Annotated in this window: 40 protein-coding genes and 1 pseudogene (1 of these 41 running past the window's edge); 21 read left to right on the forward strand and 20 right to left on the reverse strand. The window is 62.1% G+C overall.

The window, feature by feature from the left end:
- From sdhB to purF, 19 genes and pseudogenes are all read left to right on the forward strand, one after another.
- A pseudogene (gene sdhB / locus NCT03_RS15855) lies at window positions 1-84 on the forward strand (succinate dehydrogenase iron-sulfur subunit); the annotation flags it as partial.
- A gap of 13 nt (window positions 85-97) precedes the next feature.
- On the forward strand, window positions 98-394 hold the full coding sequence (locus NCT03_RS15860) for an FAD assembly factor SdhE (protein ID WP_250493101.1): 297 nt from the start codon (window positions 98-100) through the stop codon (window positions 392-394).
- Between the two features lie 147 nt (window positions 395-541).
- On the forward strand, window positions 542-1843 hold the full coding sequence (gltA, locus tag NCT03_RS15865) for a citrate synthase (RefSeq protein WP_244829112.1): 1302 nt from the start codon (window positions 542-544) through the stop codon (window positions 1841-1843).
- A gap of 247 nt (window positions 1844-2090) precedes the next feature.
- Window positions 2091-3500, forward strand: coding sequence for a 3-isopropylmalate dehydratase large subunit (gene leuC, locus NCT03_RS15870; protein WP_244829113.1), 1410 nt, complete (start codon window positions 2091-2093; stop codon window positions 3498-3500).
- Window positions 3501-3509: 9 nt separating this feature from the next.
- A complete protein-coding gene (locus NCT03_RS15875) occupies window positions 3510-3647 on the forward strand; it encodes an entericidin A/B family lipoprotein (protein WP_250466478.1) in 138 nt (45 codons plus the stop codon).
- Between the two features lie 71 nt (window positions 3648-3718).
- The gene (gene leuD / locus NCT03_RS15880) at window positions 3719-4369 is read left to right on the forward strand and encodes a 3-isopropylmalate dehydratase small subunit (RefSeq protein WP_244829115.1); all 651 of its coding nucleotides are present in this window, start codon (window positions 3719-3721) and stop codon (window positions 4367-4369) included.
- 141 nt (window positions 4370-4510) lie between these two features.
- On the forward strand, window positions 4511-5578 hold the full coding sequence (gene leuB / locus NCT03_RS15885) for a 3-isopropylmalate dehydrogenase (RefSeq protein ID WP_250466479.1): 1068 nt from the start codon (window positions 4511-4513) through the stop codon (window positions 5576-5578).
- A gap of 376 nt (window positions 5579-5954) precedes the next feature.
- On the forward strand, window positions 5955-7076 hold the full coding sequence (gene asd, locus NCT03_RS15890; RefSeq protein ID WP_250493102.1) for an aspartate-semialdehyde dehydrogenase: 1122 nt from the start codon (window positions 5955-5957) through the stop codon (window positions 7074-7076).
- 183 nt (window positions 7077-7259) lie between these two features.
- Window positions 7260-9323 carry a motility hub landmark protein FimV gene (locus NCT03_RS15895; RefSeq protein ID WP_250493103.1) on the forward strand — a complete coding sequence of 688 codons (2064 nt, stop codon included), beginning with the start codon at window positions 7260-7262 and terminating at the stop codon, window positions 9321-9323.
- A gap of 1 nt (window position 9324) precedes the next feature.
- Window positions 9325-10128 (forward strand): tRNA pseudouridine(38-40) synthase TruA, encoded by an 804-nt coding sequence (gene truA / locus NCT03_RS15900; protein WP_250493104.1) that lies wholly within the window; start codon window positions 9325-9327, stop codon window positions 10126-10128.
- Window positions 10125-10793, forward strand: coding sequence for a phosphoribosylanthranilate isomerase (locus tag NCT03_RS15905; RefSeq protein WP_250493105.1), 669 nt, complete (start codon window positions 10125-10127; stop codon window positions 10791-10793). The genes truA and NCT03_RS15905 overlap by 4 nt, the downstream gene beginning before the upstream one ends.
- A gap of 51 nt (window positions 10794-10844) precedes the next feature.
- On the forward strand, window positions 10845-12038 hold the full coding sequence (gene trpB / locus NCT03_RS15910; RefSeq protein WP_250493106.1) for a tryptophan synthase subunit beta: 1194 nt from the start codon (window positions 10845-10847) through the stop codon (window positions 12036-12038).
- Between the two features lie 8 nt (window positions 12039-12046).
- Window positions 12047-12901 (forward strand): DNA-methyltransferase, encoded by an 855-nt coding sequence (locus NCT03_RS15915; RefSeq protein WP_250493107.1) that lies wholly within the window; start codon window positions 12047-12049, stop codon window positions 12899-12901.
- A gap of 80 nt (window positions 12902-12981) precedes the next feature.
- Complete coding sequence (gene trpA / locus NCT03_RS15920) at window positions 12982-13785, forward strand: tryptophan synthase subunit alpha (RefSeq protein WP_250493108.1); 804 nt, start codon at window positions 12982-12984, stop codon at window positions 13783-13785.
- 71 nt (window positions 13786-13856) lie between these two features.
- Window positions 13857-14729: an acetyl-CoA carboxylase, carboxyltransferase subunit beta gene (gene accD, locus NCT03_RS15925; protein WP_244829127.1), complete on the forward strand. Its 873-nt coding sequence runs from the start codon at window positions 13857-13859 to the stop codon at window positions 14727-14729.
- A gap of 76 nt (window positions 14730-14805) precedes the next feature.
- Entirely contained in the window at window positions 14806-16116 is a 1311-nt protein-coding gene (gene folC / locus NCT03_RS15930; protein WP_250466485.1) for a bifunctional tetrahydrofolate synthase/dihydrofolate synthase, read from the forward strand.
- A gap of 61 nt (window positions 16117-16177) precedes the next feature.
- Window positions 16178-16996, forward strand: a complete 819-nt coding sequence (locus tag NCT03_RS15935; protein ID WP_250493109.1) for an SPOR domain-containing protein — start codon at window positions 16178-16180, stop codon at window positions 16994-16996.
- Window positions 16997-17013: 17 nt separating this feature from the next.
- Window positions 17014-17553, forward strand: coding sequence for a CvpA family protein (locus NCT03_RS15940; RefSeq protein WP_250493110.1), 540 nt, complete (start codon window positions 17014-17016; stop codon window positions 17551-17553).
- A gap of 117 nt (window positions 17554-17670) precedes the next feature.
- Window positions 17671-19218, forward strand: coding sequence for an amidophosphoribosyltransferase (gene purF / locus NCT03_RS15945; RefSeq protein WP_244829131.1), 1548 nt, complete (start codon window positions 17671-17673; stop codon window positions 19216-19218).
- Between the two features lie 66 nt (window positions 19219-19284).
- Here purF and NCT03_RS15950 read toward each other — a convergent pair whose 3' ends face one another.
- From NCT03_RS15950 to NCT03_RS16005, 12 genes are all read right to left on the reverse strand, one after another.
- Window positions 19285-20055: a helix-turn-helix transcriptional regulator gene (locus NCT03_RS15950; protein WP_250493111.1), complete on the reverse strand. Its 771-nt coding sequence runs from the start codon at window positions 20053-20055 to the stop codon at window positions 19285-19287.
- Between the two features lie 11 nt (window positions 20056-20066).
- Window positions 20067-20408, reverse strand: coding sequence for an FKBP-type peptidyl-prolyl cis-trans isomerase (locus tag NCT03_RS15955; RefSeq protein ID WP_244829133.1), 342 nt, complete (start codon window positions 20406-20408; stop codon window positions 20067-20069).
- 134 nt (window positions 20409-20542) lie between these two features.
- A complete protein-coding gene (locus NCT03_RS15960; protein ID WP_244829134.1) occupies window positions 20543-21973 on the reverse strand; it encodes an O-antigen ligase family protein in 1431 nt (476 codons plus the stop codon).
- Between the two features lie 76 nt (window positions 21974-22049).
- The gene (locus NCT03_RS15965; RefSeq protein WP_250466488.1) at window positions 22050-24410 is read right to left on the reverse strand and encodes a polysaccharide biosynthesis tyrosine autokinase; all 2361 of its coding nucleotides are present in this window, start codon (window positions 24408-24410) and stop codon (window positions 22050-22052) included.
- Window positions 24411-24777: 367 nt separating this feature from the next.
- Window positions 24778-25890 (reverse strand): glycosyl hydrolase, encoded by a 1113-nt coding sequence (locus NCT03_RS15970; protein ID WP_250493112.1) that lies wholly within the window; start codon window positions 25888-25890, stop codon window positions 24778-24780.
- 24 nt (window positions 25891-25914) lie between these two features.
- Entirely contained in the window at window positions 25915-27108 is a 1194-nt protein-coding gene (locus NCT03_RS15975; RefSeq protein WP_250493113.1) for a glycosyltransferase, read from the reverse strand.
- A 22-nt stretch (window positions 27109-27130) separates the two neighbouring features.
- On the reverse strand, window positions 27131-28216 hold the full coding sequence (locus tag NCT03_RS15980; RefSeq protein WP_244829138.1) for a glycosyltransferase family 4 protein: 1086 nt from the start codon (window positions 28214-28216) through the stop codon (window positions 27131-27133).
- A gap of 11 nt (window positions 28217-28227) precedes the next feature.
- A complete protein-coding gene (locus NCT03_RS15985; protein ID WP_244829139.1) occupies window positions 28228-29382 on the reverse strand; it encodes a glycosyltransferase in 1155 nt (384 codons plus the stop codon).
- A 422-nt stretch (window positions 29383-29804) separates the two neighbouring features.
- Entirely contained in the window at window positions 29805-29981 is a 177-nt protein-coding gene (locus tag NCT03_RS15990) for a hypothetical protein (protein ID WP_244829140.1), read from the reverse strand.
- Window positions 29982-30227: 246 nt separating this feature from the next.
- Window positions 30228-31493 carry a flippase gene (locus tag NCT03_RS15995; protein ID WP_250493114.1) on the reverse strand — a complete coding sequence of 422 codons (1266 nt, stop codon included), beginning with the start codon at window positions 31491-31493 and terminating at the stop codon, window positions 30228-30230.
- Window positions 31494-31829: 336 nt separating this feature from the next.
- Entirely contained in the window at window positions 31830-33320 is a 1491-nt protein-coding gene (locus tag NCT03_RS16000) for a N,N-dimethylformamidase beta subunit family domain-containing protein (RefSeq protein ID WP_250493115.1), read from the reverse strand.
- 22 nt (window positions 33321-33342) lie between these two features.
- Window positions 33343-34398, reverse strand: coding sequence for a glycosyltransferase family 2 protein (locus NCT03_RS16005; protein WP_244829143.1), 1056 nt, complete (start codon window positions 34396-34398; stop codon window positions 33343-33345).
- Window positions 34399-35017: 619 nt separating this feature from the next.
- Here NCT03_RS16005 and NCT03_RS16010 point away from each other — a divergent pair.
- Together NCT03_RS16010 and NCT03_RS16015 are read left to right on the forward strand one after the other, a co-directional pair.
- Window positions 35018-36139 carry a histidine kinase dimerization/phospho-acceptor domain-containing protein gene (locus tag NCT03_RS16010; protein WP_250493116.1) on the forward strand — a complete coding sequence of 374 codons (1122 nt, stop codon included), beginning with the start codon at window positions 35018-35020 and terminating at the stop codon, window positions 36137-36139.
- 73 nt (window positions 36140-36212) lie between these two features.
- Window positions 36213-37574, forward strand: a complete 1362-nt coding sequence (locus NCT03_RS16015) for a hemolysin family protein (protein WP_250466494.1) — start codon at window positions 36213-36215, stop codon at window positions 37572-37574.
- 70 nt (window positions 37575-37644) lie between these two features.
- On the opposite strand, the gene treY is transcribed toward NCT03_RS16015, so the two are convergent.
- From treY to glgA, 8 genes are all read right to left on the reverse strand, one after another.
- The gene (gene treY, locus NCT03_RS16020) at window positions 37645-40557 is read right to left on the reverse strand and encodes a malto-oligosyltrehalose synthase (protein ID WP_250493117.1); all 2913 of its coding nucleotides are present in this window, start codon (window positions 40555-40557) and stop codon (window positions 37645-37647) included.
- A complete protein-coding gene (malQ, locus tag NCT03_RS16025; protein ID WP_250493144.1) occupies window positions 40554-42734 on the reverse strand; it encodes a 4-alpha-glucanotransferase in 2181 nt (726 codons plus the stop codon). The genes treY and malQ overlap by 4 nt, the downstream gene beginning before the upstream one ends.
- Window positions 42735-42760: 26 nt before the next feature.
- Window positions 42761-44629: a malto-oligosyltrehalose trehalohydrolase gene (gene treZ / locus NCT03_RS16030; RefSeq protein WP_250493118.1), complete on the reverse strand. Its 1869-nt coding sequence runs from the start codon at window positions 44627-44629 to the stop codon at window positions 42761-42763.
- A gap of 69 nt (window positions 44630-44698) precedes the next feature.
- A complete protein-coding gene (gene glgX / locus NCT03_RS16035) occupies window positions 44699-46924 on the reverse strand; it encodes a glycogen debranching protein GlgX (protein WP_244829148.1) in 2226 nt (741 codons plus the stop codon).
- Window positions 46925-47202: 278 nt separating this feature from the next.
- The gene (gene glgB, locus NCT03_RS16040; protein ID WP_250493119.1) at window positions 47203-49440 is read right to left on the reverse strand and encodes a 1,4-alpha-glucan branching protein GlgB; all 2238 of its coding nucleotides are present in this window, start codon (window positions 49438-49440) and stop codon (window positions 47203-47205) included.
- The gene (gene treS, locus NCT03_RS16045; protein ID WP_250493120.1) at window positions 49433-52834 is read right to left on the reverse strand and encodes a maltose alpha-D-glucosyltransferase; all 3402 of its coding nucleotides are present in this window, start codon (window positions 52832-52834) and stop codon (window positions 49433-49435) included. The genes glgB and treS overlap by 8 nt, the downstream gene beginning before the upstream one ends.
- 72 nt (window positions 52835-52906) lie before the next feature.
- On the reverse strand, window positions 52907-56299 hold the full coding sequence (locus NCT03_RS16050; RefSeq protein WP_250493121.1) for a maltotransferase domain-containing protein: 3393 nt from the start codon (window positions 56297-56299) through the stop codon (window positions 52907-52909).
- 363 nt (window positions 56300-56662) lie between these two features.
- Window positions 56663-57671 carry the 3' portion of a glycogen synthase GlgA gene (glgA, locus tag NCT03_RS16055; protein ID WP_250493122.1) on the reverse strand. Its footprint extends 623 nt past the window's final position, so the window shows 1009 of its 1632 coding nt (coding positions 624-1632); the start codon falls outside the window, past its right edge — the gene reads right to left on this strand; the stop codon is at window positions 56663-56665.

A 57671-nucleotide genomic window follows, 5' to 3' on the forward strand; every position in this document is an offset into this window, starting at 1 on the left:
TGCGTCGACGTGTGCCCGAAGGGGCTCAACCCGACCAAGGCGATCGGCAAGATCAAGGAATTGATGGTGCGCCGCGCTGTCTGAGATGGGCTAAGAGATGGTCGACAATTCAAGCAATACCGCGGACGACAGTCCGCATCAGTCCGACCCCCTTCGCCGCGCGCGTCTTCGCTGGCGTGCGCGGCGCGGCCTGCTGGAAAACGATCTGATCTTCGAGCGTTTTTTCAGCCGATATGAGCATGACCTCAGTGACGCCGACGTGTTCGCGTTGACCCGTCTGCTGGAGCTGAGCGACAACGAACTGATGGATTTGTTGCTGGCGCGCACCGAGCCCGAAGGCGAGCTTGCGACGCCCGATGCAATCCGTCTGCTAGGTATGCTGCGTACCGTGTGATTTCAGCAGGAATCCACGGAGTTCTGCACAATAAGCCGAAATAAACGAATTAAGGCCGCAAGAGGCCCACAGTACAGTTTGTGCCGCGCAGCTTCCGTCGTGCAAATTATCGAGAACCTGTATCCATACTTCGATTGAGGATGTGCTATGACCCCGTCAGATGTTAAAGCCACGCTATCGTTCAGCGACAACTCGCCGAGCGTCGAAATGCCGATCTACAAGGGCACCATGGGCCCGGACGTGATCGACATTCGCAAGTTGTACGGTCAGACCGGCAAGTTCACGTATGACCCGGGCTTCATGTCGACGGCAGCGTGCAATTCCGCGATTACGTATATCGACGGCGACAAGGGCGAACTGCTCTATCGCGGATATCCGATCGAAGAACTGGCGGTGAACGCCGACTTCCTCGAAACCTGCTATCTGCTGCTGAAGGGCGAATTGCCGACCGCCGCGCAGAACCAGGAATTCGTGGATACGGTCACGCGCCACACGATGGTGCATGAGCAAATGCACTTCTTCTTCCGCGGTTTCCGTCGCGACGCGCACCCCATGGCCGTCCTCGTCGCCGCAGTCGGCGCGCTGTCGGCGTTCTACCATGACTCGCTGAATATCAACGACCCGCGTCATCGCGAAGTGTCGGCTATCCGCATGATCGCCAAGCTGCCGACGCTGGTGGCCATGGCGTACAAGTTCAGCATCGGTCAACCGTTCGTTTATCCGAAGAACGATCTGTCGTATAGCGCGAACTTCATGTACATGATGTTCTCGAACCCGTGCGAAGAGTACAAAGTCAACGACGTGCTGGTGCGCGCGCTCGACCGTATCCTCATCCTGCACGCGGACCACGAGCAAAACGCGTCGACCTCCACGGTGCGTCTCGCGGGTTCGTCGGGCGCCAATCCGTTTGCGTGTATTGCAGCCGGTATCGCGTGTCTGTGGGGCCCGGCGCACGGCGGCGCGAACGAAGCCGCGCTGAACATGCTGGAAGAAATCGGCTCGGTCGACAACATCGCCGAGTTCATCAAGCAGGTGAAGGACAAGAACTCGGGCGTGAAGCTGATGGGCTTCGGCCACCGCGTCTACAAGAATTACGATCCCCGCGCGAAGCTCATGCGCGAAACCTGCCACGAAGTGCTGAACGAGCTCGGTCTGCATGACGACCCGCTCTTCAAGCTTGCGATGGAACTGGAAAAGATCGCGCTGGAAGACGAATACTTCGTGTCGCGCAAGCTGTACCCGAACGTAGACTTTTACTCGGGCATCGTGCAGCGCGCGCTGGGCATTCCGACGTCCATGTTCACGTGTATCTTCGCAATGGCCCGTACGGTTGGCTGGATCGCGCAGTGGAACGAGATGATCGCCGATCCGGAACAAAAGATCGGCCGTCCGCGTCAGTTGTTCATTGGTCAAACGCCGCGTGATGCAAAGGCGCTGGACAAGCGTTAAGCGCACGCAGGTTAGGTTGGATGAAAGCCCCGGCGAGTGATTGCCGGGGCTTTTTGCTTTTGGCTTCTTTCTCGTCCGTCTTCTTATCCGGGTATCGCTGATCCAGGTACCGAACCCACCACCCAACCCACTGTTTTTAATGGATTTTTCCGTAGCCTAGTACTATCCACGCGCTCCTTGAGAGTGGCATAATCGACTCACAAGTCGTCAAACTGAAAACCCCGCAGTCACACTCCAAAGCGCTCACATGGCACAGACTCTCTACGACAAACTGTGGAACACACACGTGATCCACACGGAAGAGGACGGCACGTCGATCCTCTACATCGACCGTCACCTGCTGCACGAAGTGACGAGCCCGCAGGCCTTCGAAGGCCTGAAGCTGGCCGAGCGCCCGGTGTGGCGCATCAGCGCGAACCTGGCCGTGTCCGACCACAACGTGCCGACCACCGACCGTTCGCACGGCATTGCTGATCCCGTGTCGAAGCTGCAAGTCGATACGCTCGACTCCAATTGCGATAGCTTCGGCATCACTCAGTTCAAGATGAACGATCTGCGTCAGGGCATCGTGCACATCATCGGGCCGGAACAGGGCGCGACGCTGCCGGGCATGACCATCGTCTGCGGCGACTCGCACACCTCCACGCACGGCGCGTTCGGCGCGCTCGCGCACGGCATCGGCACCTCGGAAGTGGAGCACGTGCTCGCCACGCAAACGCTCTTGCAGAAGAAGAGCAAGAACCTGCTCATTAAGGTCGAAGGCCAATTGCCGCGCGGCTGCACCGCGAAGGACATCGTGCTCGCGATCATCGGCAAGATCGGCACGGCGGGCGGCACCGGTTACGCCATGGAATTCGGCGGCTCGACCATCCGCGCGCTCACCATGGAAGGCCGCATGACGGTCTGCAACATGGCGATCGAAGCGGGCGCGCGCGCCGGCATGGTGGCCGTCGACGACACCACGATCAACTATCTCAAGGATCGTCCGTACTCGCCGCAGGGCGTCGAGTGGAATCAGGCGGTCGAGTACTGGCGTCAGTTCAAGTCGGACCCAGACGCGCAGTTCGACCGCGTGGTCGAACTCAATGCGGCCGAAATCGTGCCGCAAGTCACGTGGGGCACGTCGCCGGAAATGGTCACGTCGGTCGATGGCCGCGTGCCCGATCCCGAGCGCGAAAAAGATCCGGTCAAGCGCGACGCCATGGAACGCGCGCTGCACTACATGGCGCTGCAACCGAACACGCCAATCGAGGCCATCAAGCCGGACAAAATCTTCATCGGCTCGTGCACGAATGCGCGTATTGAAGACCTGCGCGCCGCCGCGTATGTGGTGAAGACGCTCGGCCGCCGCGTGGCATCGAACATTCGTCTGGCGATGGTCGTGCCGGGCTCCGGTCTCGTGAAAGCGCAGGCCGAGCGGGAAGGGCTCGACAAGATTTTCACCAACGCGGGCTTCGAATGGCGCGAGCCGGGATGCTCCATGTGCCTCGCCATGAACGCGGACCGGCTCGATCCGGGCGAGCGCTGCGCATCGACGTCGAACCGCAATTTCGAAGGGCGTCAAGGCGCGGGCGGACGCACGCATCTGGTGAGCCCGGCAATGGCGGCCGCCGCTGCAATCGAAGGTCACTTCGTCGACGTTCGCAAGCTCGCCTGACTCGGTGCGATGAAGCGAAATCTACTCTCGCTCGTGGTTGCCGCCGGTTGTCTGCTCACACTGACACTCGCGGGCTGCAACACGATGCACGGTTTCGGCGAAGATTTGCAGCATCTGGGCAATTCGATCAGCAACGCGGCTAAGTAGGCGAGCCGCATTCATCCGGCAAGGCGCGCCAAGCATTGCCGGATCTGCAACAGACAAAGGGCTCAAGCGTCATGGAAAAATTCATTGTGCATAGCGGCCTCGTGGCGCCGCTGGATCGCGAAAACGTCGACACCGACGCGATCATTCCGAAGCAGTTCCTGAAGTCGATCAAGCGCACCGGCTTCGGTCCCAACGCGTTCGACGAATGGCGTTATCTCGATGTCGGCCAGCCGGGACAGGACAACAGCAAGCGCCCGCTGAACCCGGATTTCGTGCTGAATCAGCAGCGTTACCAGGGCGCGTCGATTCTGCTCACGCGCAAGAACTTCGGCTGCGGCAGCTCGCGGGAACACGCGCCGTGGGCGCTGGATCAATACGGCTTTCGCGCGATCATCGCGCCGAGCTTCGCGGACATTTTCTATAACAACTGCTTCAAGAACGGGCTGCTGCCGGTGGCGCTGACGGAGCAGCAAGTGGACAAGCTGTTCAACGAGACCAACGCGTTCGTGGGTTATACGCTGACCGTCGATCTCGAAGCGCAAGTCGTGCGTACGGGCGACGGCACCGAGTATTCTTTCGAAGTCCCGGGCTTTCGCAAGTACTGTCTGCTGAACGGCTTCGACGATATCGCGCTGACCCTGCGCCACGCGGACAAGATTCGTCAGTACGAGACGGAACGGCTGACGAAGCAGCCGTGGCTGAACAATCGGCTGGTTGGATAAGAGCCTGTATTCGGCCTGCGCTCAGATGCAGGCGCGCTTTTAGTGACGTTGTTCGTGTCCGAGAAACCCGACACGACGGCGCGAACCAAACCGGGAAGCTCCGCAAGCGCGGAGCGCGTCCTGTGAATAAGGAATCGAGACATGAAGATTGCAGTCCTCCCCGGCGACGGTATCGGTCCGGAAATCACCGCCGAGGCGGTCAAGGTGCTGAACGCGCTTGGTGAGAAGTTCGAACTCGAAGAAGCGCCCGTTGGCGGCGCGGGTTACGAGGCGAAGGGCCATCCGCTGCCGGATGCGACGCTGCAACTCGCCAAGGACGCCGACGCGATCCTTTTCGGCGCCGTCGGCGACTGGAAGTATGACAAGCTCGAACGCGCGTTGCGCCCGGAGCAAGCCATTCTCGGTCTGCGCAAGCATCTGCAACTGTTCGCGAACTTCCGTCCGGCCATTTGCTATCCGCAATTGACGGGTGCTTCGTCGCTGAAGGCCGAGATCGTGTCGGGGCTCGATATCCTGATCGTGCGTGAACTGAACGGTGACATCTACTTTGGCCAGCCACGCGGCGTGCGTGCTGCGCCGGACGGCTTGTTCGAAGGCGCGCAGGAAGGCTTCGACACCATGCGTTACGCGGAACCGGAAGTGCGGCGCATTGCGCATGTCGCGTTTCAGGCTGCGCAAAAGCGTCAGAAGAAGTTGACGAGCGTGGACAAGGCGAACGTGCTCGAAACATCGCAATTCTGGCGCGACATCATGATCGATGTGTCCAAGGAATATCCGGACGTCGAGCTGTCGCACATGTATGTCGATAACGCGGCGATGCAGCTGGTCAAGGCGCCCAAGGCTTTCGACGTGGTCGTGACGGGCAACATGTTCGGCGACATTCTCTCCGACGAAGCCGCGATGCTCACCGGTTCCATCGGCATGTTGCCTTCGGCGTCGCTCGACAAGAACAACAAGGGCTTGTACGAGCCGTCGCATGGTTCGGCGCCGGATATCGCGGGCAAGGGCGTGGCCAATCCGCTTGCGACCATTCTCTCCGCCGCGATGATGCTGCGCTACTCGCTCGGCAAGACGGAGCAAGCCGACCGTATCGAAAGCGCGGTGAAGAAGGTGCTGGAGCAGGGCTACCGCACCGGCGATATCGCGACGCCCGACGGCAAAGTCGTCGGCACGAAGGAAATGGGCGACGCGGTGCTCAAGGCGCTCTAAAAAAACTCGCGATCGGCTGTTGCGACAAATGCAGCCGATCGTGACGTTTATCCTATTTTTACCCGTTTTACGGCACGATTCGCGGCGATTCGGTTCGAGATTCACGAAATAGCCCGGTTATCGTGTAGACTGTTTTGCTATGGCGAAGAACTCTCAATTCTCTTTGGAATCCATCGGACGCGGCTCAAAAGTCAGCGCGACGGGTCTCGCCATCAGCACGCGCGGTTACGCCATCGTTGGCGTCGCCAAAACGCGCATTACGAAAACCTCCATCAAAGCGATCACGATTCGCTGATCGTCCCTCGTGTCCGAGCGTCTTCCCCGCGCGGCCACGCCGGGTAAGGATGCGGGGAAGCTACCACTGGAAGGGTGAGTCATGAACGTAGGTCTCGTTGGTTGGCGCGGCATGGTCGGCAGCGTCCTGATGCAGCGCATGCAGCAGGAAGGCGACTTCGACCTGATCGAACCGGTGTTTTTCAGCACCAGCAATGCGGGCGGCAACGCGCCGTCGTTCGCCAAGAACGAGACTAAGCTCAAAGACGCGACGAGCATCGACGACCTGAAGAAGTGTGACGCCATCATTACGTGTCAAGGCGGCGACTACACCAACGAGGTGTATCCGAAGCTGCGCGCGGCGGGCTGGAAAGGTTATTGGATCGACGCGGCCTCGGCGCTGCGCATGAAGGACGACGCGGTCATCATTCTCGATCCGGTCAACCTGAACGTCATCAAGGACTCGCTCGTCAAGGGCGGGCGCGATTTCATCGGCGGCAATTGCACGGTCAGCCTCATGCTGATGGCGCTCGGCGGCCTGTTCCGCGAAAACCTCGTCGAATGGACGACGGCCATGACGTATCAGGCCGCATCCGGCGCGGGTGCGCAGAACATGCGCGAACTGCTGCAGCAAATGGGTGTGCTTTACGGCGCCGCCAAGGAAGACCTGGCCGACCCGTCTTCCGCCATCCTCGATATCGACCGCCGCGTGCTGGCTGCAATGAACGGCGAACGCATGCCCGTCGACAATTTCGGCGTGCCGCTCGCAGGCTCGCTGATCCCGTGGATCGACAAGGATCTCGGCGACGGCATGTCGAAGGAAGAGTGGAAGGGCGGCGCGGAAACCAACAAGATTCTCGGCAAGCTCGCAATGGGTCAGCCGGGCTCGGTTCCCGTGGATGGGCTTTGCGTGCGGATCGGCGCCATGCGCTGCCATTCGCAAGCGCTGACCATCAAGCTCGCGAAGGACGTGCCGCTCGACGAAGTGCACGGCATCCTGGCATCGGCGAACGACTGGGTGAAGGTCGTGCCGAACGAGCGCGAAGCATCCATCCGCGATCTGTCGCCTGCAGTCGTCACGGGCACGCTTACGGTGCCGGTTGGCCGTCTGCGCAAGCTCGCCATGGGCGGTGAATATCTATCCGCGTTCACGGTCGGCGACCAGCTCTTGTGGGGTGCTGCCGAGCCGCTGCGCCGCATGCTGCGCATTCTGTTGGACAAGTAAAGTAAACTACGCGCTTATGAGCGCGGCTTGACGAGAAGCGTCGCGTTTATCGCGGCGCTTTTTCGTTTGTGCAGCCGGTTTTGTCATGGAACGTGTCCGCGTGACCGTTCGACGAAAAATCCACCCGCGCGCGTTTGTCATGGCAGTGTTTCGATTCAACCTTCGCCGTTCCCTGGAGTTTCAATGATTCATCGACCTGGCCGGTCTTTCAACACGCCATCGCGCGCGGCGTTCGCTGCGGCTGGCATTGTCGCGTCCGCGGTGCTCGCCGCGCATCCGGGCGCGGCTCTCGCGCAGGCGAGCGAGGTTGCAGCAGGCGCTACGCAGCAGTACGCGGTGAAGCCCGGTCAGTCGCTGAGCGATATCGCCGGCGAACTCACCGGTTCCAAGGAACGCGCCGTCAAGGAAAAGATGGCGCGCGCCCTGTTCGAAGCCAATCCGAACGCGTTCGCCGGGCACGACATCAATCGGTTGAAGCTCGGTTCGGTGTTGAACGTGCCGGCAACGGATGCGGGCGGAGCGTCCGCGCCGGTCTCGGCGTCCGCATCGACGCCAGCGCCGGTCCCGCAGGAAAACGCAACGGCGGGCGCATCTGCGACTGGCGTTGCACCGGCGTCAGCGACTCAAGGCGCCGCGAGCGAGCCCGCGCCGCCCGAAGCAGCCTCGAATCCCGCGCTTGTTGCGAGCGCGCCGAATGCCGTTGCGCCGGCGTCCGAGGCAAGTACCACAATGGCGCCCGCGAAGCCCGAGGTCGCCACTTCCGCTGCGGCGCCCGCGACCGGGTCGCCGCTTTCGGACCCCAGGATTTTCCTTGGTGGGCTGGTTGGGCTGAGTGTCATATTCGGCCAGTGGTATATCAGAAGGCGTAATCGCGCCAAACTCGAAGCGGCGAGAGCGGCAGCGGACCCGCGCGCGCCGCGAACCTTTTCCTCGATGGAAGAAGCGGAAGCAGACGCCGCCGCGCGTAACGAAAAGCTGCGTCAGCAACGCGAGCGCGAGCGTTTGGCTGCTATCGCCGTGGCGAGCGTAGATGGCAAGGCGGTTCAGCGCGACGATCAGTCGGAACTGAACGCGGTGGCGGCGAGCATCGAGGATTACGATGCGGCGCAAGTTTTCCCCACGCCGTCCGATGACGACGCGGTCGCGCGCATGACGCCATCGGCCAGGAATCCGGCGTCGCAAGCCGAGCCGTTCGTTCCCGCGACGCCCGCCGCTTTGCACGCGGAATTCGTGCCATCCGCGCGCGAAGAATCATCGAACGACGCCGACGCGCACGAAACGCATGCCCGTGAAATCGCTGCACGCCAGGCTGCCGCGCTCGAAGCGCGCAAATGGGAAGAACAGGAGCGCGAAGCCGCCGCGCGACAGGCTGCGCATCAGGAAGCCGAGGAACGGGAGACGCGCGCACGTGAGCTCGCGGCCCGCGAGGCGCTCGCCCGCGATCTGTCCGCCCGCGAGACGCAATTGCGCGAAGCCGAAGCGCGCGATGCCGCCGAGCACGCGGAACAGGCCCGCGAGGCGGCGGCGCGCGAAATCATCGCTCGCGAAGCCGAACTGCGCGAAGCTCAGGCGCGTGCGGCCGCCGAGGAAGCCGCCGAGCAGCGCGCGGCAGAACAGCGCGAGATCGAGCACGCAGCGCTCGACGTGCCGCCCGAGCCGGAACTCGACGACGATCCATCGCCCGGTCATCGTTTCCCGATGCCCAAGTTTCCAAAAGAAGCAATCCAGGCGCTCGACTCGCTCGAACTCGGTCTGCCGCCGCGTCTCGAACTGACGCTGAACGCGCCTCATGAGTTGGCGAGTTCGCCGCCGCAGGCGCTTGAAGCCGCGCCCCGTGAGTCCGCTGACGCGGCGCCGTTGCCGTTCATCCCGCAGCCGGTGGCCCACGCGCAGACGGCTCACGAGGACTTGCCGCCCGTGCCGCGAGGGGATTCCGTCGTCGCTCAGATCGAAGCCGGCACTGCAGGCGCCGCGGCGGTGGCCGGCCTCGGAGCCACCCAGTACGGCCCGCTGAGCCTCGACTTCGACCTGAATCTGCCGGCGAGCCAGACAGCACCGTTGCCGGCGCTGACGCCTTCGCAACTCGCGACGATCGCGCGAAACAAGCTCGAACTAGCGACCGAATACATCGAACTGGGCGATTTGTCGGGCGCGCGTACGTTGCTTCAGGAAGTGCTCGCCTCGAACGATTCAGCCACGCGTCCGCAAGCCGCCGCGTTGCTTTCGACGCTCGCGCCGCATTCCTGAAATGCGCATTGCATTAGGCGTTCAGTACGACGGCTCGGCGTTTTCCGGCTGGCAATCTCAGCCGCACGGCAACACGGTGCAGGACGAACTCGAGCGCGCGCTCGGGGAGTTCGCGCAGACTCGTTTGCAGACGGTCGTCGCCGGACGGACAGATACCGGGGTTCACGGCCTGGGCCAAGTCGTGCACTTCGACACGGAACTCGACCGTACCGAGTTTTCCTGGGTGCGCGGCACGAATGCGTTTTTGCCGGAAACGATCGCGGTGCAATGGGCGAAGCCGATGCCCGCCGACTTCCACGCCCGCTTCAGCGCATTCGAACGCACTTACTATTACGTGCTGTACATCAATGCGGTCCGTTCACCCATGCTCGCGAAACGCGCTGGCTGGGTGCACACGCCGCTGGATGTCGGCGCGATGCGTGAATCGGTGGCGTGTCTTATCGGCGAGCACGACTTTTCGTCGTTCCGCGCGGCGGATTGCCAGTCGAAAACGCCGGTCAAGCATGTGTATCGGATCGATGTACGCGAGCAGGGCAACTTCGTGCACTTCCGGTTTCGCGCCAATGCGTTTTTGCATCATATGGTACGCAATCTAATGGGATGCTTCGTTGCCATTGGCCGGGGAAAACATCCGGTTTCGTGGATGACCGACGTACTCGCCGCGCGCGACCGTCGTATCGCCGCGCCGACCTTCATGCCGGACGGCCTATATCTGGCGGAAGTCGGTTATCCGGCGCAATTCGCGGTGCCGCCTGCGCATATCGAAAGCATGCCGTGGAGCGCCGTCTGGGCGAACGAGAAATGAGCGAACGGGATCTTCATCGAACGAGAATCAAGCTGTGCGGACTTTCACGCGCCGAAGACGTGCGCCACGCCGTAGCGCTCGGCGCGGACGCCGTGGGCTTCGTTTTCTATCCACCGAGTCCGCGTTCGGTGAGCGTTGCGCAAGCCGTCGAACTGGCTCGGCATGTGCCGCCGCTAGTGTCGGCGGTCGGTTTGTTCGTCAACGCGACGCCGGAATGGGTGAGAGAAGTCACGTCGAACGTTCCTCTGTCCATTTTGCAGTTTCACGGCGACGAGACACCCGAACAATGCGCCGAGTTGGCCGCAATTGCGGGTTTGCCCTATTGGCGCGCATTGCGAATCGGGCCTGATGCTGCAACGAGCGATTTGATAGAATCGTCTCTTAAATTTGCAGATGCTGACGGCATTCTTCTCGACGCGCTCGTCGAGGGCTTTGGCGGCGGCGGGAAGATATTTGATTGGTCACTTATCCCAACAGATCTAGGGCATCGGGCCGTTTTGAGTGGTGGGTTGAACACGCAAAACGTCAGTGAAGCCATCCGGCGCGTGCGCCCGTTCGCGGTCGATGTCTCAAGCGGCATCGAAACGCCGGGCGCCAAGGGCGTGAAAGATCCCGCCCGGATGGCGGCATTCGTGCGCGCGGTGCGCGAAGCGGATGCCAGCTGAATAAAAATGTGAATTCGCCGCAATGGCACTTCACCACCGAAGAGTGACGTAATGTACAACTTACCAGACGAAAGAGGCCATTTCGGCCAATATGGCGGCATTTTCGTGTCTGAAACGCTCATCCACGCGCTCGATGAATTGCGCGTCGCGTATGAAGCCGCTCAGCAAGATCCCGAGTTCCAGGCGGAGTATCACTACGAACTGAAGCATTATGTGGGTCGCCCTTCTCCGATTTATCACGCAAAGCGCTGGAGCGAAATGCTTGGCGGCGCGCAGCTTTATTTGAAGCGCGAGGACCTGAATCACACCGGCGCGCACAAGGTCAACAATGTGATCGGCCAGGCGCTGCTTGCGCGCCAGATGGGCAAGAAGCGTGTGATCGCCGAGACGGGCGCAGGTCAGCACGGTGTTGCAACCGCCACCATTGCCGCGCGCTTCGGCATGGAATGCGTGGTGTACATGGGCGTCGAGGACGTGCGGCGTCAGGCTGCGAACGTGTATCGGATGAAGCTGCTGGGCGCGACGGTCGTGCCGGTCGAATCGGGCTCGAAGACGCTGAAAGACGCGCTCAACGAAGCCATGCGCGACTGGGTGACGAACGTCGAGAGCACGTTCTACATCATCGGCACGGTGGCGGGCCCGCATCCTTATCCGATGATGGTGCGCGACTTCCAGCGTGTGATCGGCGACGAATGCAAGGTGCAAATGCCCGAAATGGCTGGTCGACAGCCGGACGCGGTGATAGCGTGCGTAGGCGGTGGATCGAACGCGATGGGCATCTTTTATCCCTATATCGACGACAAGGGCGTGCGTCTGATTGGCGTCGAGGCAGCTGGCGACGGAATGGACACCGGCCGTCACGCAGCCTCGCTCATGGGCGGTAGTCCTGGCGTTTTGCACGGCAATCGCACCTATCTCTTGCAGGACGACAACGGCCAGATCATCGAGACGCATTCGGTTTCGGCGGGTCTCGACTATCCGGGCGTCGGTCCCGAGCACGCATGGCTGAAGGACGCGGGACGGGCCGAGTATGTTGGCATCACGGATGAGGAAGCGCTCAAGGCCTTCCACGACTGCTGCCGCATCGAAGGCATCATCCCGGCGCTCGAATCGAGTCACGCGCTGGCGTATGGCGCGAAGCTCGCGAAGACGCTGCCGCGCGACAAGGTGCTGCTCGTCAACCTGTCGGGCCGGGGCGACAAGGACATGCACACGGTCGCCGAGCGATCGGGCATTCAGTTCTGAGCGGCCGGATGCGCACTGTCATCGACGAACCGTTGTCCGTCGGCGCGCTCACGGGCGCCGACATCGATATCCGCAATCGCGATTTCCTGGCCGATGCCGCGACCATTCCCGACGCGTCGATCGACTTGATCGTCGCGGACCCGCCCTATGGTTTGGGCAAGGACTACGGGAACGACTCGGACATGCGGTCCGGAGAAGCCTTCCTTGAATGGACGTACGGCTGGCTTGAACTGGCCTTGCCAAAGCTCAAGCGAAGCGGTTCGATGTACATCTTCTGCACCTGGCAGTATTCGCCAGAGCTGTTCGTGTTTCTCAAGCGCCGCCTGATGATGGTCAATGAGATCGTCTGGGACCGGCGTGTACCGAGCATGGGCGGAACGACGCGAAAATTCTCGTCGGTGCATGACAACATCGGCTATTTCGCGGTATCGAAGGACTATTACTTTGATCTCGATCCAGTGCGCATTCCTTACGACGCAGTGACGAAGAAGGCGCGCTCGCGCAAGATTTTCGAAGGCAGCAAGTGGCTGGAGATGGGCTACAACCCGAAAGACGTGTGGTCGGTGTCGCGTTTGCACCGGCAGCATGCGGAACGGGTCGATCATCCGACACAAAAGCCGCTGGAGATCATCGAACGGATGGTGCTTGCCAGTTGCCCGCCGGGCGGCCGCGTGCTTGATCCATTCATGGGCAGCGGCACCACGGGCGTTGCCTGCGCGCGTCACGGACGGCTCTTCACCGGATACGAGATAAACGCGGACTACTGTGCGATCGCTGAACAGCGCACGGCGCAGGGACGCGAGGATCGATTGCAGGTTTTGCGCGCACCTAGCGTCAGTCTCGTACCGGAAGCTGCCCGATAGCGCCATTTTCGTCGCTGAAACGCGTCAGATGCCGAGACAACGACGTCTGACGCCCACGAATACGACTGCGAGAATTTCTCATGTCACGCATCAAAACTACATTTGCGGCACTCGCCGCCGAAGGCAAGAAGGGGCTGATTCCGTTCATTACGGCGGGCGACCCGAACCCTGAACAGACCGTCGAGTTCATGCACGCGCTGGCGAAGGGCGGCGCGGACGTCATCGAACTGGGCGTGCCGTTTTCGGACCCGATGGCCGACGGTCCCGTCATTCAGCGCTCGTCGGAACGCGCACTGGCGCGCGGCGTGACGCTCAAGCGCGTGCTTGCCGATGTCGCGCGTTTTCGCCAGACCAACGACAAAACGCCGGTCGTCCTGATGGGCTACGCCAATCCGATCGAACGCATGGGCGCGGACACTTTCGCGGCGGCCGCGAACGAAGCGGGCGTCGACGGCGTGCTGGTCGTCGATTACCCGCCCGAGGAAGCCGAGGAATTCGGCACGAAAATGCGCGCGGCCGGCATCGATCCCATCTTCCTGCTGGCGCCGACTTCGACCGACGAACGTATCGCGGCGGTCGGGAAGATTGCGAGCGGCTATGTCTATTACGTCTCGCTGAAAGGCGTGACCGGCGCGGCAAATCTGGACGTTTCCAGCATCGCGAGTAAAATCCCGGCCATCAAGTCGCATGTGCCGCTGCCGGTGGGCGTGGGTTTCGGCATCCGCGACGCGCAAACTGCCCGCGCGGTGGCTGAGATCGCGGATGCCGTGGTCATCGGCAGCCGGCTCGTGCAGTTGCTCGAAGAGGCGCCGCCGGATATCGCCGCGGCGTCGCTTACGACATTCATCGCGGAAATCAGAGCGGCACTCGACGCCGCCAAGTAAAAACGCAGTCGCGGCCGCGCCGGATTCCCTCGGCGCGGCGCCGCGACCGTCTGAACACTGAAGGAAATTCGATGAGCTGGCTCGACAAATTGTTGCCGCCCAAGATCAAACAGACCGATCCCAAAAGCCGCAAGGGCATTCCCGAAGGCCTGTGGGTGAAGTGTCCGGCGTGCGAGGCGGTGCTGTACCGCAACGACGTGGAGGCGAATCTGCATGTGTGCCCGAAGTGCAGCCACCACATGCGAATCGGCGCGCGCGAGCGGCTCGATCGTCTGCTCGATCCAGAAGGCCGCTATGAAATCGGCCAGGAAGTCTTGCCGGTCGACGCCCTCAAGTTCAAGGACAGCCGCAAGTATCCGGACCGCCTGAAAGAGGCGATGGAAGACACCGACGAAACCGACGCCATGGTCGTCATGGGCGGCGCAATCCACACCATACCGTGCGTCGTGGCGTGCTTCGAGTTCTCGTTCATGGGCGGCTCGATGGGTTCGGTGGTCGGAGAACGTTTCGTGCGCGGCGCGCGCAATGCGCTCGAACAGAACGTACCGTTCATCTGCTTCACGGCTTCGGGCGGCGCGCGCATGCAGGAAAGCCTGCTTTCGCTCATGCAGATGGCCAAAACCACTGCGCTCCTTACGAAATTGGCCGAGGCGAAACTGCCGTTCATCTCGGTGCTGACCGACCCGACCATGGGCGGGGTGTCCGCGAGCTTCGCGTTTCTGGGCGATGTGGTGATTGCCGAGCCGAAAGCGCTCATCGGCTTCGCGGGTCCGCGCGTGATCGAGCAGACGGTGCGTGAAAAGCTGCCGGAAGGCTTCCAGCGCGCCGAGTTCCTGATGACGAAGGGCGCCGTCGACATGATCGTGGATCGCCGCAAGATGCGCGAGGAAATTGCCCAGTTGATGGCATTGATGACCCGACAGCCCGCCGACGCCGTCGCCTGACGGCTTCGAATGCAGCGCCGCGCCGCGCGTGAACCCGCGAGGTGCCGCGCGGCGCTTTTGTTTCCCGATCTCGAAAATGAACACTTTCCCCACTCTCGACGCCTGGCTCGCTCATCTCGAAGCGGCGCATCCGGTCGGTATCGACATGGGTCTCGCGCGCATCGGTCGCGTGAAGGAAGCGCTCGGGCTTTCCTTCGACTGCCCGGTCATCACCGTCGGCGGCACGAATGGCAAGGGCTCGACGTGCGCGATCATCGAAACCATTTTGCTGCGCGCGGGTTATCGCGTGGGCTGTCACACGTCACCGCATCTGCTTTCGTTCAACGAGCGGGCGCGCGTAGATGGCGTCGAGGCCAGTGACGCCGAGTTGCTGCAGCATTTCGAGGCCGTGGAAAAAGCGCGCGCGAGTCTCGCCGAGCCGGTCTCGCTGACTTATTTCGAATTCACGACGCTCGCGATCCTGCATCTCTTCGCCTCGCGCACACTAGACGCCGTGGTGCTCGAAGTCGGGCTCGGCGGGCGGCTGGACGCGGTCAATATCGTCGATACGGACTGCGCGGTGATCACGAGTATCGACATCGATCACACGGATTATCTCGGCGATACGCGCGAGAAAATCGGCTTCGAGAAGGCGGGCATTTTCCGCTCGGGCAAGCCCGCGATTTGCGGCGACCCGACGCCGCCGCAAAGCCTGATCGATCATGCCGAGGCGATCGGCGCGGATTTGTGGCTTGTGGGCCGCGATTTTCGCTACGAAGCGCAGCCGGGCAACGAGCGCCAGCAGTGGAGCTACATCGGACGCGCACAACGGCGTTCCGCGCTGGCTTACCCGGCGTTGAGGGGCGCGAATCAGCTCATCAATACGTCGGCCGCGCTGGCGGCGCTCGAAGCGCTGCGCGACCGTCTGGCCGTGTCTGCGCAGGATATCCGGCTGGGCCTGGCGAACGTCGAGTTGCCGGGGCGGTTCCAGGTGCTGCCGGGCAAACCGCAGATCATTTTGGATGTCGCGCACAATCCGCACGCCGCCGCCGTGCTCGGTCAGAATCTCGGCAACATGGGCTACTTTCCGTACACCTACGCGGTGTTCGGCGCAATGGGCGACAAAGACATCGAAGGCATCGTCAATCAGCTCAAGGGCGAGGTCGATCACTGGAACGTGAGCGCGTTGCCTACTCCGCGCGCCGCGTCGACCGACCGCCTGGCCAAGGTTTTGCGCGATGCCGGTGTCAACGAAGGCCCCGACAGCAGCGTTTCACAATTCGACACACCGGCCGAAGCATTTCGAGATGCGTTAAGTCGTGCGTCCGAAAATGATAGAATTTTGGTTTTTGGCAGTTTCTACACGGTTGCCGGCGTCATGGCATACCGGAAATCGCAGCATCACTGAGACGGTTGGCGGTCAGCCGCAAGGCAAACCCCCGCACCAAGCTTCTCGCACCAAGCCATACATGGGACTTTTCTCGTTCGGCAAGAAAGACGACTCCGGTCGCGACGCATATTCCGACTCACCGCGCGGCACGCGTCATACCGTCCGCACGGAACGCAGCACGCGCCGCCCCGAGCGCACCGACGCCGACGCGATGATGCTCGACCCCACGCTGCCCGAAAAGCAGCGTGCCCGGCGCAGGCTGGTCGGCGCAATCGCGCTCGTGCTGGCCGCGGTCATCGTTCTGCCCATGGTGCTGGACTCACGCCCGAAGCCCGTCACCGACGATATCTCCATCGATATTCCAAGCCGCCCCGCGCCTGCCGTGAAGCAATCGCGCGAAGCCACCGATGCCGACACGCAAGCCGGCGTCGCGCATGACGGCCCTGCGGCGACATCGAACGGCGTGGCGGCGGGCGTAGCGCAGCCCGACGCGCAAACGCCGGCGCCAGTTCAGCAACAGGCGCAGGCCAAACCGGAAGCAAAGTCCCCGGCACCCGCGAGCCAACCCGCAAAAACCCAGGCGGTCAAGCCGCAGCCGGTCGCGCCCGCTGAAGAAGCCAATACCGCCGCCAACGCACCGAGCTCGCCTTCGTCACCGGCCGGTAGCCGCTTCGTGCTGCAAATCGGCACCTTCGACGACGAAACCGCCGCGCAAAACTGGGTCAACAAGTTGAAAGCGGCCGGTGTGCCCGCATATCTCGAACATCGCAAGCAAACGGACGGCTCCACGCGCGCTCTGTTGCGCGCAGGACCGTTTGCGGATCGCACGGCGGCATCGGCGGCGCTTCAGAAGGTGCGGCAAGCCGGACTTGCCGGTGGCAAGCGGCCAGCGAACTGAGGCGAACCAGAAGCTCGATGTTCACCAGTTTCGACTATGCCGTGCTCGCCGTGATCGGCCTGTCAGCCTTGCGCGGCATGTGGCGCGGCTTTCTGGCCGAAGCGTTCGGTCTCGTCGGCTGGGTGGCGGCTATCTTGATTGCAGGGCGCTTCGTCAGCGTCGTCGTGCCGTACATACCGTCCACGTGGCCGGGCGGTGCATTGACGCAATGGCTCGTGGCGTTCCTGCTGGTGGTGGCGGCCGTGCTGCTTCTGTCGAGCGTGCTGTCCGCGCTCCTGACGCGCATCACCGAAGTCACCGGCCTGCGCGGCGTCGACCGCTCGCTGGGTTTGCTGTTCGGCCTCGCCAGAGGGGCTATATTGGTAGTCATCCTGGTCGCCCTGGCGGGCTTGACCGAACTGCCGCAGAAAGATTTTTGGCGCAATGCGCTGCTCGCGCCCATGGCCGAGCAAGGCGTGCGTGAACTGAAACCGCTGCTCCCCGCTACGCTTGCCGCGTATGTGCGTGTCGCCCCGCCCCCCGATGCCGGCGACGCGGCGCGAAACGTCGCACAATAGACGAACGGCTGGCTACATGAGGGACGCGATACGGCGCCCGCCTGCGAACAGGCGGTGTGGACCGGCACCGCCTATCGACCCCGTCGACCCCGTTTCGACTCTTTGAAGGACCATGCCATGTGCGGCATCGTAGGTGTAGTTTCCCAAAGTCCCGTCAATCAGCTGATCTATGACAGCTTGCTGCTTCTGCAGCATCGCGGCCAGGACGCAGCGGGCATCGCCACGGCGAACGGCAACAACTTCCACATGCACAAAGCCAATGGCATGGTGCGCGACGTGTTCCGCACGCGCAACATGCGCAGCCTGCCGGGTACGGTCGGCATCGGGCAAGTGCGTTATCCGACGGCGGGTTCCGCATCGAGCGAGGAAGAAGCGCAACCGTTCTACGTGAACGCGCCGTTCGGGATCATCCTCGCGCACAACGGCAATCTGACCAACTGGACGCAGTTGAAGGACGAGATGTTCCGCATCGATCGCCGGCACATCAACACGGCGTCGGACACGGAAGTCCTTCTTAACGTCTTCGCGCATGAACTGCAGCTCGCGAGTTCGGGCTTGCAACTCGACGCCGCCGCGCTCTGGAAGGCGGTTGCGGGCGTGCATCGGCGGGTGAAGGGTTCTTACGCGATCGTCTCGCTGATCGCGGGTTACGGGCTCGTCGCGTTCCGCGATCCGTTCGGCATCCGTCCGCTCGTCCTCGGCAAGCTGGAAACCGCGACGGGCGTGGAATGGATGGTGGCGTCGGAATCGGTAGCGGTGGAAGGCGTGGGCTTCGAGTTCGTGCGCGATGTCGAGCCGGGCGAAGCCATTTTCATCGACGCGGAAGGCAACCTCCACAGTCATCAATGCGCCGAAAAACCGACGCTCAACCCCTGCATCTTCGAACTCGTGTATCTCGCGCGTCCGGATTCGTGCCTCGATGGCGTGCCCGTCTACAACGCGCGTCTGCGCATGGGCGACTATCTTGCCGAGAAGATCAAGCGCGTGCTGCCGGACGTGCCTATCGACGTGGTCATGCCCATTCCCGATTCCTCGCGTCCCGCCGCCATGCAAGTGGCCGCGAAGCTCGGCGTGGAGTATCGCGAAGGCTTCTTCAAGAATCGCTACGTGGGCCGCACCTTCATCATGCCGGGCCAGGCGGTGCGCAAGAAGTCGGTGCGCCAAAAGCTTAATGCCATGGCCATCGAGTTCAAAGGCAAGAACGTGCTGATCGTCGACGACTCAATCGTGCGCGGCACGACCTCGCATGAAATCGTGCAGATGGCGCGTGACGCCGGCGCAAACAAGGTGATCTTCGCGTCCGCCGCGCCGCCGGTTAAATTCCCTAACGTGTATGGCATCGACATGCCCACGCGCGGTGAACTCGTGGCGCACGGCCGCAGCGACGAAGAAGTCGCGCGCATGATCGGCGCGGATTATCTCGTCTATCAGGACGTGGCCGACCTTAAAAGCGCGATCCGTGACATCAACCCTGAGTTGCAGGAGTTCGAGGCTTCGTGCTTCGACGGCAACTACATCACCGGCGACATCACGACCGAGTATCTCGACCGGATCGAATCGGCGCGTCTTGCGCCGCAATCGCAGTCGGATCGCGACAATGCAAGCGACGTGCAAGAGGGCGACGTCGCGCGCTCGCAATTGCATCTGCAACTGTCGGTGGAATGATTCGTTAGCTGGTTGAGGCATGAAGAAAGCCCGCCTGGTCGATGACCGGCGGGCTTTTTTACGTCTTCAATGCTGACGCGGATCAGGCGCTCTCAGGCCATTGCGCCAGAGACCAGGCGCTATGCCGAAGCGCTTCGAGAACGCATGCGTGAACGCGCTTTGATCGGCGAAACCGACATCGAGCGCAATGTCCGACAACGCGGCGCGCGGATCGGCAAGCAACGCTAGCGCGGTATCGAGCCGCAAGCGATGCAGATAGCGATGCGGCGTCTCGCCAAACGCCTCGCTGAATAGCTGATGAAAGCGCCGCATGCCGAAGCCGCAGTGTGCGGCGAGATCGGCAATGCGCAGCGGCTCCGACAAATGCAGCCGCAGCCATCGGTCGATGCGCGCGAAGTCGAGGCCACGCGCTTCGGCCACGACGGATGCGCCCGCGTCGGCCATCAACGCGCCGCACAGATGCGCGGCGGCTTGCCAGGCGAAGCGGCCATCGTGAATGCCTGCATTCAGCGCGATATCGGCGACGAGCTGCGTCATCGCGGAATCGAGATCGACAGTGCGCGCGCGTTCGAAAAAGCGCTCGGGCACCGCTACCGACGTTGCCGGAAGATCGAGCACGAGTTGGCGATTCACGCCCTCGGCCCAGTATTCATGCCGCGCGTGAGCCGGAATGATCCACGCGCGATGCCGGTCGATATGCGACTCGCGCCCGTCCACCGCCATGCCCATTGCGCCGTCGAAGCCGAGCACGATCTGATGGAAGTCGTGCTCGTCCGTCGCCTGCACCGATTCATAGCGGCGCAGCGAAATGCCTGGACGATGGACTGGCGCGTTCATGGCGTCGACATTCAGACGTCGAGCAGTTCCACTTCGAACACGAGCGTGGCGTTCGGCGGGATGACGCCGCCCGCGCCACGCGCGCCGTAGCCGAGTTGCGGCGGAATGGTGAGACGGCGCGTGCCGCCCACTTTCATGCCTTGCACGCCTTCGTCCCAGCCCTTGATGACCATGCCGCCGCCCAGCACGAAGGCGAACGGGTCGTTGCGGTCCTTGCTCGAATCGAACTTCTGTCCGTCGGTCAGCCAGCCCGTGTAGTGCACGCTCACTGTCTTGCCCGCGACGGCTTCGGCGCCTTCGCCAACAGCGATGTCTTCGTATTTGAGGCCGGAATCGGTCGTGACTTGCGCCATGTTGTGCTCCCTGGTTGCCCGGCCATGCGCACGTTCGTCATGCCATGGTCCGGTGGTCGAAACCACCATTGTAGAACGTCGCAGGCAAGCGGGAGGGCAGTGCGCGCACTGCCCGAAGGGTCACCGAGGCGCTTTCAGGGATGACGTCCGCGCGGATTCATGCGGCTGCCGATAGCGGGACGCGGTCCCACGGGCGAGCCGACACGCGGACCCGAATGCGGTTTAGCGTTCGTACCGAAGTCGGTGCCGATAGGCGTCTGATCGATGACGACGGCGGCGTCGCGGTCATGCGATTGCTGCCTGGCCTGCTTGAGCGCGCGCACTCGCACATAAGCCATCGCGACGAAAGTCCACGGTGCGAGATAGGCGAACTCGGGCACGGAGACCATCATCATCAGCCAGGTGCCCACGCAGCATTGACGCAGCGCCATGCCGCGCGCGTCCCAGTCGAGCTTGAACGCGGGATACAGCATGAGCGCGCTGATGCCGACGAGACCGACCACGCCCGTGTTCACGAGCAACGTGGAGAACAAATCGGTCGAGCGTATGTAGCCGAAGCCGATGCCGAACAACTGATTCATCGGCGTCGCGCCAAGCCACATCTGCACGGAATTCAGGACCAGCATCGAACGGTCCGAGCCCGATTCGTTCTTGCCTTCGAGCTTGTCCATCACCATCTGCTGGAACAGATCGGCGATATAGTCCTGCGCGAGATAGGCGATCACGCACACCACCGCGAGCGCGATCAACGCCTTGATCGGGTTGATGCCGAGCTTGCGCATGCGAATCAGCGCATAAACCGCATAGCCGATCAGCACCGTCGACGACGTACTCATGATGAGCGAAATGCCGATGACCCACACCGGCCAGCGTACGCGCGAGGTCGCGTTGAAATACACCCAGAAAGGAAAGATGGACATCGCGTACATGGAAGGCTCGCCGGTCAACGCCTTCAGCCGCTGAATGGGGAAGCCCTTGATGTCGATCTGCTGGAACGAGCTGCCGTTCACGGTGCCGTCAGAGCGCACGATACCCTTGCCGAACTGATCGCCAAATGCACGGTTCGAGATGAAGTCGCCCGGCTGTCCAGTCGCGACGAAGTAGACCACTTCGTACATGCCGTAGAGCGCGAAGAGCGTCACGGCCACGAGAATCCACTGGTCCCAGGTCGGCTTGTAGAAGTAGTAGACGTAGGATGCGTAGAGCACCACCGCCGCGACGTAGATCGACTGCGTGAACATGCTCTTGCGCAGGATGAACGTGACGAGGTCGGTGTCGTCGACCATCGCGACCTTGCTGAAGTCGGGATCGAAAGGCGCCATGACGTCCGCGAGCTGCGAGGTGCAGAACATCAAAAGCCATACGACCACGGCCGCGATCAGGAAGTGCATCCAGTTCTTGCGCGCCTTGCCGCCGAAGAGCAGCACGAGCGGCACCGAAAGAAAGCACATCAGATAGCCGATCGTCGTGCCCTGGATGCTCGGCATCACGAGGAACGACGTCACGGGCATCGCGAAGGCCCATATCTGGTAGAAGCGGTCTGTCAGCGCGAGTTTTTCTTTCATCGGTCGGGGGCTCTTCAACGCGCAACGCCGCGTGAGACACGCGGCGTTGCGTAATCGCTCTTTTAGTGGGCCAAGCTTAATTCACCGGCTTGAACGAACTGGTGTATGCCGCGGCATAGCCATAACTGCGACGGTTGCTGCGCCGGCGCGGAATTGCGTTGAAGACCGAACCCACGAGTCTGCCGCCCGCGCGCTGCACCTTCTTCACGGTCTCCTCGATCTCTTCCTCGGTCTGAATGCCCGAGCGCAACACCAGCACCGTGGAGCCCGCGTCGCTTGCGACGATCGCGGCATCCGTGACGGCGAGGAACGGCGGGGTATCGACGAGCACGAGGTCGAACTGGTCGCTCATGCGCGCGAGCATGTCGCGGAAACGCGGCATCATCAGCAATTCGGACGGATTCTGCGGATAGCCGCCGCACGACATGAACGACAGGCCGGGCACGCCGACGTAACGCAGCGCATCCGTGATGCCGATATCGCCCTTCAGCACTTCCGCGAGGCCGCCAGGGTTCGACTGCTTGAAGAACGACGCGATATGGCCGCGGCGCATGTCGGCGTCGATCAGCAACACTTTCAGGCCGATTTCCGCGAGCAGCACGGCGAGGTTGGCCGCGACGAAGCTCTTGCCTGCCGACGGAATCGGGCCGGTCAACATGACGATGTTGTTCGGCGCATTGACGAGATCGCGATACAACTCGGTACGCACGGCGCGCAGCGCTTCGACAGCCGGATCGTGCGGGAAGCGCGAGGCAAGCACGCGAGCGTCTTCGTCGCGTTCGTCCACATGCGGCATGGTCATGGCATCGTGTTGCGCCTGGTCATAGTGCGGCAGGGCCTTGGGCGCGGCGCCGTTTTGCTGCGTGCCCGAGAAGCCGAGCGCGCGTCCGACCGGCGACACCGCGATCTCGTGATCGAGCACGAGTTGCTGGCGGCTGAACAGTACCTCGCCCAGCACCGGCACCGACAGACGGCGTTCGACGAACATCGGGTCGGTCACGCCGATCATGGCGTGACGGCGCAGGAAGATGAAGAACGTGCCGACGAAGAAGCCAAGACCCGTACCCGCGAGAATCACGAGCATCTTGTTCGGCTTCACCGGGCGATGCGGACGCAGCGCGTTGTCGAGAATATGCGCGCCGCCGCTCGTGCTCGCACGACGCACCGACAGTTCCTCGGCCTTGTTCATCATGCCGAGGTAAATGGTTTCGGCCACGCGTGCATCGCGCGTGAGTTCGGCGCTTTGACGCTCCGACGCCGGCATGCTGTCGAAGCGCGACTGGATCTGCTTGTTGGTCGCTTCGAATTGGGCGATCTGCTGATCCAGGTTCTTCACTTGCGGGCTGTCGGGCTGGAAGCGCTGCAAGGCCTGCGTGCGCTGGAGTTGCAGCATGGCGAGCTGTTGCATCGACGTGATGCTGCCTTGCAAATACGCTTGCGCCTCGTTGACCGGCTGCACCGACTGCGACTTCGAACGGAACGCGCTGAGATTGCCTTCGGCCGTCTTCAGGTCGGCTTCGAGACGCGGCAACTCGCCGCGAATGAACTCGAGCGTCTTGGTGTCGTTGGCCTGACGGCTCGCGACTGCCGCCGACATGTACGCCTGACCGAGCGCGTTCGCGACATTGGCCGTGAGTTCGGGGTCGTCCGCATTGAACGAAATCTGCACGATGCCCGTGTCTTTCGCTGACTCGGTCACCTTCATCGTCTTGAGCATGAGCGCGATGGCGTCGAGCGTGTTGTAGCGGATCACGTCGAAGTGCACGCCGGGATGGCCCACCACGCTGTCCACGAGCATGGACACGCCATTCGCGGCTGCCGGACGGCCAACGGTGCCACGCACGAGCACGTCGCCGTCTTCGTCGCGCAGTTCGTACTGGTTCTTGTCGAGCAGCACGAAATCGAGCTTCGAATCTTCGAGCGATGCAGGCACGTCGAGCCGGCCGATATTCAGTTCCTCGCCGCCCCAGCCATACGAATCGAGGCCGAGCCATGCGGGCGAAAGTTGACCGCGCTTGGCGAACAGGTCGGCGATCTGCCCGAGGACCGGCAGCGTGCGCGGCTTCGCCTTGATGTCGAAGTGAAATTGCTTGACGACCGGTTCCAGCACGGAACGGCTTTGCATCACCGAGATCTCGGCGGGCGCGATCTGATTGACGGTCTGCGCCTGCTGCTGCATCTGCTGCTGATTCTGCGGCGTGATGCCGAGCGCGTTCGGATCTGGCGGATCGACGCGGATGATGACGTCGGCGGAGTAGATCGGCTTGGCGAGAAACGCATAAGCCGTGGCGAGCAAGGCCGCGCCCGCGATGAACAGCATCAGCATGCCGATATGGTCGCGAAGCAGTTTGAGCATATCGCTCGCGGTGAATTCACCGTCGTCCTTGCCTGAGCGCGAAGATCCGGAGTTGACATAGAGCGTGTTCAAAGGCGCCATCCTCAATTCGATAGTTAGAACGTAGTTGTCAGGGCGTTGGAAAAAACGAATGCCCCGGCGGCTAAAGCCGCGGTACGTCTCTTTGCTTTATTTAATCCGGCGGTACGGCCGGTGAGTCGCAGCAACATGAATGCTTGGGGCCTGCGGCGTCGGTCAGCGCGGGCCTTGCCAGCCCCGGCGCATCTTGCAGACCCCTACGATACTTGCAGATAAATAGAAAAAAATTATCCTAAGGGGCATCTTCCGGCCCTGAGTTATCTGCGTCTGTTAAGTACCGAACGTTGTAATGCTCGAAAGGTCAGGCATGCCGCTTGCGCGATGGCGGATTTGGGCGATAATGCGCGGTTTGCCTGAGCCCGGGCACGCCTCACGGCATAGGGTTGGCTTTGATGAATTCGCGGACCACGTCGAAGCGTGGTTTTTTTGTTTTGCCGTCGTCGTGAATCACGCCGTAGTTGCCGTCGCCACCGAAGCGCTGGTCGTCGTAAAGCTCGTAGAGCGTCACGTTCTGAATGCCATAGGTCTTCGCCATCGAGACGAAACCGCCCAGCGCGTTCTTTCCCACGAGATACCCCGAAGGGTCCGGATGATCCGGACGTACACCGTATTCCGTGATCCAGATCGGCTTGCCGTAACTGTCGCGCAAACGCTCCAGCACGTTGGTCTTTTGCGATCCCGCTGCCGTGATCGAACCCATGTCGGAATACCAATGCCACACGGTGATGTCCCACTGCGGCACGGGATGCCCTTTGGTTCCGTCCGGCTGCGTGCCGGAAAAGAGCATGTCCGGAAAGGCGAAATGCAGCCAGCTGAACGACGTGAGCAGAATCTTGGCGTCGGGGTTCGATTCGCGAATGCCCTTGATGAGACCGAGGATCGAGCCGCGCGCCTTCATGTACATCGCGTTGTCGTAATCCGACGGATGTTCGCCGCTGCGGTCATCGCCGCGTATGGTCCAGTTGTCGTACTCGTTGCCCACCTGATAGTAGGTCACCACGCCCTTCAGAATGCGTCCGGAGAGCTTGCCGAGTTCGTAGCCGCGCGCGAAGGCTTCCGCTTCGTTGGCGCGCTTCTGCACTTCGAACGGTGTCACGAGGGCAAGCACGCCGATGCACTGCCTGGACGCCTGACGCGCGAAGTCCGCGACCATGTGCGCGCTTTCTTCGTTCGAGACGTCCTGGGCGTACATGGTGACGCCGAGTTCGCGAAGCTGCGAAATCTGCAAACCATAGTCGCTCGTGCGATACGCACCGCGATGTTCGATATGGCCAGCAATGCCGTAGAACACGCCGGCCGACTCATTGCCGCATTTCATCTTGGGTGCGGCGAATGATGGGGTGTCGGCATTGGCATCGGCCTTGGCGCCGCCGGTGCGGCTTGCGTGATACGCATCGGGACTGCCGCTGCGCGCGAAGAGCAGAACGGAGCCGCAAAGCATTGCGCCGAAGAAGGCGACTACGATCAGAATCGTTCGCTTCAATATCTGGACCTCGGGAAGGCGAAACTATTTGGCCAGCATGTCCGAATGTTCGCGCGTGGCGGGATTGGCCGCGCCGCGCGAGCTCGATGCGCTCGTCAGGATGCTTTGCGCTTGCGCGTCGAAAACTTCACGCGAGAAGCGGCGGCGGAAGTCGCGCGTGAGCGCGGCCATCGAGTAGGTGCTCGCCGAGAAGACTCGCTTTACGAAAGACGCGGAATCGTCGACGGGAAACAGCAGCGCATCGGGCAGATAAGATTCGAGACCCGACACCCGTGACACGACAACTGGACGTTCCGCGAGCACCGCTTCGATCATCACGAGCGGCACGCCTTCATACGCTGAAGGCAACACGAGCGTGTCGCTTGCGACGATATACGGCAGCACGTCCTTCTGCGGCCCGACAATACGCACGCATGCGGCAAGCGCGGGACTCTTCTCGACGATTGCTTCGAGACGCTCCGCATCCGGTCCTTCGCCGACGATCAGCACCAGCGTTCGCGCGAACGCTTCCTTGTGACTTTCGATAGCCTGCATCAGAAAGTCCTGACGCTTCTGCTGGAAATTCAATCTGCCGATATGCGCGATGATCGTGGTGCCGTCATCCGGCAGACCAAGCGATGCGCGTGCTTGCGAACGCGTGAGCGTTGAACGGCTGAAGCGGTCATCGACATAGTTTTCGAGGATCGTGGTCCGCGCACGCGGCGCAAGTGCGCGCAATTTGCCACGCAAGTGCTCGTTGAGCGTGACGAATTCATCTGGCATGCGATACAACACGCGCTTGATGAGCCACTTGATCTTCTCGGCGGCGCCCGCGTTTTCCGGCGCTTCGTCCACGAGAGGAAGATAGCTCACGGCGGTAACACGCGCCTGGCGCGCGGCGAAAAGACCTGCGAGACCGGAAGCGATGGTGCCTTGCGCGATCAGCAATTTTTCGAGTTCGAGACTACGCAGGATGGCGGCCGTGGAGCGCACCATGCGGACGAGTTCGATCATGTTTCCACGCAGCGATTCGGCCGTATAGGTAAGACCGATGACCTTCACTTTCTTATGCTTGAGCGATAGTTCGCTTACGTAACGAAAAAGCGGTTCATTAGCGGTCGGCACGAGAATGTTAAGCGTCTCGATACCTGTGCTTGCGACGAGCGCAAGCATCAGGCGCTTGAGCATTTCCTCGTGCCCGCCATTGATGCCCGAATCGCAGTAAATACCTAACTTCACCGGCCTTCCCCCAAAAACGCGTTCAACGCGATGGCTTGTCGATGAACTGCATGAGCATGCGCGCGCTTTCCGTCCAGCGATACTTCTCCGCGTGTGCAATGCCGCGCTGCTTGAGATCCTCGCTTAGTGCCGGCGAGTCGAGCAATTCGCGCAGCTTAGCCGAAATATCCTCGACGGAGTACGGATCACAATAGATTGATGCGTCGCCGCACGTTTCCGGCAGCGCCGCTGCGCGTCCGACAAGCGTCGGACAGCCGTTGCGCATGGCTTCCAGCGGCGGAATGCCGAATCCTTCGTAAATCGAAGGATAAAGAAAGCAAGCTGCATCCTGATATAAAGCTTTGAGCTTTTCATCGCTCACGTAGCCCGCTTGCTTGATGTTAGGCGCACTCGAGAGATCATGCGCGCGGCCAAAAATAGTGGCGTTCTTCATGCCGACAATAACGAGGTCGATAGACGGATCGTTCAGTCGAATGAACGCGTCGACAAGACGTTGAAAGTTCTTTGTCGGGTTCATGCTGCTCACTGCAAGCACGTACCGGTTCGGCGTGAGATCGAGATCCTTGATGACGGACCGGTCCGGCACGACGTGATCGAGATGGTCCGCTGCGAGCGGCACGACGCCGATACGTTTGGCATCCACACCGACATGATGCGCGAGGCGGTCGCGCGAGAACTCCGAATTCGTCATCACGCAACTCGACGTGCGCGCGAGAATCCAGAACATCACGCGATACCACATGCGAAACTTCCACGAGAAGTGCGCGGGCGTGTCGAACACCGCGGCATCGTGCATGTAGATCACCTGGTTCGCGCGAAAGATCGAACCCGAGTTACTCAGATTGACAATGCGCGAGCGGCCCGCAAAGAGTGGCAGGACGAATTGTTCCCACAGCACGCCTTTACCGAAGCCGAGCTTCACGGTTTCGACGCCGGCCACGGGTTCGAGCCCGTCTTGCGGCGGCACGGCAAGCGTCACATGCGAGCCTTGCGGCAGCTTGACGAGCGCGGCTACGAGCTCGCGCGCAACGCGTTGTACGCCGGTGGTCTTCTGACTCGTGAACCTGCCGTTGTAGACGAGCTTGTTCGGGGCAATTGATGTGTCCATGTCTCGGGCGGTCAGTACTGTGATTCGGAAGTGGGTTCGTACGATTCGAATTCGTTCGATTCGACGGGCTCTTTCAAGTACCTGTCCGAACCGAATTCGTATACCGAGAGCCACTTGCGGAAGATGGCTTCCATCGAGAAGCGCCGGCTAGCCGTTCTTTTCGCGGTTTCGCCCATGCGCGCACGCAGGATAGGGTCGTCGCGCAACATGGCGATGTACTTCTGCATGTCTTCGTGCGTCGTGGCGACGAAGCCAGTCTGCCCGTGCAAGACGACATCGCGATTGCCGACCACGTCTGTCACGACAGCGGGAATGCCCGCGACCTGCGCTTCGATCAACGCGATCGGCATGCCTTCCCAGCGCGAGGTTTGCACATAGATGTCGAGGCCGGAGGTCAGGGCGAGCGCGCGTTCACGCGTGACCCAGCCGCTGCATACGACTGAATCGCTCGCAGTCTGACCGGGCAATTCATCGAGGTTTCCGCCGATCCACAAGAATTGCGTCGTGGAGTTGCGCAGATCGGTGGCGAGCTGCACGAAGGCTTCGTGATTCTTCTGGAACGACGCGCGTCCGCTCATGCCGACCACGACTTCACGGCCGTCTTTCTCAAGACGCGAAGGAATCTCCAGCACGTTGACGCCGTTCTCGATCATCTCCGTGTTGCGCGTGCGCATCTGCGTTTCTATCTCGTGCTGTTCGCTCTTGGAGCACGCGACGATGGTGCCGCCCATGCGTGCTGCAATGCGCTCGAAGCTGAGATAAGCAAACTGCTTTGCCGCCGATACATCGCGGCGCAGAAACGCAAGGCCATGCGGCGAATAGAACACGCGGGCACGCGGCGCGGCAATGCGCGCGGCGGCCCGTCCCAGCACACCCGCCTTGGACGAATGCAAATGCACGACCGACGGATTGCATTCCTTGAGCTTGCGCACCAGCTCCCACATGCTCGTCCAGTCTTTCTTCACACTGACTTCGCGAAACATGCTCACGTAGACGAGCTTCACGGCCGGATGAAAGAGGCTCGCGAAGTTGTTCGGCGTTTCGGGCCGGATGGAGTGGAGGATCGTGACGCCGACGCCTGCAGCCGCAGCACGGTTCGAGAGCTGAGTGAGCATGGAGAGGACTCCCCCTCCAAAGGCTTCGGTTATATGTACGATCTCTTTCATATAGAACTCTGCAATGAGCAAAAGCCGAGCGCCCGCGGCATTCGCAATTGAGAAGGCACGGCGGTCTTGTGTTTATAGGTGGAGTGGTGAGCTCCGCTTGCCGACGCGCCTCGCTGGGTCCGTTATCGGTTCCGTCGAAGGAGGCATCTATGACGGCCTGGAATGCAGTATCACTAATCGACCTAAGTTTTTCTGTTCGATTAATACATATGCAACCTAACCGGTGCGCCTCGATCTCTCAGAACCGGGCGGCAACGCACACGGACTTGCTGATTCCCCTGCTAATCGGCTTTGCAAAGCCCGCGTTAGCGAATCTGGCATAAGGAAAATCAAAACTGCGAACCGGTCTAAAGAATTCTTAGGCCAGCGTCGACAGTTTGTTCACGCAGTTAAAGACGAATGCAAGCGAGCAAGGCAGCGGGTTAATCGACTTCCGATTCGGCCTTGAGCCAAGCATATTTCTGTTCGAGCGCTTGGTCGCAAAGTTGCACAAGGGCTTTGAGTTCCTTGAGCGGAATCGCGACGGACTGCATACGCAGCCTGTCTGCACGATCAGCGAGTTCTCGCACACGTTCGAGCGTCGGGTCGTTTGAGTTCATTCCGGTCCTCACCCTGCCTACCTGATGTTGTTACTAATACGATATCGGCTCAAACAATTGGCGTCCGTGCGTTTCGACACATACAAAAACGCAACTTTTGCAGTAACGGTGCGTTGTCGAACAGAAATGTGGGAGCTTGAATCGTCTGGACATTAGGTAGAAGTGGCTAGCCGTGCACCGCATGACGGAGCCGTTTAAAGCTCGTCATGCCGATGCAAACGTGCCTTGTGCACGATTCACGCCTGGTCAGGAACCGGCGCTTTCCGGCATGGCGCGCCGGAGCAGGGGTACGCCCTGGAAGTGCAGGGTGCAGAACATCGCGGTGGCAATCGACGTCTCGACGATCAGCACGGTGGCTGCCGCGCCTTGCTCGCCGAAGAGCCTGGCAAGCACGGCGAGAAGACCGAAGTTCAGAACCGCCGAAGCGATGAGTACACGGCTGAATTGCGCCTTCATGCCGAGTGGAAGCATGGTCTGAACGCCGAAGAGATCGGAGAGACCGGCCATCAACGGGACGAACGCCATCCAGCGCAGCACGTCGACGGTCGGCGCGAACTGGGGACCATAAAGCAGTTTCACGGCAAGCGGCGCGCCGAAGAAAATACATACGGAGATGAGCGAGACGATCGACCCTTGCAGCACGAACATCTTGCGCAGAAAGGCGAAGGCGTCGTCGCGCGCATGATGCATGAGGAAGCTCACGCGCGGATAAGCGGCCGTCTTGAGCGGCTGAAGCATGTTCAACGCCGCGCGAATCAGCTTGTCGCCGGCCGCGAAGTAGCCGCCCGCCACGTTGCCCGCAATGAAGGTGAGCAAGACGATATTGCTCGATGCATAGATATCGACGAGCGAAGTGGCCATGAACACGCTCCATCCTTCCTTGAGGCGCGTGAAGATGGTCGGCACCGATACCGGCACGAAGTCGAGTTCGCGTCGAAAGTACAAATACGTGCAAATTGCGATGCCCGAGCACAACGGCACGAGCGTGTTGACGGCCATGGCGATATCGACATCGCCGCGATGACGCACGAAGAGGTACATCGCCGGAATGCTCAAGGCGCGTCCGATGAATACGAATACGCTGATCATGCCGAGGTCTTCCACGCCCTGGAAATACCACGTGGGAATGAGCATGGAGCCAACCGCCATGCCGAAGCCCAAGAGCAGCAAGTCGCGGTTTTCCGCAAGATACGGCACGATGAACGTCACCGCGAGCAGGATGATGAAGCCTGCAAGCGCAAGCACGCTTTGCGTGAGGATGGTTTCCCAGAAGACCTGCGAGCGCATGGCGCGGTCATCGCGATTGATCGAGACTCTTGGTGTCGCCGTCAACGAGAAACTGTAATTCGTAAGCGTGATGAAATAAGCGGAGAAGGCGAGTGCGAACGAAAGGCGTCCATATTCGCTGGGGCCGAGTACGCGCGCAAGCCACGGCAGCGTGAGAAGCGGTGCGAGGTATGTGGATACCTGCAACGTCATCAGAATGGTGAAGTTCTTTCGAAAAGATGCCATGTAACGATAGGTTCCGGCTTGAGCGCTGACTGATCGCGGTAACGCAGTTTGCGGCCTTGTCGCATGTTCGCCCGTTTGAAAGGGCATTGCATGACAACGCGTGTAACGAATCGTTTCGTCAGGCGCATGCGCCACTTCGAGCGCAGCAAGACCAATGGGGTTAGACACATCCTCGCCTTGGCCTCAGGGCAAAGGAGCGCAAGTATGAACGACATGAACGCTCTCGAGCGGTAAGCCCACGCGAAGCGGTTCATGTTGTCGTGCCGAACGTATTTAACAATAAAAAAATTTATTCGTCAGTGGGTTTGCACACGCACACTGCCGGCTACCACTTGACTATTGGGCGAGCATCGCGCTAGCAATCTCGCTCTCGTTGTTCACTATTTGGTCCAAAAGCGTGTCGTGTCGCTCGATCACGAGCGGCGGCAAGCCGATGAACCGTCGCACGACGTTACGCGTGATCTGATCGACGACGACATGGCTCTGCGCGCTCGTGTTCATGAGAACGCGCGCCCAGTCCGTGGTGCCGCCATTGAACACTTCGCCTTGTTTTGGCGAGCCATTCGCATCGGGCTTGAAGACGCCCATTGCGCCCGCGCCGCCGACATCCCAGCCCGCGAGCTTGACGGTATCCGCAAGCGTCACGAAGCCATTCGCGACAGGCGGAACGCCATCCACTTCATAGCCTACGAGACGATCTTCCGCGCCGAACGTCTGACCTTCTCGCAAGCCGGTGCCTGCAAAGACCCAGTGATTCGCCTGACGCACCGTAAATCCGATCGCTTCGCGCTCGCGTCTGATCCATCCGCCGCGCAAGCGTTTCCATTCGCCGTATTTTCCGCCGCCGTAACCATAGCTCAGGCCGATGAGATTCGATTCATCGTGATCGGGCCATTTCTCGGCAAGCCGGTTCATGATCTTGAGATCGCCTTCGGTAGGCGCATCGCCGAAATCGACCGGACGGAAGCACGTATTGCCGCTGAAGACCGCGAGGTTGCCGCCTTGCGCGATGAAGCCCGCCACGCGCTCGCGCATTTCCGTGGTCCAGTATTCGTGATGCCCCACGCTCAACATGCAGCGGTAGTTCGCGAGCTTGAGATCCGTGCCGCGATGCAGATCGTGGTCGGTGTAGAAGTCGCAAGCAATTCCTTCCGCCTTGAGCCAGCGAATGAACTTCGCATCCCAATGCGTGAATTGCTGGCGCGGCGAGCGCGAATCATAGGGATCGTTCGGCTCGCCGAGTTGCGCGCCAAGACCGCCGCCTGGCCGACGAAGACTCACACGTGTCGCGGGCTTCGTGCGATGAATCGGGTCGCCGTAGTAACAGCCGCCGCCGATGGAGTTGTATGCGTGATACGTGTTGATCGGCACGATGTACGCGATATCGGCGGAAGGCTTGCGCGGCCGCGCGATGACGAGTGCCATGCTGTCGCTGTCGGGCGGTCCCGCGAAGATCGGCTTGTGCGTGGCGGCGCGTCGACCGAGCTCGGTCAGGGGCTCGCCCTTGCCGCCGACTTCATACGCGATCACCACATACGCGCCCGTTTCGAGCGACGCCGTATTCGGCTTGATGGTGATGGTCGGCCAGCCCCAGTCTTCGTCGAAGCGCACGGGCGTCATGCGGCCCGGCGACTGGAACACGTACTTGCCGTGCTTGAGTTCCGCCGTAACGGCGCCGCCTGCCTGAACGGCCACGCCGCCCACGCTCGTCAGATTCTCGTCATGCCCTTGCCGATAGATGGCGATGGAAAGCCGCGATCCCGGTTGCACGGCGATTTCGAACGGTTCGCCAGCGGTGAAGCCGGGCTTGATCGGATAGATCTGCATCAGTGCGCCTTTATACGCGGAGTCATCGGTTGCCTGCGGGCATCGCGCGCGGCGCGGCGGCGGGCGCGCGAAGTTCCATGCCCAGCACGCGTTTGATCAGGCGCTTGGCGAGAAACAGGCGGCGGTCCGCGGCAATCTTCTTGTGGAAACGCAATTCCTTCGATTCTTCGCCGCGCTGCGTCGCGAACACGCGATATCGCTCCGCCGTGGCTTCGATCGCGCGGATCGCATCGTCATAGGCGCGGGCATCCACACGCGCGGCCTGGTGGCACGCATAGCCGAAAATCTTGTGGAACATGGCGAGCCAGAAGGCGTCGTATGGACCGCCATCGCAGCGTTGCAGCGTTTCTTCCGCGCAGATCGTGAGGCTCGTGACCGTATAGGTCGTGGCCTTGGTCGTGATGCTGCCCGCGCGGCGCCGGTAAGAATACAGTTCGTCGGCCAGACGATGCAGCGTGCGGGCACGCGCGTAGACGAGCGGAATGGCGGCGGCGTCTTCGTACACGCGGCCTGCCGGAAACTCGATGCCGTCCCACAATTCGCGCTTGTAGACACGCGCGGCCGGGAACACCTGATACACGTGTGCGAAGTCGAGCAGCGCGTCGAGATCGCACGTGCGCGAGCCGATGGTCGAGCGGTCGATCAGCTTCACGTTGTCGATGACCTTGCCGCCAGAATTGATGATGCCCACGTTGAACTCGATTATGTCCGCGGCTTGCGCGTCGAGGAGCGGCATGATCTTGGCGGTGAAATCCGCGGACCAGACATCGTCGGAATCGAGAAAGCCGATATAGGGCGATTTCGCTTCTGCAATCGCGCGATTGCGTGCGGCGGAAACACCACGGTTTTCCTGGTGAATCACGTGAATCTGCTTGCCATGCGCGCGCTTCTGCACTTCGAGAATGCGGGCGAGTGTCTGGTCGGTGGAACCATCGTCGATAACGATAAGTTCGATCTCGTCGGAGCGCGGCTGCGAAAGCGCGGATTCCAACGATGCGGCTATAAAGTGCTCGACGTTATAGGCGGGAATGATCACCGACAGCAAGGTTCTGGGGGTGTCGCTCTCGACGCGTGTCATAGGCTCGTGTCACCGGATTAAGTTTTAGTTGAAGCCACCGTGGCCGCGGCCGGCGTTCGAGGGCCGACAATAAAGGTCGACCAGCCGTCCATACGTAGTCTCCTGACAAATGCTATAGGCAGTTGTAAGCTTGGAATGTTCGCCGACGCACGCATGAAATTTCCGCTTCTTCGCAAACGATTTCCGTATCTTCAAGCGCGATTTCGTGCATCGCTCTGCAAAACCCGCTGAATCCTTGTCAGGCGTGGATAATCAGCTTAGAGCGAGTAAAAGACACGCGTGTTTCAATTGCTTCTCGCAAATGGCGGGTATAGCGGATGAGAGCGTTGGTTATCCGCGGATATCGGCCATTGAATTGCACTGACTGTATATCGGCGCGGTTTCGCAATGGTTGAATCCGGGACGCATGACGCCCTCGTTTTCTTCGCACGTCCGTGCACGCCAATTGCTGGAATTGCCCCGTAGTTCGTGAGCAAACAGAGCCGTTCGTGCGGCAGGCGCTCACCTATAATGGCCTCTCGGAAGACCCGCAGGCTTGGCCTCGCGCGACGCGCTCCTGGTGACCGGAACGCCGCTCGCGACAGAACCTCAACACCGATCCACGCAAGGACCCAAAACCGTGACCACGTCATTTTCCAGTACGGTCGAGCCCGGAGACACTCAGTCCTTCGATACGGCCGTCGCCGGAAACGATGGCTTGCTGGTGCTCGATGCGGCCCAACGCTGCCTCAGTGCCGACGCCGTCTTCTCCCATCTCTTCGATGTCGATTCCACCGCGCTGCGCGGACGCGCACTCGCCGATCTCCCGCTGCCCGCTCCGTTGATCGCGTCGCTTTCGCTTGCAGCCGATGCCGCGCTCGCGGGCAACGGCGCCCGGCGCGCGCAGGTCAGCATCGAGGAGGACGATTCCACGCGAGTCTTCAACATACTTGCGCTGCCCGTCGCCGAATCCGTGACGCTGATCGTCTCGACCTGCGCGAACGCGACGGGTGCTAGCGACAACGCAGCGCGCATCGCGCATCTGCGAGCCGAAGCCGCGCTGTTCATGCGCGATCACGTGCTCTCGGTCGTATCGCACGACTTGCGCGGTCCGCTCAACGCCATTCATAGCTGGGGCTATGTGCTCGAGCGCAAGGTCGATGCAAACGACCCCGCCGCCCAGCGTGCGCTCACGGGCATTCGCTCGGGCGTCGAACAGCAAGTCAAGCTGATCGAACAATCGATCGATACGACGCGTGCCGAAACCAAGGCCGTCGCGCTTGCCATCGCGCCTGCCGCCGCGCGCGCTCTTCTCGAGCGTGGCGTCGCGCTCGCACGCGAGGCTATCGGCGAGCGACGCGGCGTGAGCATCACGCTCGACTCGCCGCTCGTGGAAGAACAAGTGGAAGGCGACGCCGATCGGCTCACCAACGCGCTCTGGCTCATGGCGGCATTCGCCACCGAAGCAAGCGCGCGCGACACGACGGTGCAGGTATCGAGCAGCATCGAAGGCAGCACGTGGCGCACCGACGTGCGCTTCACGGTTGCGGCGTCCGCATTGACCGATGCATCGGCCGCGCATGTACTCGAGGCATTCGCGCGCAGACAGGCGCTGGAGCCGCGCGAAGCCGGCCGCATCGCGTGGGGCCTTGCGCTTTGCAAGCGCATTTCGGAGGCGCATGGCGGCGCGTTCGAGCACACGGATATCGTCAATGGTGCAGCCGTCACGGCCACCATGCGTATTCCGGTGGCGGGAATGTAATTGAGGACGTAAATTGACTTTCGTTTGCCTGTCGCCCATATACTGACGCTTTCCACTTTCGAAGAGAGTTGCTTTGGCTCAGGTTGTCGCGCTGGTCGGCGCATTGTTGCTCGTTGCCCTGAATGGTTTTTTCGTCGGGGCGGAATTCGGGCTCGTCAAGTTACGGGCGACGCGCGTGCAGGCCATCGCGCGGACCAACGGCCTGCCGGGGCGTCTGCTCGCGAAGGTGCATAGCCAGCTGGACGCCTATTTGTCCGCGTGTCAGCTGGGCATCACGCTCGCGTCGCTGGGGCTTGGGTGGATAGGCGAACCCGCGTTCGCTTCGCTGCTGCATCCGCTGTTTGCGCTCATCGGCGTTCAGTCGGAAAAGCTCGTCGAGTCCGTGTCGCTCTTCTTTGCGTTCTCGGTCATCTCGTTTCTGCATATCGTGGTCGGCGAACTCGCGCCCAAGTCGTGGGCCATTCGCCGTCCCGAGCAGGTCGGCCTGTGGCTCGCCACGCCGCTCTATGGCTTTTACTGGGCCATGTACCCCTTCATCTGGGTGCTCAACTCGAGCGCGAATCTCGTGTTGCGGCTTTTCGGCATGTCGGCGGAACACGGTCACGACGCCCACTATTCCACCGACGAACTCAAGCTCATTCTGCGCGGGCGTCGTCTTGGCGGGGCGTCTTCGTATAACGCGGACGAGTGGAACACCATCGCGCATTCGCTCGACTTCAGCCGCATGACGGTGTCGGACCTGATGCGTCCCGCGCACGAACTCGTCGGCCTGCGCAACGACTTGCCCATGCGCGATAACTTGGCCGTGATCTCGCGGCATCGCTTCAGCCGTTATCCGTTGTTCGCGGATGCTTCCGGCGAACGCGTGCTCGGCATGATCCATCTGAAGGATTTGTTCCTCGCGGGCGATGGCGAAGCGCGCGGCTTCAACTTCAGCTTTTCGAAGGATGCCGAAAAGATCGAGAAGCTCGCGCGCCATGTCCGTCCCGTGCAATACGTCGCGCCCAATCTGTCGGCGCTGGAACTTTTCCGGCGCTTTCGCAAGGGCGCGCCGCATTTCGCCATCGTGGGGCGCAAGGGCGCGAAGCCCATCGGCTTTATCACGCTCGACAATCTGCTGGGCGCACTCGTCGGTCAGATTCACGACGAATTCCGTCAGGGAGATGCCGACTGGTCGCGCATGGACGACGGCACTTTGATGGGCAAGGGCAGCTTGCCGGTGGTCTCACTGGAACGCGCGCTTGGCATCGATATCGACGAAGGCCGCGCGGAATCCGTCGGCGGGCTCGTCATCAATGCGCTCGGGGACTTGCCGCAGGAAGGGCAGCGCGTCGAGTTCGACGCCTTCGACATCGTCGTCAAGAAGATGAACGGGCCGCGTATCGTGCTGGTGCGGGTGTATCCGCGCGAGGAAGAGGTCGAGCACGCCGAGTAGTAGCGCAGGCAAGGGCGGGGCGCGTGGTGAGAAGCGCGCCCGCCTCATGTCTCACTAACTCATGCTTTGATCATGCGCAAGGCACGCCTTCTTCAACGAGCAAGGCCACGGGCATCGAAGCCAGCGCATCGCGCAGGAACAGCTTTTCGCCGTCCGCCTTCGGCGCATTCGGGCTCAGCCAGTCGAAGAGCGCACGGGAACGCAACGCTTCCGGAAGAATGACCGCCGTATCGCCCCAGCTTTCCGCCTTGACCAGCGGCATATCGCTGCCAGCAGGCAGCAATGGCGCGGCGAGTCGCGTGGCGATCACGATTGCGTAAGCGCTACCGGCATGGCGCGCGTAAGCGATCACGCGGTCAGCATGTTCGCCCTCGATGGCAAGCGGCACATACTCACCTTGAGCAAAGAGCGACTCGCAATGCTTGCGCAACGCAAGCGCACGCTGTACCACCGCCAACTTGATGCGCCCATCGCGCCAGTTGGCGAGTTGTTCCGAAGGTGGACCTTTCTGGTCCACTTCCGCAAGCCACTTGCGACGCAATTCGAAATCGACCGGGCGGCGATTGTCAGGGTCCACGAGACTGAAGTCCCAAAGCTCCGTGCCCTGATAAAGGTCCGGCACGCCCGGCGATGTCAGTCGCAACAACGTCTGCTGCAGACTGTCGATCACGCCCAGCGGCCCGAGCCGCGCCACGAAAGCCGACAATTCCTGCAAAAAGCCATTGCGCCGCTGCGGCGAGACGATATCGAAAAGGAACTCGCGGCAGGCATTTTCATACGCCTCGTCCGGCGCGAACCAGCTCGTGCGCAACTTGGCTTCGCGCAACGCCTTCAACTGCCATTGCGCGACGCGTTCGGCCAGCTCCTGGACGCCCGCTTCGTCATCCGGCGAGAGCGTGAGCGGCCAGCATCCGACGAGCGTCTGGTACAGCATCGCTTCGGCGCCGGGGCCGGGCGCCCAGTCGCCGCCGGCATCGGCACCACGACGCAACGGCGTGTTCAGCGTCGACCATTGCTTGAGCGTGGTCGCCCATTCTTCGGGAATCTCGCTCAATGCCGCGATGCGCGCGCGCACGTCTTCGCCGCGCTTGTGATCGTGCGTCGCGGTGCAAAGCATGGCGTGCGGGAACGCGGCGAAGCGTTCCTTGTTGCCCGCGTGGAAATCTTCGACGGACAAAGAAAACTCGCCGGGGTCCGCGCCCACTTCGTTACGCGAGATGAGCCTTCCATAGCGATAACACGCCGTGTCTTCGACCGCCTTTGCCGCAACCGGCGATGTGAGCTGCGAAAACAGCGTCTGCGCCGCGCGCCGCTGCGATCCGCTCGACGGCTGCGCGTTTTGCCCAGCCGTCGCCTGACTCTGGTTCCGGTCGCGTCCACGTTCGGCGGCGCGCTCACGCGGGCGTTCCGCGCGCTCGGCCGGTGGCGTGCTGACCGGCGCTTCGTCGGGCAGCTTGCCGCCAAGCCACTGCGCCACCTGATCGAGCACGACATGATCCGCACTCGAAAGCGATGCGCGCGCGGCATTCAGCGCTTGCGAGAAGTACTTCTCATCCTCGGCGCTGCGCACGCTGCTCACGGGATAGATGCGATACACCGGATACTGAATCACCAGTTCCGCGACCACGCGACGGATCGACGTGAACGTGAAGTCGCGCGTGTTGTGCGAGTCGCGTGCAATGCGATGCAGCGAACGCGTCACGCGATCCAGTTCCGCCGATAAGTTTTCCGCGAGAATCTTGCGGCGCGCGGCGAGCGCTTCGTCGGCGAAGCTCGCGCTTCGGCCGGTGATATCGGCCCACAACGCGGCGAGCGGCTCGGCGCCTGCCGGGTCGTGCAGCAGCGCGCCGACATCGTTCATGAAGTCGTAGCCCGTGGTGCCATCCACTTGCCAGTCGCGGCGCAGCGGTTCGCCGCGCGCGAGAATCTTTTCGACGACGAAATACGTATGGCCGTTGCCATGCCGTAAAGCCTCGGGCCGTTGCGCGGACAACTCTTCGAGCCGCGCGCGCAGGCGTTGGCAGTACTCGCGCGGTTCGGCAAGACCATCGACGTGATCGATCCGCACGCCGTCGATCAACCCTTCGGTAAAGAGCCTGAAGATGAGCGCGTGCGATGCCTCGAACACTTCAGGCCGCTCGACGCGCACGCCGCCGAGCGTGCTCACGTCGAAGAAACGCCGCCAGTTCACTTCGTCCGCGGCCGTGCGCCACCATGCGAGGCGATAATGCTGCCGTTCGAGCAGACGATGCAGCCGCTCGCGTCCAACCGGTGTGTCCGGCGAATGCGCGGCGAGAATCGCTTCGATCGCGGCCTTGCCGCCTTCCGTTTGAGCAATGGTCGCGAGCGCATTGCGCGCTTCGGCCGCGCGCGGCTGATCGGCAGGCTGCGTCGTCAAGCCGGAGAAACGGTGCGCGAGTTCCGGCGCTTCTTGCAGCACGACCGGGTAATCGACAGGACAGATCGGGAACACATGCGCGTAGTACTCCACCACGAAGCGTCCTTCATCCGGCCGATACGCGAGCTTGATCTTGCCGCCCTGCAACTCGTCGCCATAGGAAGCGCCAAGAAACGGCGCGAGCACCTTGCCGCGCAATGCAGGATCGGGCGAATGCCAGTCCACGTCGAAGAAGCGCGCATGCGCCGCGTGACGTCCCCATTCGAGGATGTCCTGCCACCATGCGTTTTCCGAACCGCCCACGCCCATGTGATTCGGCACGACATCGACGATCAGTCCCATGTCGTGCGCGCGCAGCTTCTCGACGAAGCGCCGCAGGGCTTCCTCGCCGCCCAGCTCCGGATTGACCTTCGTGTAGTCGACGGTGTCGTAGCCGTGCGTGGAGCCGCTCGTCGCGGTCGTGATCGGCGACGCATACGCATGACTGACGCCGAGCGAAGCGAAATAATCCACTTGCGCCGCGGCGTCGTCGAAAGTGAAGTCCTTATGAAGCTGGAGCCTGAGCGTGGAACGCGGAACGGTCATGGTGAGTCGGCTGGTTTGGGTGAATCAACATTGTCGGGTTGCGTCGAACGACTGCGCGCGGCATCCACCGCGAGCAGTCGTTCGGAAAATGCGTCGTCGAGAAACAGTTCCTCGACAGGCGCGGCAAGACGGCGCCGCCAGTTCGGATGCTCGTCGATCGAGCCGGGCAGATTCGGCTGTTCAGCAAGCCCAAGCAGATCTTCGAGCGGATACGTGACGAGCGGCGCGGGCGTCGCGGCCACGAAAGCGAGCGCTTCATCCACGGGCGCTTCCTCGACCGGAGGCGCATCGACATCGGACGGAGCAATACCCGCTTCCTGGAAAGCGCGCCATAGTAAGCCACGATCGGCGCCGCGCTCTTCCTGCGCTACTTCCACCGCATCGCGGCCGTCTTCGCGCGCCGCCGTCTGGCCGATCTTCGAGCGCCACACGATATCCTCGCCGCGCCACCATCCGGTGACGGTCGGCAGATCGTGCGTGGTCGTGGTGGCGGTCACGCCGCTGTCCCACTCGCGCGGCGGCTTGAAGCCGGGGCCATCCACTTCGCGTTCGAACCACAGCACTCGTATGCCAAGCAAGCCGTGCTCCTGCAAGCGTTCGGTGAAGCCCGGCGGCACGGTTCCGAGGTCTTCGCCGACGACAATCGCGCGATGCCGCCACGATTCCAGCGCAATCAGCCGCAAGAGGTCTTCGAGCGGGTAGCGCAGATAGGCGCCGTCTTTCGCGCTTTCGCCTTCGGGCACGAGCCACAGCCGCCTCAGCCCGAGAATGTGATCGATACGAATGCCGCCCGCGCGCGCGAACGCGCAACGCAACATGTCGATGAACGCCGAGAAGCCTTGCGTGCGCATGGCGCGGGGCGAAAAGGTGGTGAGTCCCCACGACTGCCCGGCCTGATTGAAGAGATCGGGCGGCGCGCCGACCGACACGCCTGTCAGCATTTCATCGCGATACGACCATGCATGACTGCCCGCGCTGTCGCATCCGACGGCAAGGTCCGCGACGAGTCCGACCGCCATGCCCGCGTCGCGCGCCGCGTGTTGCGCGTGCAGCAGGCCTTTCGATGCGAGCCATTGCGTGAAGAGAAAGAACTGGACTTCGTGGCGATTGGCTTCGGCGAATGCGGCGACCGCATCGCTGCGCGGATCGCGCAGTTCGTCTGGCCAGTTGCGCCAGTGGCCTTCGCCATTTTCCGCAAGCTGCGCTGCCTGCAGCGCTTCGAAGCGTGCATGATCTTCGAGCGCACGCCCGCCTTCCTCGACGAACGAAGCGAAGTCTTGCGCCAAAGGCGATGCGCTGTCGGCCGAGAACGTCTCGAAGAGCGCGCGCAGAATGGCCAGGCGCGCTTTCATGGCGCGCGGCCAGTCGATGAGCGGCAGCGCTTCGAGTTCGGCGAATTCATCCGCCACACCGGCTTGTTCGATCGCGGCGCGCGCGGCGGCCGCGCCGAACACGGCGGCGGGATCGACGTGCGCGATGTTCAGAAAGAGCCGCGACGAAGGCGAATAAGGACTGAACTTGTTCGGCTCGGCGCTGAACATGGCGTGCATCGGACTGATGGCGAGCGCATGGGCGCCGCGCTTCGCGCTCTGCGTCGCGAGCGTGGCCAGCGCCGTGAAGTCGCCGACGCCGCCATCGCCCAGACGGCGCAAACCATAGACTTGCGCGGCGACGCCCCAAAGCGGCGGCGCGGTTTCAGCGGCGGCTTGGTCGGTTGCGTCGTCGAGCGCGAGCCACGCATCGTCGATGGTGTAGCAGCGCGCGGGCGCTACCGCCAGCGTCGTGCGATGGTCGTTGATGACGAGCGTGTGATAGCCCGGCTCCGAAATCGGCGAGAGCAATGCGGTCTCGCCTTTAGGCGCGGTAAAACGCCCGTCGATAACCTCGCCGCTTTCCAGTTCGATGCGATAGCGCACGCCCGACTTCGCCGCCGACACCGGCAACGCAATGCCGCGATCCACTTCCGCCGTGATGAGCGGCGGCAACTTGCGGCCGCTCATTTCGGCATCGACGGCGGCCATGCTCTGCTTGATCTGCGAGGCGTTGCCACACGGCAGGCCGAGCTTTTCGAGCAGAATGCGCAGCGTCGTTTCCGGCACGCGCTGCATCGCCTTGTGCGCGTTCTGCCATTCGACTTCGAAGCCCGCGCGCGCGGCGAGCGTTTCGATGGGCGACATTTCGCCCGTGGTGCTTGCAGTGGCGCTCACGTGCGGGTTCCTTGTGCATGGGCGAAGCCGTTGACATCGCCGCTGAGCCACGCGATAAAGCTGCGTCCGCCGATTTCGCCCGCGCTCGCGCTATCCTGCGCGCGTGCCGGCGTCTCGAAGATGACCTTGCCCTTCGGCGCTTCTTCAAGCGTGGCCGGCGCTTGCCCGAGATTGAGCGCGATGGTGAGCGTTTCGCCATCACCGAGCTTCCAGCTTGCGAGCACGGCCTTGTCGCCGAGCACTTGAGCGCCGAGCGACTTAGAGCCCTTCAGACGCGGCGCGATGAGTTTCGCACGCACGGCCAGCGCCGACTTGTAGAAGTGCAGCCAGTCGAGGCGGTCCAGTTCGTCCGCTTTGCCTTCGACGTTCGGCGACGACATCGCGAACGTGCGCTTGTCGTTCGGGTCGGGAATCTGCGCGCGGCGCTTTTCGTCGGTGAATGCGGAGAACTTCGCGAATTCCTTGCGGCGTCCTTCGCGCACGGCATCGGCGAGTTCGTCGTGATAGTCCGTGAAGAAGAGGAACGGCTGCTTCGAGCCGTATTGCTCTTCCATGAACAGAAGCGGAATCTGCGGCGACAGCAGCAAAAGTCCGGTCGCCGCGTAGAGCGAGGCGTCGTCGGTGAGCGAGCGCAGGCGTTCGCCCATCGCGCGGTTGCCGACCTGATCGTGATTCTGCAGGAACATCACGAACGCCGTGGGCGGAAGATGCGAACTCTTCTCGCCGCGTGGCTTGCCGTCGTGAATCGGCGATGGATCGCCCTGATACACGAAGCCTTCGCTCAAGACGCGTGCGAGCTTATCCGTGGGCTTGTCGACATACGCGCCGTAGTAGCTCTCGTCCTCGCCGGTCAGAAGCACGTGCAGCGTGTTGTGCGCGTCGTCGTTCCATTGCGCGTTGAAGTGCGACTCCAGCAGATTGGCCGTGTTGTGTTCGTTCTCGAGCACGAGGTGAACATGACGGCCCGTTTCCACGGAACTGCGCACGCGGTCCGCGAATTCGCGCAGCCATTCGTCGTCGTTGATGGCGTGCACGGCGTCCAGACGCAAGCCATCGAAGCGATATTCGTTGAGCCAGTACAGCGCGTTATCGAAGAAGAAGTCGCGCACTTGCGGACGCTCGAAATCGATCGCGGGACCCCAGGGCGTATCCACGCCTTCGCGAAAGAAGGTTTTCGCATATGCATGCAGATAATTGCCGTCCGGGCCGAAGTGGTTATACACCACGTCGAGGAACACCATGAGGCCGAGACCGTGCGCAATGTCGATGAGCTTCTTCAGTTCATCGGGATGACCGTAGGCCGAATCCGGGGCGTAGGGCAGCACGCCGTCGTAACCCCAGTTGCGCGTGCCGGAGAAGTCGTTCAGCGGCATGAGTTCGATGGCCGTGACGCCGAGCTGCGCCAACTCGTCCAGACGCGCGATGACGCCCGCATAGCCGCCCATCGCGCCGACGTGCACTTCATAAAGCACGGTTTCTTCCCACGGCCGGCCATGCCAGTCGGTATTGGTCCAGCGATACGCGCGCGGATCGACCACCGCGCTCGGGCCGTTCACGTCTTCCGGCTGATAGCGCGATGCCGGGTCGGGCACCGCGAGATCGGCATCCAGACGATAGCGATACAGCGTGCCCGCGCCGCCATCGGCTTCGACTTCGAACCAGCCGTCACCGGCCGGCTGCATGTCGATGAGCGCGGGCGCGGCATCGCCTTCGCGCTGCAACTCCAGTTGCACGCGGTCGCGCGACGGCGCCCAGAAACGGTAACGCGTGCGCGGTGCTTCGCGCGCCGCGCCGGTCAGATGCGCGCCGAAGGGAAGGCAATGCGCGTGGTGATGCTTGTGCGGATCAATCGGACGTTCGGACATGATTTCGAGCCTGGTGTACTGCGGGATATGCCACTTTTCTGTGCGCCGCGCGAGCCGTGGTGAATCGCCTCATTGAGCCGAATCGATGCCCGGCGGTCGATTTGCCGGAATGGTGCCCGGATCGGGAGGCAGCGCGGTCAGAAGACGCGGACCCTGATGTGCGCCCGCCATCCAGACCGCCTGCCAGTCGGCGTCGCCGGTCGGTTGCGCGAGCAGCACGACGATACTGTGCGCCGCGACCTCCAGTTCGCTGCCGACGAGCGGCCGCTGGATGGCGTCGGGCTCAGCGCTATCCAGGAGCACGTTCCATTCCAAGTGAGGCGGAGGCGGCGTGAAGACGAGGTTCTGCCCCGAGCCATTGATGAGGAGCAGGATCACGTCGATCTCGCCGTCGAGTCCCGGCCCTGCCCGGCGCAAGGTCAGCGCGCGGCCCTCAGGGTCCTGCCATGCCTCGATGGCGAGCGCGACGCCGCGTTCGTCGAACCAGCTCACATCGTAGAGACCGGGCAGCACTTCGCGGTCGCCGTAGAGAAAGCGAGTTTCCCGCAGAACCGGGTACTTTTTGCGCAGCGCGACGACGCTTGCGACGAACTCCGTCATCTCGCGGCCTTCGGGACTATGCGCCGCGGCCCAGTCGGTCCAGGAAATGTCGTTGTCCTGGCAATAAGCGTTGTTGTTGCCGTTCTGCGTGCGCAGGAATTCGTCGCCGCCCAGCAGCATCGGCGTGCCGAGCGACAGAAGCGTGGTCGCGATCATCGAGCGCGCGAGGCGATTGCGAACGGTGCGGATCGCGGGATCGTCGCTCGGGCCTTCCACGCCCCAGTTCGCGCTGCAGTTTTCATTGTGCCCGTCGCGGTTTCCCTCCTGATTCATCTCGTTGTGCTTTTCCGAATAGGCGGTAACGTCGGCGAGCGTGAAGCCATCGTGCGATGCCACGAAATTCACCGATGCCCACGGCTTCCGGAAGCGCCGGTTGAAAAGCTCGGCCGAGCCGGTGAGCCGCGCGGCGAGGTCGGGGCGCATCCCCGAATCGCCGCGCCAGAAGCGCCGCACGCCGTCGCGGTACTTGTCGTTCCACTCCGCGAAACCGGGCGGATGATTGCCGACCTGGTAGCCGTCCGGCCCAATGTCCCACGGCTCGGAAATGAGCTTGCGCGTCGAGAGAATCGGGTCCTGGCGAATAGCGTCGAAGAAGCCCGAGCCGGGATCGAAACCGTGCCCTTCGCGGCCCAGCGTCACGCCGAGATCGAAACGGAAGCCGTCGATATTGAACGCCGTGCACCAGTAGCGCAGCGAGTCCATGACCATTTGCAGGACACGCGGATGCGACAGGTTGACGGTATTGCCGCAACCGGTTTCGTTGATGTAATGCCGCTCGTCGCCGGGAATCAGACGGTAGTAGCTTGCATTGTCGAGCCCGCGCCATGACACCGTGGGCCCCAGTTCGCTGCCTTCGCAGGTGTGGTTGTAGACCACGTCGAGAATCACTTCGATGCCCGCCGCATGCAGTTGCCGCACGGCGATACGCATCTCGTTCAGCCGATGCGTCGAAAGATACGAAGGCTCGGGCGCGAAAAACGCCGCCGTGTTGTAGCCCCAGTAGTTCTTAAGACCGCGTTCGACGAGAAAGCGGTCGTTGAGAAACGCGTGCACGGGCAGGAATTCGACGGCGGTGATGCCGAGCTTTTGCAGATGCTCGATGAACCACGGCGACGAGAGCGCGGCGAATGAACCGCGTTCGTGCTGACGGATATCGTCGCGCAGCATCGAGGCGCCGCGCACGTGCGTTTCATAGATGATGGTTTCGCCCCACGGCGTGTTCGGGCGATTGTCGCGCGACCAGTCGAAGGCGTCGTCGGTGACGATGCATTTGGGCATCGCCGGAGCGGAGTCGCGGCGATCCATCGACATGTCGAGGCGATTGGAATGCACGCGATAGCCGAAGAGCGCGTCGGACCATCGCCACGGGCCGACGAGTTTCTTCGCGTAGGGATCGAGCAACAGCTTGTGCGGATTGAAGCGATGACCATGTTGCGGCTGATAGGGGCCATGAGCGCGAAAGCCGTACACCGTGCCCGGATGCGCGCCGGGCAGATAGCCGTGCCACACTTCGTCGGTGCATTCGGGCAGATCGAAGCGCATCAGTTCCTTGCGGCCCGTGCTGTCGAAGAGACACACCTCGATGCGGTGCGCATTCGATGAAAACACCGCGAAGTTGACGCCCAAGCCGTCCCAGTTTGCTCCCAGCGGGTAGGATGCGCCGGGGAGAAGTTTTTCGGGGAGTGCGTTTGCCATTTGGTCGGGGTTTTTGCCCTTGCCGGGCTGGTGGGTTCTGGTTCTCTGAAGGGTTGTTGCTTGCCCGTGCTGATGAGTCGTTGAAGTTAAGCAGTTAGCTTGCAGCGTTCTCAGTAGCCGCCGGGGAGACGGTTACCGAACAAAAACACAAGCCAGCGGCTCGGCTTTCCCGAACGCTCAAGAAAAAAGAAACCGCTAGCAAGGCCCCATAAACGCCGAGGCGGAACAAGACACGAACAAACCAGCGCGCCTCCTTCCGCAACGTCCGGAAAGAACCCTCAGTCGGCCCGCAAAACAATGGTAGCCAAAGGTGGCAACGTCAACGCGGCTGACTGCCCCTTTCCGTGCGAAGGGTAATCATCCGCATGAATGACCCCGCCATTGCCCATATTGGACCCGCCATAAATCCCGGCGTCTGAATTGAGCACCTCGCTCCATCGCCCGCCACGCGGCAAGCCGATGCGATACCCCTGGCGCGGCACGGGCGTCATGTTGCAGACGACCACGAGTTCGCGCCCTTCGGCATCCGTCCGCCGATAGGCAAACACGCTATTGCCGCTGTCGTCGCCGACGATCCACTCGAAGCCGCGCGGATCGCAATCCAGCTTATGCAACGCCGCTTCGCCGACATACAGCAGGTTCAAATCGCGCACGAGCTTCTGCACGCCGCCGTGATAGGGATCGTCGAGCAAGTGCCAATGCGGCGTCGCGTCGTGGTTGAACTCGGCAAACTGCCCGAACTCGCCGCCCATGAACAGCAGCTTCTTGCCCGGATGCGTCCACATGAAGCCGAAGTAAGCGCGCAAATTCGCGAACTTCTGCCATAGATCGCCCGGCATCTTGCCGATGAGCGACCCCTTGCCATGCACCACTTCATCGTGCGAAAGAGGCAACACGAAGCGCTCGGAATACGCATAGACCATCCCGAACGTATAGAGGTGATGGTGATACTGCCGATACACCGGATCTTCCTCCATGTAGTGCAGGGAGTCGTGCATCCAGCCCATGTTCCACTTGAAGTCGAACCCGAGACCGCCGCTCTCGACGCTCGCCGTCACGCCCGGCCAGGCCGTCGATTCCTCGGCGATCGTGATCGCGCCCGGCGTGTTCGGGATATACCGCACTTCATGGTTCAGACGCTTCAAGAACTGGATCGATTCGAGATTCTCGCGCCCGCCGTACATGTTCGGCACCCATTCGCCCGCCTTGCGCGAATAGTCGCGATACAGCATCGACGCCACGGCATCGACCCGCAAGCCATCGACGTGATACCGCTTCAACCACGCAAGCCCCGACGCGAGCAGGAACGCGCTCACCTCGTTGCGGCCGAGGTTGTAGATCATCGTGTTCCAGTCTTGGTGATAGCCCTCGCGCGGATCGGCGTGCTCGTAAAGCGGCGTGCCGTCGAACTGCACGAGGCCGTGCGCGTCGTTCGGAAAATGCGCCGGCACCCAGTCGATGATCACGCCCAGCCCCGCCTCGTGCGCGCGATTCACGAACTCCGCGAACTGCTCCGGCGTGCCGAAGCGCGCGGACGGCGCAAACTGGCCAAGCGGCTGATACCCCCACGATCCGCCGAACGGATGCTCGGCAATCGGCATGAATTCGAGGTGCGTGAAGCCCATGCCCTTCGCGTACGGAATCAGGCGCTCGGCAAGCTCGTGCCAGTTCATGCCGCGATTCGCATCTTCGGGTACGCGCAGCCACGACTCGGCGTGCGCTTCGTAAATGGTGATCGGCGATTGCGCCGTCTGACGGCTCCCGCGAGTCTCCATCCATTCGGCGTCGGTCCATGCGTAATGGTCGATGGCATCCGCGTCCGCCACCACCGATGCCGTCGATGGCGGCTTCTCGCTCTGCATCGCGCACGGGTCGGCTTTCAGCGGCAGCGTATGGCCGTCGCGCGTGACGATCTCGTACTTGTAGCGCGTGCCCGCGCCGATGCCCGGCACGAACAGTTCCCACACACCCGCGTTGTGACGCAGGCGCATTGGATGACGGCGGCCGTCCCACGTGTTGAAGTCACCGACCACCGAGACACGCCGCGCATTCGGCGCCCAGACCGCGAAGCGCGCGCCCGCCACGCCGCCATGCGTGACCGGACGCGAGCCCATGCATTCGAGCACCGCGTAAGGGTCGGCGGCCGAAAGGCGGTTGAGCCAGTCTTCGGAGAGAACGGGGCCGAAGGAATACGTATCGTGCGTTTCCTGCGGCGTGCCATGCCAGTCGATTTGCAGACGATACGCCGCCGGCCGCTCCACGAAGCCCGCGAACAGACCTGAATCGTGAATGCGCGCGAGATGGCCGAGCACTTCGCCGCTCGCGGCATCGACGACATTTGCGCCCGCCGCGTTCGGCAGGAACACACGCACCACATGCCCGAGGTCGGTCTGATGCATGCCGAGGACCGAGAACGAATCGGGATGGCGCGCCTCGACGATGGCGTCGATGTCGAGCGGACTGAGGCCGTGCGCCGGGTTTCGGGTATCCGCTCCTGGATCGCTACGATTATTCATGGTGGGTTCCATCCGGATTGTCCTTGGTGGCGTTGAACACGGGTCGCGTGCCGGGCGCGGGCGGAACGCCCGTGTCGCCAAGCAGGCGGCTCGCGAGCGACGCGAGGCCCCGCAACGGAAGGCCGATCCAGGTCGGCCGGTTCGCTGCTTCGTAGCGGATTTCGTAGGCGGCCTTTTCGATCAGGAAGAGATCGAGCAGGGCCGGGAAGACGCTTTCGCCGGCGATCGGCTCGGGCGATTCCGCAATTGCTGCCACGTACTCGCGCAAGAAGCTTTCCTCGGCGAACGCACGCAGGCGCTCGAACAGCGCGCGCTTGCGGTCGGCGGTTTGCGCGGGCGCATTTTCCGTCGTCGGTTGCGCGGCGGCGCTCGCATACGAAAGCGAGCGCAAGAGACCGGCGACATCGCGCAGCGGGCTCGTCTTGTTGCGGCGTTCCTCGAGCGGACGCGCGGGCTCGCCTTCGAAGTCGATGAGATACGCATCGCCCTGAGCCATCAGCACCTGACCCAGATGGAAGTCACCGTGAATGCGGATGCACAACGCATCGGCATTGTCCGAGACGAGCTTCTTCACTGCATCCACCAGCATGTCACGGCGATCGAGCAGACTCTGCGCGAGGAAGCGGTCGTGCTCGCTGAAATCGCCGATCTTCTGCGCGAGGATATCGAGCGCCGTTTCCAGCAGTTGCAACGTGCCTTTCAGCCAGCCCTGAACGTCTTCCGGCGTGGCGCGGCGCGGTGCGAACGCTTCGTCGTCGGTTGGCGAGGCAAGCGCCACATGCAGTTCGCCGAGCCGCTTGCCGATGATGCCCGCAATGTTGCCGTAGCCGATAAAGCCTTGCTCCTGCGCGTCGCGCTCGGGCGTGTGCTCTTCGGAGTCGAACGTGACCGCGAGTTCATCCACCGTGCGGCGCAGATAGTCGAGCGCATAGTTCCACGCATCGCCCTGATTGTCGATGAAGCCTTGCAGAATGACGAGCGTGTGCGGCACGCCTTGCGGATCGACACGCACCACTTCGCCATACAGCGGGCCGGTGTTCGCGTAGCCGAGCTTGGTCAGATAACGGCTCATCTCCGCTTCCGGGTGAATGCCGCCAACCACGCGCCGCACCAGCTTCAGCACCACCGTGTCGCCGATCACGAGCGAGCTATTGCTCTGCTCGGCGGCGAGCCAGCGGATTTCCGGCGGCTCGACCGGATTGAAGTCGAGTGCATCGAGCCGTTCGGTCGGAATGAAGCGGATCTCGCTTTTCTGCACCGTCGGCACGACCGCGCGTTCCTTCAGTTTGCGCAATATGCCGTAGGTGAAGTTCGGCACGGCGAAGGCATCGGTGATATGTCCGATCACGCGATTCCGGCGCGCCCGCGCCAGCGCGAGTTGCATATAAAGCGGCGAGGTCGTTTCCGTGCCCCACGCAATGGAAAGCGGCAGCACGTAGCGCTCGGTGTGATCGCCGACATCGGCTTCGATTTCCGTGAACGCAAAGCCCGCGCCTTCGATCGTCGTGAGCGCGGCGAGACGAACCGCATGCAGCTTCTGATCCTTCGACGCAAACCAGCGGCGCTTGCTCAAATACGAAGGCAGCACTTCCGATTCGAGCAGACGCACGTTTTCCGGCGTCGGACCGGTTTGACCGGCGCGAATCACCATCGTGACGAATTCGGGCAGTTGCTCCGAAGGCGCTTGCGACCAGGCCGGACGCATGTTGCCTGGGCAAAGCTGGAACCACAGGAAGCCGTAGGGCGGGAAAGTCAGCAGATACGTCAACTGGCCGATGGCCGGGAACGGCGAATCCGCCGTCATTTCCAGCGGCACGGAGCCGGCGAACTCCGACAGATCGAGTTCCACCGCTTGCGGCGCGCGCGACAGGTTGGCCACACAGAGAATCGGCGGCTCGCCTTCGAGCTCGCGCAGATACGCCAGGATCTTGCGATTATTCGGCCGCAGAAAGCGGATCGTGCCGCGGCCGAACGCGTGCTTCGAGCGGCGCACGGCCAGCATCTTGCGCGTCCAGTTCAAAAGCGAATGCGGATCGCGGCTTTGCGATTCCACGTTCACCGCGTCGTAGCCATACAGCGAACCCATCACCGGCGGCAGCACGAGTTGTTCTGGGTCGGCGCGCGAGAACCCGCCGTTGCGGTCGGACGACCATTGCATCGGCGTACGCACGCCATCGCGGTCGCCGAGGTGGATGTTGTCGCCCATGCCGAGTTCGTCGCCGTAATAGATCACGGGCGTGCCCGGCATCGACAACAGCAGCGAATTGATCAGCTCGATACGGCGGCGGTCGCGCTCCATCAGCGGCGCGAGCCGGCGTCGAATGCCGAGGTTCAGACGCGCGCGGCGGTCGCTTGCATACGTGTTCCACAAGTAGTCGCGCTCGGAGTCCGTGACCATTTCGAGCGTGAGTTCGTCGTGGTTGCGCAGAAAGATCGCCCACTGATTCGTCACGCCCAGGTCCGGCGTCTGCCGCATGATGTCGGTGATCGGGAAGCGGTCTTCGCTCGCAATCGACATGTAAATGCGCGGCATCAACGGGAAGTGGAACGCCATGTGGCATTCGTCTTCATCGCCGAAGTATTCCTTCACGTCTTCCGGCCACTGGTTCGCTTCCGCGAGCAGCATGCGGTTCGGGTACTCCGCGTCGATGGTCGCGCGAATCTTCTTCAGGATCTGGTGCGTCTCGGGCAGATTCTCGTTGTTGGTGCCCTCGCGTTCGACCAGATACGGCACCGCGTCCAGCCGCAACCCGTCGATGCCCATGTCCAGCCAGAAGCGCATCACGCTCAGCACTTCCTTGATGACCGCCGGGTTGTCGAAGTTCAGATCGGGCTGGTGCGAATAGAAGCGGTGCCAGTAGTACTGACCCGCGACTGGATCGTGCGTCCAGTTGGACGGCTCCGAGTCGATGAAAATGATGCGCGTCTCTTCGTACTTCTTGTCCGTATCGGACCAGACGTAGTAGTTGCGATGGTTCGAACCCGGCTTCGCACGACGCGCGCGCTGAAACCACGGATGCTGGTCCGAAGTGTGATTGATGACGAGTTCGGTGATCACGCGAATGCCGCGCGCGTGCGCTTCCTGAATGAAGCGGCGGACATCGCCGAGCGTGCCGTAGTCCGGATGCACGTTGCGATAGTCGGCGATGTCATAGCCATCGTCGCGGCGTGGCGACGGATAGAACGGCAGCAGCCAGATCGCATCGACGCCAAGTTCCGCGATGTAATCGAGCTTTGCGAGCAGGCCGGGAAAATCGCCGATGCCGTCGTTGTTCGCATCGAAGAACGACTTGATGTGAACCTGATAAATGATCGCGTCCTTGTACCAGAGCGGATCGTCGCTGACTTGCGAAGTCTTGTTGCGCTTCACCCTTGTATCCACGGTTTGCTCCATGCGCTTTGCGGGCTTGCTGCCGCCCTTGTTTTTGGTTCGCGGCGTCTCGTAGGTCGCCGGATGAGTGCATCTTTATTCGTTCGGTTGCGGCTTGGGCAGTCCCCAGGTCGGCGAAATGCGCCAGATCGCGAACGGCAGCGAATGCGGATTGAGCCGCACATGCTGGCGCCGTCCGCGCCATTCGAACCGATCGCCCGTGACTTGATCCTCCACGGCGATCGCATCCCATTCGTTGACGCCCCAGCGTTCGAGCGTCTGCCACGGCAGTTCGATATCCGCGCCCTGTTCGTTGAACGGATCGAGGTTGATCGCGACGAGCACCACGTTGTCGCGCGACTCGTTCGCCTTTTCGAAGAACAGGATCTTGTCGTTATGCGCGGGCAGGAAGTTCACGCCGAGATGCGTCTGCAACGCTGGATTCGCGCGGCGGATGCGATTGAGCGCCGTCACTTCGGTGACGATATTGCCGGGCCGGTTCCAGTCCCACGCGCGCAGCTGATACTTCTCGGAGTCGAGATATTCCTCGCTGTTCGGCAGCGCGGCCGCCTCGCACAGTTCGAAGCCGCTATACACGCCCCAGAGCCCGGAGAGCGTTGCCGCCAGCGCCGCGCGGATCACGAAGCCCGGACGTCCCGAGCTCTGCAAGAAGCGTGGGTTGATGTCCGGCGTGTTGACGAAGAAATTCGGCCGGAAAAATTCCTTTGCATCGGTCTGCGTGAGATCGTGCATGTACTCGACGAAATCGCGCTTCGACTCGCGCCACGTGAAGTACGTGTACGACTGCGAGAAGCCGAGCTTCGCCAGACGGTTCATCACGCGCGGACGCGTGAAGGCTTCGGCGAGGAAGATCACGTCGGGGTGACGCGCACGCACGTCGCCGATCACCCATTCCCAGAACGGGAACGGCTTGGTATGCGGGTTATCGATCCGGAAAATGCGCACGCCCGCCGCAATCCAGTGCAGGAACACGTCGCGCAGGCCAAGCCACAGATCGGGCTTGGCGTCCTGCGCATAGAAGTCCGGATTCACGATGTCCTGATACTTCTTGGGCGGATTCTCCGCATAACGCAGCGTGCCGTCCGGACGCCATGCGAACCACGTCGGATGCTCCTTCAGCCACGGGTGATCCGGCGAGCATTGCACGGCGAAGTCCAGCGCGATCTCGAGACCGTGTTCATGCGCGGCGTCGAGCATGCGCTTGAAGTCGTCGAGATTGCCCAGTTCCGGATGCACCGCCGTGTGTCCGCCTTCCTTGCCGCCGATGGCATAAGGGCTGCCGACATCGCCCGGCTCGGCCGTCAGCGAATTGTTCTTGCCCTTGCGGTTGGCAATGCCAATAGGATGAATCGGCGGAAAATAGAGCACGTCGAAACCCATCTCGCGGATGCGCGGCATCTTGCCGATCACGTCGATGAACGTGCCGTGACGATTCACGTCGTCGCTCATCGAACGCGGGAAGATCTCGTACCAGCTTGCGAAGCGGGCCGCCGCGCGCTCCGAGTCGATGCGATACACCACCGGGTCGCGCGACAGAAACGGCCGGTGGCGCGCCGCCGCGATGGCCTTGGCGGTTGCGGGCGCGAGCGCGAGTTCGAGCTTGCGCGCGGCATCGGCCTTGGCGAATTCCTTGACGATCTTCTCCAGCGGCGCGCTATCCGACTCCTCGACCGTCTTCACTTCGGCGAGGATCAGCGCGAACAGATGCCGCACTTCCTCTAGTTCGAGTTCGACGGTTTGCCCGGCCTTCAGCTTCTTCGACATGTGGTCGGTGAGCGAGGCGAAATCGTCGCGCCATGCCATCACGACGAATTCGTGACGGCCCACGCGTTCGAGCGGAATGCGCGTGGTCCACAAGTCGTTGCCAAGCGGGAGCACGGCGGTCATCGGCGCTTCGTGCCATTCGGTTTCGTCGGCGGCACGCCATTGCACGGCGGCGGCGATCTTGTCGTGACCTTCGGCGAAGATCGCCGCCTGAATCTGCACGGCTTCGCCCACGATACGCTTTGCCGGAAAGCGCCCGTTATCGACCGAAGGCGTGACGCTCTCGATAGACACCCGCGGCGCGGAGATCGCTTCGGCCACCGACTTTTTATCGGCGCTCTTCGCGCCTCGCTTGACTTGCGGCTGCGCGAGCAGGATGAAAGGCTCGGCTTCGGCGCGGAACAAGCGTACATCGCCCGCTTTCAGGGTGAACGGCAAGAGACGTTCGGGCTTCGCCTTGGCGTCGTCGAGCGGCGCGAAACGCGTGTAATTGCCCGGCACCGATTCGAGCAGATGCAGGGTATCGACATGCACCGGCGCGACGAGATCGGGATTGAAGATCGCGAGAATCGCCGAATCGCTGCGGCGCAAGTCCGCGCTGTCGGAGCGAATCAACGCGGCGTAGGGCGTGCCCGCGCCGGTCAGCGCGCGCAATTCGCCGACGCTTTCGAGCGTGCCGGTATCGCGCTGCAATGCGTTCGCGCGCTTGACCTGACTCGACAGGTCGAAGCGCGCTTCGCTTTTCGCGCGCTGATATTCCGCCGCGACGCCGTATTGCGGCGACATCGGCAAAGGCACACCGTATTCGAAGCCCATCGGCACGAGCAGACCGGTGCCGAGCGCGGTCGCGGTGAAGAGCGAGCGGTTATAGGCGCGTTCGACGAGCGCGGTATCGCTGGTATCGCTCAATTCGCTGATGAGACGCGCGCCGTACGGCTCTTCCGGAAACGTGATCGGCGATGCAATGCGCGCGAGCGCCGCATGTTCGTCCGTGAGCCACGCGCTGCGATAGTCCCACCAGCGCGTGGAGGCGAAGACCGCGTCGAAGCCGGCGTCGCTCAGTCCATGCAGATCGTGACGCGTGAGGCCGACCGTCCATGCGAGCCAACGGGTTTGCGGATGTTTCTCGCGCACTGCCGCGCCCAGACGCCGCCACACGTGCGCGGGCACCGCATGCGGCGAGTCGAAGCGAAAGCCGCCAACGCCCGCGTCCGCGAGCAGACACAATTCCTTCGCCCACCACTCGGTCAGATGATGCGCCGCCTCGCCATCGCCGAACCTTGCCTGCGCGACATCGCGCTGACTGGGCGCGCGACGCGGATCGAGCCGCGCATCCGCGCTCTCGAACGGCTCGAACCAATGCTTGTTGTCCTGATAAAGACCGCCTTCGGCACTGACGCGGTCGATCACGATATCGACGAGCAAGGTCAGCTTGTGCTTCGTGGCGATATCGGCGAGCTGGCGCAGACCGTCCGCCGCGCTCGCGTCGGATTCAAAAACAGCGTGAAGTTGATGATGATCGGCAACTGCCTCGCGATGCCCGTTGCTTCCGGGCGCAAACGGCGAGCCGATCAGGACGTGATCGAAGCCCAGCGCCGCTGCGTGCTCGAACTGAGCCGGCCAGTTCGGCAAGGGGCCGACGAGAAGGGGATCGATGAAGTAGATACGAGGCGCATACGCATGATGAGCTTGATGGTTTTCCATCGTTCGTCTTTTCCAGAGTCGTCCTGCGGTGGCGGGGATGCGGGCTTTGAATCGCGATCACGCTCACGGGCCAAACTGGCAACGCGTCGGTCCATATATCACGACGCGTGTCGTTTGTGCACGCGTCACGGGCCAAGACGTATCGACACATGGATAACACAGTACCGCCGGTATCGACACTGGCCCGCGTCGCATATCGCGAGGCACCGGCGCGAGAGTGCATCTCGCCGGTGGGCGCCACGGCCCCCCAAGAGTTTCCTTCGGGGCTTCGCATCGGGGGTTGGAGCACGTAGCGTGCCGCGCCCCGAATGCCATTGCGTCTGACGTGACGACGCTGCCGTGCAATAGCTTCGAGGCTTGGGCTCAGGCAGTGCGCGCGACGAGGCGCTCGGCTGTCTCGAGAATGGCCGGATGCGCGGCTTGCGAAGCGGCATCGGCAATACGGCGGGTACGCAAGGCGGTCTTGCTCGGCTTGAGGCCGCTGAGATCGACATAGAGTGCAACCATCTTCGCCACGGCTTCGCGCCAGCCGAAGTCGCACGACATGGCATTGCGCTGAAGTTCGCGCCAGGTCTGCGGGCGCATGTAGGCGTCGATGGCGCGGCTCGCGGCCTGCACGACATCGTCTGCGGATTCGCCTTCGAAGAGGAAGCCCGTCGGCGCCGCCGACGTTTCTTCGATGGCGATCGGCGTGTCGTAAGTGCCGTCGCGCAGATAGACGGTTTCTCGCACGGCGGCTTCGGCGGCGTCGACGATGGTATCCGCCAGACCGCCCACGCGCGACGCGACGGGCAGGGTGCCATAGCGCATCGCGTAGAGTTGCGTGAGGCCGCAAGGCTCGAAGCGGCTGCCATGCAGGAGAATGTCCGCGCCCGCGTGCAGTGCATGCGCGCGCCGCTCGTCATAGCCGATCCGCACACCCACGCGATCGGGAAACTCTTGCGCAAGCCGCCTGAAACCTTTCTCGATGTGCGATTCGCCCTTGCCGATCACCGCGAGTTGCAGACGCGGATGCTTTTCGAGCAGACGCGGCAGTGCGTCGAGCACGACATCGGCGAGCTTTTGACCGGTCATGCGGCTGCCGATTGCCATCAGCGGCGCGAACGGATCGACCGGCAGGCCGAACATGCGCTGCAAGGTCCGCTTGCAAGCGTGCTTGCCGCGCATATCGTCGAAGGAATAGTTGCGCTCGATCAGGGGATCGCTAGCCGGATTCCACGTCTCTTCGTCGATGCCGTTCACCACGCCCGACAGCTTGTCCTTACAGCTTTGCAGCACGCCTTCCATCAGATGGCCGAAGCGCGGCGTCATAATTTCGCGCGCATAGGTTTCGCTGACGGTCGTCACTTTGTCGCTATGGATGATGCCGGCT

Origin of the sequence: Caballeronia sp. GAWG1-1 (assembly GCF_023631465.1) — a bacterium.
Taxonomy (GTDB): Bacteria; Pseudomonadota; Gammaproteobacteria; order Burkholderiales; family Burkholderiaceae; genus Caballeronia.

What these genes read in the sequence shown, in the direction of transcription:
- NCT03_RS15860 (WP_250493101.1), top strand. Translation starts at nt 98, where the DNA reads ATGGTCGACAATTCAAGCAATACCGCGGACGACAGTCCGCATCAGTCC.
- gltA (WP_244829112.1), top strand. Translation starts at nt 542, where the DNA reads ATGACCCCGTCAGATGTTAAAGCCACGCTATCGTTCAGCGACAACTCG.
- leuC (WP_244829113.1), top strand. Translation starts at nt 2,091, where the DNA reads ATGGCACAGACTCTCTACGACAAACTGTGGAACACACACGTGATCCAC.
- NCT03_RS15875 (WP_250466478.1), top strand. Translation starts at nt 3,510, where the DNA reads ATGAAGCGAAATCTACTCTCGCTCGTGGTTGCCGCCGGTTGTCTGCTC.
- leuD (WP_244829115.1), top strand. Translation starts at nt 3,719, where the DNA reads ATGGAAAAATTCATTGTGCATAGCGGCCTCGTGGCGCCGCTGGATCGC.
- leuB (WP_250466479.1), top strand. Translation starts at nt 4,511, where the DNA reads ATGAAGATTGCAGTCCTCCCCGGCGACGGTATCGGTCCGGAAATCACC.
- asd (WP_250493102.1), top strand. Translation starts at nt 5,955, where the DNA reads ATGAACGTAGGTCTCGTTGGTTGGCGCGGCATGGTCGGCAGCGTCCTG.
- NCT03_RS15895 (WP_250493103.1), top strand. Translation starts at nt 7,260, where the DNA reads ATGATTCATCGACCTGGCCGGTCTTTCAACACGCCATCGCGCGCGGCG.
- truA (WP_250493104.1), top strand. Translation starts at nt 9,325, where the DNA reads ATGCGCATTGCATTAGGCGTTCAGTACGACGGCTCGGCGTTTTCCGGC.
- NCT03_RS15905 (WP_250493105.1), top strand. Translation starts at nt 10,125, where the DNA reads ATGAGCGAACGGGATCTTCATCGAACGAGAATCAAGCTGTGCGGACTT.
- trpB (WP_250493106.1), top strand. Translation starts at nt 10,845, where the DNA reads ATGTACAACTTACCAGACGAAAGAGGCCATTTCGGCCAATATGGCGGC.
- NCT03_RS15915 (WP_250493107.1), top strand. Translation starts at nt 12,047, where the DNA reads ATGCGCACTGTCATCGACGAACCGTTGTCCGTCGGCGCGCTCACGGGC.
- trpA (WP_250493108.1), top strand. Translation starts at nt 12,982, where the DNA reads ATGTCACGCATCAAAACTACATTTGCGGCACTCGCCGCCGAAGGCAAG.
- accD (WP_244829127.1), top strand. Translation starts at nt 13,857, where the DNA reads ATGAGCTGGCTCGACAAATTGTTGCCGCCCAAGATCAAACAGACCGAT.
- folC (WP_250466485.1), top strand. Translation starts at nt 14,806, where the DNA reads ATGAACACTTTCCCCACTCTCGACGCCTGGCTCGCTCATCTCGAAGCG.
- NCT03_RS15935 (WP_250493109.1), top strand. Translation starts at nt 16,178, where the DNA reads ATGGGACTTTTCTCGTTCGGCAAGAAAGACGACTCCGGTCGCGACGCA.
- NCT03_RS15940 (WP_250493110.1), top strand. Translation starts at nt 17,014, where the DNA reads ATGTTCACCAGTTTCGACTATGCCGTGCTCGCCGTGATCGGCCTGTCA.
- purF (WP_244829131.1), top strand. Translation starts at nt 17,671, where the DNA reads ATGTGCGGCATCGTAGGTGTAGTTTCCCAAAGTCCCGTCAATCAGCTG.
- NCT03_RS15950 (WP_250493111.1), bottom strand. Translation starts at nt 20,055, where the DNA reads ATGAACGCGCCAGTCCATCGTCCAGGCATTTCGCTGCGCCGCTATGAA.
- NCT03_RS15955 (WP_244829133.1), bottom strand. Translation starts at nt 20,408, where the DNA reads ATGGCGCAAGTCACGACCGATTCCGGCCTCAAATACGAAGACATCGCT.
- NCT03_RS15960 (WP_244829134.1), bottom strand. Translation starts at nt 21,973, where the DNA reads ATGAAAGAAAAACTCGCGCTGACAGACCGCTTCTACCAGATATGGGCC.
- NCT03_RS15965 (WP_250466488.1), bottom strand. Translation starts at nt 24,410, where the DNA reads ATGGCGCCTTTGAACACGCTCTATGTCAACTCCGGATCTTCGCGCTCA.
- NCT03_RS15980 (WP_244829138.1), bottom strand. Translation starts at nt 28,216, where the DNA reads ATGGACACATCAATTGCCCCGAACAAGCTCGTCTACAACGGCAGGTTC.
- NCT03_RS15985 (WP_244829139.1), bottom strand. Translation starts at nt 29,382, where the DNA reads ATGAAAGAGATCGTACATATAACCGAAGCCTTTGGAGGGGGAGTCCTC.
- NCT03_RS15990 (WP_244829140.1), bottom strand. Translation starts at nt 29,981, where the DNA reads ATGAACTCAAACGACCCGACGCTCGAACGTGTGCGAGAACTCGCTGAT.
- NCT03_RS15995 (WP_250493114.1), bottom strand. Translation starts at nt 31,493, where the DNA reads ATGGCATCTTTTCGAAAGAACTTCACCATTCTGATGACGTTGCAGGTA.
- NCT03_RS16000 (WP_250493115.1), bottom strand. Translation starts at nt 33,320, where the DNA reads ATGCAGATCTATCCGATCAAGCCCGGCTTCACCGCTGGCGAACCGTTC.
- NCT03_RS16005 (WP_244829143.1), bottom strand. Translation starts at nt 34,398, where the DNA reads ATGACACGCGTCGAGAGCGACACCCCCAGAACCTTGCTGTCGGTGATC.
- treY (WP_250493117.1), bottom strand. Translation starts at nt 40,557, where the DNA reads ATGACCGTTCCGCGTTCCACGCTCAGGCTCCAGCTTCATAAGGACTTC.
- malQ (WP_250493144.1), bottom strand. Translation starts at nt 42,734, where the DNA reads ATGTCGCCCATCGAAACGCTCGCCGCGCGCGCGGGCTTCGAAGTCGAA.
- treZ (WP_250493118.1), bottom strand. Translation starts at nt 44,629, where the DNA reads ATGTCCGAACGTCCGATTGATCCGCACAAGCATCACCACGCGCATTGC.
- glgX (WP_244829148.1), bottom strand. Translation starts at nt 46,924, where the DNA reads ATGGCAAACGCACTCCCCGAAAAACTTCTCCCCGGCGCATCCTACCCG.
- glgB (WP_250493119.1), bottom strand. Translation starts at nt 49,440, where the DNA reads ATGAATAATCGTAGCGATCCAGGAGCGGATACCCGAAACCCGGCGCAC.
- treS (WP_250493120.1), bottom strand. Translation starts at nt 52,834, where the DNA reads ATGGAGCAAACCGTGGATACAAGGGTGAAGCGCAACAAGACTTCGCAA.
- NCT03_RS16050 (WP_250493121.1), bottom strand. Translation starts at nt 56,299, where the DNA reads ATGGAAAACCATCAAGCTCATCATGCGTATGCGCCTCGTATCTACTTC.